This is a genomic window from Flavobacterium yafengii (assembly GCF_030010375.1).
GTDB lineage: Bacteria > Bacteroidota > Bacteroidia > Flavobacteriales > Flavobacteriaceae > Flavobacterium > Flavobacterium yafengii.
On sequence record NZ_JASCRY010000005.1, the window covers coordinates 173,014 to 230,684 of the forward strand.

A 57,671-nucleotide genomic window follows, 5' to 3' on the forward strand; every position below is an offset into this window, starting at 1 on the left:
ATATCATCATTAGCCCAGTCAATCATCATATTTCTTGAAAATTCACCAGAGATAATATCATCCATGTGTTTTTGAAATAACGGACGCATGATATCTTTTAATTCATCTGCCAATTCATACGCTTCAATTTTTGCAGGATTTGACAAACGATCCATCATGTTTGTAATTCCGCCATGTTTCAAAGCTTCAGTTACAGTTTCCCAACCGTATTGAATTAATTTTGAAGCATAAGCAGGTTCAATTCCTTTTTCAACCATTTTATCAAAACATAAAATAGAACCTGTTTGTAACATTCCACAAAGAATGGTTTGTTCTCCCATTAAATCCGATTTTACTTCGGCTACAAATGAAGAGTTCAATACTCCAGCTTTGTGACCACCAGTAGCAACTGCATACGCTTTTGCTTGTTCAAAACCTTCTCCGTTTGGATTATTTTCTGGGTGAACCGCAATTAAAGTTGGTACACCAAAACCTCTTTTATATTCTTCACGTACTTCAGATCCAGGACATTTTGGCGCACACATTATTACAGTAATGTCTTTACGAATTTGCATTCCTTCCTCTACAATATTAAAACCGTGAGAATACGCTAAAGTTGATCCGTTTTTCATCAAAGGCATAATCGCTGTAACTACAGCAGTATGTTGCTTGTCTGGTGTAAGGTTACAAACCAAATCAGCCGTTGGGATTAATTCTTCATACGTTCCCACTTTGAATCCATTATCAGAAGCATTTTTAAACGAAGCTCTTTTTTCTGAAATTGCATCTGCGCGCAATGCATAAGAAATATCTAAACCAGAATCTCTCATGTTCAAACCTTGGTTTAAACCTTGTGCTCCACAACCTACAATGACTACTTTTTTTCCTGCTAAAGCTTTTATTCCGTCTACAAATTCAGATTGATCCATGAATTCGCATACGCCTAATTGTTCTAATTGTAATCTAAGTGGTAATGAATTGAAATAATTTGCCATTTTTTATTATTTAATGATTGTAAAATTTAATAGTTGATAGGTTTAAAACTTAAACAGATTCCTGTTTAAGTTCTTCTAATAATGTTGAAATCTCCATTTTTGCTTTGGAAACTGATATTCTTCCGGAACGTACAAATTGCATGATTCCAAAAGGTTTTAATTTTTCGTACAACGATTCTATTTCAGCACGTTGTCCTGATTTTGAAATCACAAAAAAGTCTCTCGCAACTGTAACTATTTCGGAGTGGCTTTCTTTAATTATATTCTGAATTTGTTTTTCATCAAAAAGTAAGCTCGACTCAATTTTGAATAATGCATTTTCCAAGAAAATAGTTTCTTCATCAATATGATAAAATGCTTTGATGACTTCAATTTGTTTTTCGATTTGTCCTACTATATTTTGTACCCATTTTTCGGTTGTATTAACCACAATTATAAATCTGGAAACATTTTCAATTTCAGATTCGGATACATTTAAACTCAAAATATTGATATGGCGTTTCAAGAATATTCCAGATATTCTGTTTAATAAGCCAACGTTGTTTTCTGAATAAACAGAAATGGTGAATGTTTTATTTTCCATAATATTAACTTAATCGGATATCAGAAACCGATGCTCCTGTAGGAATCATTGGGAATACGTTATTTTCTTTTTCTACCATAACTTCAAGGAAATAGGATTCTTTTGAAGCCATCATTTCGGCAACGGCAGCATCTAAATCTTCTCTTTTGGTTACTTTCTTTGCTTTGATATAATAGCCTTCAGCAATGGCTATAAAATTAGGATTGATCATTTCCGTAGAAGCGTATCTTTTGTCAAAAAATAATTGTTGCCATTGACGAACCATTCCTAAAAATTCATTGTTCAAGACCACAATTTTCACAGGAACTTTGGTTTGGAAAATAGTTCCTAATTCCTGAATGGTCATTTGAAAACCTCCATCACCAATAATGGCTACTACTTCACGATCTGGCATTCCCATTTTGGCTCCAATTGCTGCAGGCAATGCAAATCCCATAGTTCCTAAACCACCTGAAGTCACATTACTTTTGGTCGAATTGAATTTGGCATAACGACAAGCAAACATTTGGTGTTGTCCCACATCCGAAACCATAATGGCGTCTCCTTTGGAATGCTTGTTGATCATTTCAATCGTTTCTCCCATAGAAATTCCTTCTCTCTTTGGTTTTAACTCGTCATTGATTACCGCTTCTAATTCTATTTCATATTTCTCTTTGAATTCATTGTGCCAAGCTTCATGAGAGTTGTTTTCGATTAAAGGAAGTAAAGCTGTTAAAGACTCTTTTAAGTCGGCCAAAACTGCTACAGTAGTTTTTACATTCTTATCTACTTCAGCTGGATCAATTTCAAAATGAATTACTTTGGCTTGTTTCGCATAAGTAGCTAAATTTCCTGTAACACGATCGTCAAAACGCATTCCAAGCGCAATTAAAACATCACATTCATTCGTCAAAACATTAGGGCCGTAATTTCCGTGCATTCCCACCATTCCTACATTCAATGGATGATCTGTAGGCATTGCCGAAAGTCCTAAAATGGTCCAAGCTGCCGGAATTCCTGATTTTTCAACCAAAGCTTTTAACTCGGCTTCCGCTTCACTAAGAATTATTCCCTGACCAAATATGATAAATGGTTTTTTAGCAGTATTAATTAACTCAGCTGCTTCCTTAACTTTTTCAGGATTTAAAACTGGTTTCGGATTGTAACTTCTAATACTGGTACATTTTTTATAACTGAATTCAATTTCGTCAAACTGAGCATTTTTTGTAATATCAATTAATACTGGACCCGGACGACCAGATTTAGCAATATAAAATGCTTTTGCAATGATTTCAGGAATTTCTGAAGCTTCGGTAATTTGGTAATTCCATTTTGTTACCGGAGTCGAAATTCCAATAATATCAGTTTCTTGAAAAGCATCGGATCCCAGTAAATGTTTCCCTACTTGACCTGTGATACAAACCATAGGAGTCGAATCGATTTGCGCATCTGCAATTCCTGTAACTAAATTTGTTGCTCCCGGACCTGAAGTTGCAATGGCAACTCCCACTTTTCCTGTTGCTCTTGCAAAACCTTGTGCAGCATGAGTAGCACCTTGTTCGTGACGCACTAAAACATGCTGTAATTGATCTTGAAATTTATATAATTCGTCATAAACAGGCATTATGGCACCTCCTGGATAACCATAAACCAAGTCTACTCCTTCTTCTAATAAGCATCTAATAACGGCTTCGGCGCCGGAAATTTTATTTGTTCCCATGGGTACGTTTATTATTTTTTAGAATTAGAAACATCTATTTAAAATATCTTGTTTTGTTTCTATCTCTTCTTTTTTGAAAATTATTTATCAGTTACACATCCTTCAGAGGCACTTGAGACCGAACGCATATATTTAAGTAACACTCCTTGTTTAATTGGTGATTCTGGTTTTTTCCAATTGGCTTTACGTTTTGCGAATTCTTCGTCAGATATTTTCATATTGATAGTGTTTTTCACAGCATCAATTGAAATCACATCACCGTTTTCTATTAAAGCAATTCCTCCTCCTTCATAGGCTTCTGGAGTAACGTGCCCGACTACGAAACCGTGAGAACCTCCAGAAAAACGTCCGTCTGTAATTAAAGCGACAGTACTTCCTAAGCCAGCTCCCATAATTGCAGATGTTGGTTTAAGCATTTCAGGCATTCCCGGACCTCCTTTTGGACCACAATACCGAATAATAACCACATTTCCTGGTTTTACTTCGCCTCCTCTAATTCCTTTAATTACATCATGTTCATTTTCAAAAACTACTGCTGTACCTTCAAAAAACTCACCTTCTTTACCACTAATTTTAGCCACACAACCTTCTGAAGCTATGTTTCCGTATAAAATTTGAATATTTCCAGTAGCTTTTAATGCCTTTTGGATTTCATGAATCACTTCTTGTCCATCATTCAAATCAGGAACTGAAGCTAAGTTTTCAGCAATTGTTTTTCCCGTTACCGTTAAACAATCTCCATGTAAAAAACCTTCTTTCAATAAATATTTCATTACTCCTGGAACTCCACCTACATTATGCAGGTCTTCCATTAAGTATTTACCGCTTGGTTTCAAGTCAGCAAGCAATGGTGTTTTATCACTAATATCTTGGAAATCTTTTAATGTAAGATCAACACCTACTGAATGTGCCATTGCAATTAAGTGCATAACCGCATTCGTTGAACCGCCTAAAACAGCCACGATTGTAATCGCATTTTCGAATGCTTTACGAGTCATAATGTCTCTAGGCTTAATATCTTTTTCCAATAATATTCTGATGGCTTTACCAGCATCAGCACATTCTTGTTTTTTTTCTGGACTCAAAGCAGGATTAGAAGAACTGTACGGTAAACTCATCCCTAAAGCTTCAATCGCAGATGACATCGTGTTAGCCGTATACATACCACCGCAAGCACCTGCACCCGGACAAGCATTTTGTATCACACCTTTAAAATCTTCAGGTGTAATAGTGTTGTTGAATTTTTTTCCTAATGCTTCAAAAGCAGAAACAATATTCAAATCTTCCCCTTTCCATTTTCCTGGGTGAATAGATCCTCCATAAACCATAATAGAAGGGCGATTTACTCTACCCATAGCCATTAGCGCTCCTGGCATATTTTTATCACAACCTGGAACAGCAATCATTCCATCATACCATTGTGCTCCCATAACCGTTTCAATAGAATCTGCAATTACATCACGGGAAACTAAAGAAAAACGCATTCCATCATTACCATTTGAAATTCCATCACTGACACCAATAGTATTAAAAATTAAACCAACTAAATCTACTGCCCAGACGCCAGTCTTAATATCTTTAGCCAAATCGTTTAAGTGCATATTACAAGGGTTTCCATCGTAACCCATACTCACAATTCCTATTTGCGCTTTTTTAAGATCTTCTTCAGTTAATCCAATTCCGTACAACATGGCCTGAGAAGCTGGTTGTGTTTCATCTTGCGTAATTATTTTGCTGTATTTATTTAATTCCATTATATGATTGTTTCTCTATTTTTTAAATTTATTCCAAAAAAAAACCTCCCAAAATAATTGGGAGGTTTTAAATATTTTTTTAATTATATCTATACCATTCCCTCTGCACATGTGATAATCACATTGACATTAATAATTGAAGAAATAATAGATACGATTTGCATTTTTTTATTTTTATTTGCTTCAAAAGTATAAAAACAAATAGTACTAAAAAAATATAACCTCAATATTATATGCATTTTCAATTATTAAATGCATTTTGATTATTGCTTTTTAAACAATAGTCGATTGTCCTATGTAGACATTGTCACTTTTAAAATATAAGTCGTCTTTACTTAAAATGTAATTTGAGATAAAGTCTCCCACTTCATTTGTTCCAAATTTTGAATACGGATTTAAATCTGCAGTGACGACATTTAATTCAATTGCTTTATGAACTGCTTCGTATACTTTTTGCGATTCGATATGAAGACCAAAATGTTCCAAAAGCATCGCCGCAGATACTATTGAAGCAATAGGATTAGCAATATTTTTTCTTTTAGCTTCTGGATAAGAACCATGAATAGGCTCAAAAAGTGCATTTGAATTTCCTAAAGATGCTGATGGCAATAATCCGATTGAACCCGTAATTACACTAGCTTCATCCGATAAAATATCACCAAATAAGTTTTCGGTTAAAATGACATCAAATTGTTTTGGATTAATGATTATTTGCATCGCAGCATTATCAACAAAAAGAAAATCTAAGGTTACATCAGGATATCCTTCTGCAATTTCAGTTACTACTTTTCTCCACAATCTTGATGTTTCAAGGATACTGGCTTTATCAACCAGAGTCACTTTTTTCTTTCTTTTTTGAGCTGTTCTAAAAGCCAAATGACTGATTCGAATAATCTCTTCTTCTGAATATTCACATAAATCAGATGCTAAAGTACCTTGTTCGTTGATCTTTTTTTCACTGAAATAAGATCCTCCCGAAATTTCTCTGAAAATTATAAAATCAGCTCCTTCAATTATTTTTCTTTTTAAAGGAGATAAGTCCAATAAGTCATTGTATGGTTTTATAGGTCTTATATTCGCATACAATCCTAGTGCTTGTCTCAATTTTAATAATCCTTGTATAGGGCGTGATTTTGAATCTGAATGGGTATCATATTTTGAATCATCAACAGCTCCAAATAATATAGCATCAGTATTCAAACAAAGGTTCAATGTTTGCTCCGGTAAAGGATTTCCTGTTTTCTCAATAGCAATAGCACCAATAAGCGCGTCTTCAAAAACAAACTCATGATCAAAAACAACACCAATTGCATACAATGCTTTTTTTGCTTGTAAGATTACCTCCGGACCTATTCCGTCTCCTGAAAGTACTGCTATTTTTAAGTTCATAATAGTAGAATTTAGATTTTATTAGAAATCAAAATATTTTAGTTAAGGATTAATTCCTTATTCATTTTACAGGCTTCAATTATTTGATGAATATCATCATCCAACACTTCTTTTTTAATGTCAGCAAACTTTAAAAATTCAACATAGACAACATCTAATTGCACTTTTGTAAGTTCATACCCAACTTTTTTGGCTCTGTAGGCCAATGCTGCTCTACCGCTTCTGGCCGTAAGAACTATAGATGATTCATTTACACCTACTTCTAAAGGATCCATGATTTCATAAGTCGCTCTATTTTTTATCACACCATCTTGATGAATTCCGGAGCTGTGTGCAAAAGCATTAGCACCAACAATCGCTTTATTGGGTTGCACCATCATTCCCATACTTTCAGAAACCAATCGGCTCATTTCATTCAGCTGACGTGTATTGATATTGGTATCTAAATTCAAATAAGGATGTTGTTTGAAAATCATCACCACTTCTTCAAGAGCAGTATTTCCAGCTCTTTCGCCTATTCCGTTTATGGTACATTCTATTTGTCTCGCTCCATTTACAGCTCCTGCAATTGAATTAGCTGTAGCCATTCCTAAATCATTGTGACAATGACAAGACAAGATTACGTTTTCAATCCCTTTGACGTTTTCTTTTAAATACTTGATTTTTGCACCATATTCTTCTGGTAAGCAATAACCTGTTGTATCTGGAATATTAAGTACGGTAGCACCTGATTTTATTACTTCTTCACAGACTCGAGCCAAAAATTCATTATCAGTTCTACCTGCGTCTTCAGCATAAAATTCTACATCTTCAACATACGATTTAGCATGTGAAACGGCAAATTTTGCTCGGGCAATAATATCTTCTCTGGTTGTGTTTAGCTTGTGTATTATGTGCGAATCAGAAGTTCCAATTCCAGTATGTATACGAGGTCTTTTTGCATGTTTTAAAGCTTCTGCAGCAACATCAATATCATTTTTAACCGCTCTTGTTAATCCGCAGACAACTGCATTTTTTACCACCTTACTTATTTCTGAAACAGATAAAAAATCACCTGGACTAGAAACAGGAAAACCAGCTTCTATAATGTCAACACCCATTTCGTCCAGTCGATTTGCTATAACGAGTTTTTGATTGGTATCTAATTTACATCCTGGGACCTGTTCGCCATCTCTTAAAGTGGTATCAAAAATTTGAACTTTCTCTCTATTCATTTTCATTTATTTAATGTAATTTCACAACTTGATAACAAAAATATCTTTCATTACTTTAATATAAAACTCAATTTAATGAAATATACTGCTTATAAAGCAATCAATAACTTTGTAATCAATTGAAAAACAACATATTAAGCTACTATATTTTACAATGGCTAACCATCAAAAAGATTTCTTATTTGTATTAATAAAATCACTTTCAAAATCTGAAAAAAGACAATTCAAGATTTTCGCAAGCCGATTGGAAACCAGTTCCAATACAAAATTCATCGAATTATTCAATATTTTAGACAAATCAGAAGTCTATGATGAGAAACTCATTCTAAAAAGCGGTATCATTAAAAAAGTGCAATTATCGAATCTTAAATCATATTTGTATAAGCAAATTTTAGTGAGCATCCGATTGAATATTCCCAGCCAAAACATTCGGTATCAGCTAAGAGAACAAATTGATTTTGCTGCCATATTGTACAATAAAGGGCTATACAAGCAGAGTTTAAAAATTTTGGATAAAACAAAAATTTTAGCTTTAGAGAATGATGAAAAACTGATGGCTTATGAAATTGTAGAATTCGAAAAACTTATTGAATCACAATACATAACACGAAGTATTCAAGGACGCGCTGATGAATTGGTTATTCAGGCCAAAGAATTAAATTACCGCAATACTATTTCCAGTAAATTGTCTAATTTATCGTTGCAATTGTACGGTATTATGCTTAAAACCGGTTATGTAAAAAGTGACGAAGAATATAAATATATAGACGACTATTTCAACAAACACATTTCTAAATTTGATGATAAAAAATTCGGTTTTAGAGAAAAATATTGGTTTTATAATGCGTATCTCTGGAGAAGTTTCTTAGTACAGGATTTTCTTTCTTGTTATAAATACGCTTTAAAATGGGTGACACTTTTTTATGATAACCCAAGTATGATTCATTTGAATCCTGTATTTTTCTTAAAAGGAAACCATTATTTATTGGAATCTTTATACATGTTGAAGTATAAATCAAAATTCAAAAAATATTTAGAGTTGCTGGAAGATACCATAAAAGATTCTCATTTCCCAGTGAATGATAATATCGCGTCATTATCATTCTTATATGTCTATAATAATAAATTGAATTACCATATTCTGGAAGGAACGTTTGCCGAAAGCGAATATTTAATTCCCGAAGTATTAAATAAATTAAAAATTCACACGGACCATCTTGATGAACATCACGAAATGTTGTTCTATTATAAATTTGCGTCAATTTATTTTGGGAACGAAAAATATGCGGAATGTATCTTTTATTTAGAGAAAATCATAAACAACAAAAATCTTTCGATGCGAGAAGATTTAATGTGTTTTGCCAGAATACTCTGTTTGATTGCTCATTATGAATTAGGAAAAGATTATTATTTAGAAAATCAGTTAAAAAACACCTATAAATTCCTAATCAAAATGAATGATTTACATGAAGTGCAAAAAGAAATCATTAAGTTTTTGAAAAATTTAAACTCCATTTATCCAACAGATATCAAAAAAGAATTTGTAAAAATGAGAGCGCGATTTATTGAATTGGAGAAAAACACCTACGAAAAAAGAGCTTTCCTTTATCTTGATATTATTTCTTGGCTCGAAAGCAAAATTGAAAACCGAAAAATAAGTGATATTATTAAAGAAAAAGCCAAATTGATTAATCGATAAAAGTTTATATGACAAAAGGAGGTTTTTAGCCTCCTTTTTGTTAACTTATAATATCGAAGAATCGCCACCAATAATTACGCTAATTTATCCGTTTTGTAAACAATTGGCGCTTCTTGAAACAATAGTTTAGCATTTTCGAAAAAAGAAATAAGATACGACTGCTCATTATGAAGCTTTAATCCCGCTTCATTTTCCCAAACTTCATGAAAAATAAAAATCGTTGATTCTTCAAGACTTTGATGCAAATCGTACTGCAAACAAGCCGCTTCTTTAGTTGAATTTTGAACCAAATCCAGTAAAAGAGATTTCAATGTCTCCACACTTTCCGGTTTACTTTTTAGAATAACTGTTAGATATATTGGCATAATTAATTTAAGAATAGTTGTGTTAAATGGTTTTGATACAATTTAATATCATTTACAACATCAGCATTTTTTTCAATATCATGAAAATGAATACTTTGTAACGGTTTCATGCCTGTAAAAGCGTTCATTCGGTGAAAACCAAATAACGGTCCTTCATCCACACTGTGCTGATTGAAAAATTCTCCCGGTAAGGTAAAAGCTTCTTTTGGTGCATTCCAAGAGGTGGTTACCATATATTTTTTGCCGTGAAGCATTCCTCCTGTTCCATAATTAACCGTTGGATTTTCAGATGAACGCCCGTCACTTTTGTAAATTCCTTTGGCGTGACCTTCGGTGAAAACCACATCAATGTATTTTTTAAAACCGTGTGGCAACTGAAACCACCATATTGGTGTGTGATAGATGATTACATCAGCCCAAACAAACTTTTCAACTTCAGAAACAGGACTGTAATCGTCATTGATATTTGTTGTTTTTATTTCAAAAGCTGTATTATTTTTGAAAAAATTCAAGGTTTCATTCGAAATAGTTTCATTAAACCGTCCTCCAGAATGGCCAAACTTTTGTCCGCCATTGATTATAAATATTTTTGTCATGATTTGTGTTTTTAATTTGATGATGCAAAGTTAGAACGAGAAAACCTATTATTAAAATAACTTAATTCATACCTTTGTATCATAATTATAATAGTTATGATAAACTTAGAATGGTATCGCACGTTTAAAGCGGTTTACAAAACTGGAACATTAACTAGTGCGGCTGAAGTATTATTTATTTCCCAACCTGGTGTGAGTCTGCATTTGAGTTCCTTGGAAAATTATGTGGGCTATAAATTATTTGACCGAACAGGTCGGAAAATGGTTCCCACCGAAAAAGGAAAAGTGCTCTACAATTTCATCATTGAAGCATTGACTAAACTGGAAGAAGCCGAGAAAAACTTTCAGCAAAGCACCGAGAAAAACACACCAACCATAAGTGTGGGGATGTGTTTTGAAACTTTCCAAATTACACTGCAACAATATATTTCGACCTTGCCATTTAATGTTATCATTCAATTTGGTGAATATCCCGAAATGGTCGAGAGTTTAGAAAAAGGAATTCTTGATTTAATCATCACACCACAAATGGTAATTAAAAATGCCATTGAATATCAGGCATTTTCTTCAGAAACAATTGTGCTTGTTGGCGGAAACGAAATTGACGATTTGGAATTCAATTTGATAGAAAAAAAGGAAAGTGTTCAAGAAATCGAACTTTGGTTAAAACAACAAAAATGGTATGGAACTACCGGAGACATGGAACATTTACGTCGTTTTTGGCAATTAAATTTCAATAAACACCCTGATTTCAGACCTAATTATATTGTTCCAAATCTAAATTCAATAATTCGTTGTTTGAGCAGTGGCAAGGGATTGGCTGTAGTTCCTGATTTTCTTTGTCGAAAAGAAATTGATAATGGCTCGATTAAAATGATTTGGGAAGGAAAAACTCCACTAAAAAAGACGCTCTATTTCGCCACCAGAAAAAAAACAATGTATCAGGAAGAAATTGCGTTGATTAAGACAATATTTCTGGAATTAAACTAAAATACTCCGTTTAAAAAATATTCATTACTTTTAAAGAATACTTAAAAAATTAAAATTATGAATGGATTTTTTAAAACAATACTAGCAGGTTACGGCGCCAAAAAATTAGGTGGCGGCTGTTTTGGAACAATTATACTATTTATAATAATCTATTGGATATTAGGTTATTTTTAGAATTAAAACACTAAAAATAACCTAATTATAATTTCAATATTAGTATGCCAAGATTTCTTTCAGATCATTTTCGAATCTGCCTTTCGGCAAATATTGATCTTCCAAAGCTTTTGTAAACGGAATTGGCGAGTCTAAACTTGCTACGCGTTTTACCGGCGCATCAAGGTATTTGAAACAATTTTCCATTATCATTGCCGAAATATCGCTGGCAATTCCACCAAACATACTGTCTTCTTGATAAATAATCACTCTTCCCGTTTTCTTTACAGAAGCAAAAATAGCTTCGGTATCCAAAGGCTGTAAGGTTCTTAAATCCAATAAATCCGCCGAAATTTCAGGATTTTTTGCTAAAGTATCCAAAGCCCAATGCACCGCTGCTCCAAACGAAATGATAGTAACATCATTCCCTTCTTTCAACAAAGCCGCTTTTCCTAATGGAATGGTATAATAATCTTTTGGGACCTCTTGGTAAACGCTTCTGTACAATTGCTTGTGCTCAAAAAACAATACCGGATTCGGGTCGTTTATGGAAGTATTCAACAATCCTTTGACATCATACGGAAATGCCGGATAAACTACTTTTAAACCTGGCGTTTTGGTAAACCAAGCTTCATTGGTTTGCGAATGAAAAGGTCCTGCTTGTGTTCCTCCACCGCAAGGCATTCGGACCACAACATCGGCTTTTTCTAACCAACGATAATGTGATTTGGCTAATAAATTTACAATTGGGTTGAAACCTGTCGAAACAAAATCGGCAAACTGCATTTCCACAATCGCTTTATATCCATTAATCGACAATCCCATTCCTGCTGAAACCACTGCACTTTCACAAATTGGCGTATTGATAACACGCTCTTTGCCAAACTGCGCTACAAAACCATCGGTAATTTTAAAAGCACCACCATATTCAGCAATATCCTGACCCATGATTACTGAGTTTTCATGACGTTCCATTGATTGTCTCAAACTGCTAGAAATGGCATCTATAAAACGAATATTTTCTTTTTCCTCTGAAGGATTAACTTGCTCAAATACATATGGCTTATAAACATCATTTAGTTCTTCACTTAATGAAGCTTCAATCTCCGGTTCCGCATTGGCAATTGCCAGACTTTCATCAATTTCCTTCTTTATTTCGGTATGCAAAGCCGCATCAAAATCTACTGTAAGAATTCCGTTTTCGGTCAAATAGTTGAAGTAATTTTTAACGGGATCTTTAATCGCCCACATATCCATTAACTCTTGCGGAACGTATTTGGTGCCACTCGCCTCTTCATGCCCGCGCATTCTGAAGGTTTTGAATTCCAATAATACTGGACGTGGATTTACTTTCATCGAAGCCTTTAATTCGGATAACAAATTAAAAACTTCAAGGATATTATTTCCATCAACAATATGACTTTCCATTCCGTAGCCTTTCCCTTTATCGGCCAGATTTTCGCAACGGTATTGTTCATTCGTAGGGGTCGAAAGGCCATAACCGTTATTCTCTATCACAAATAGAACCGGTAATTCCCAAACCGAAGCAATATTCAACGCTTCATGAAAATCTCCTTCACTTGTTGCTCCTTCGCCGGTAAAAACTGCCGTAACTTTTCCGTTTTTCTTGAGTTTATTGGCCAAAGCAATTCCGTCAGCCACACCTAATTGCGGACCTAAATGCGAAATCATTCCAATAATCTTGTATTGTTGTGTTCCAAAGTGAAAACTGCGATCACGACCTTTAGTAAAACCATTGGCTTTGCCCTGCCATTGTGAAAAAAGACGGTACAAAGGAATATCTCTTCCGGTGAAAACGCCAAGATTTCTATGCATTGGCAAAATGTATTCATCTGAATCTAAAACTGCTGTGACTCCAACAGAAATAGCCTCTTGACCAATTCCAGAAAACCATTTAGATACCTTTCCCTGACGAATAAGAATCAACATTTTCTCCTCAATTAGTCTTGGTTTCAGTATTCTTTTATATAAATCTAATAATTGGTTGTCTGTAAGATTTTTTCTGTCGAAGATCATTTTTTCGGTTTTATTGTATGGTTCAAAGATAAAAAAATATAACAGTTTAGTGTTATTTTGTTATATTTTTTTATATTGTTTATAAGTTTTAAAATTCAGATATAAAATTATTCTTTACATTTGTATCTGCAAGGTTTTTAGCCTTACAAGTTATTAAAAAATATTTAAAAGTATGCAAAACATTCCTAGTGTTGACTTGCGTGATTTCCTTTCGGACGACCCGAAACGTAAACAAAAATTTGTAAATGAAATCGGAAGTGCATTTGAAGATATTGGCTTCGTAGCACTCAAAGGGCATTTTTTAAACGACCAGTTGGTTGATGAATTGTATGGTGAAATCAGAAATTTTTTCGCTTTACCTTTAGAAACAAAACACAGTTATGAAATCCCTGGAATTGGCGGACAAAGAGGGTATGTTTCTTTTGGAACAGAGCATGCCAAAGGCAGAAAAGAAGGTGATTTGAAGGAGTTTTGGCACTTTGGACAATATGTGTCTGAAGATTCAAAATACGCTTCGGAATACCCAGAAAATGTTGAAGTTAAAGAACTTCCCCGTTTTAATATTGTAGGTAAAGAAGCCTACCAAATGCTGGAAAAAACAGGAGTTTATGTTTTGAGAGCTTTGGCTTTACACCTTGGTTTGGATGAATTTTATTTTGACCAATATGCCAAAGACGGGAATTCAATCTTAAGACCTATTCATTACCCACCAATCACGTCTGAACCAGCAAATGCAATTCGTGCTGCTGCTCATGGTGATATCAACTTAATTACTTTGTTGATGGGTGCGCAAGGAAAAGGGTTACAAGTACAAAATCACAACGGAGAATGGATTGATGCTATTGCTGAATCGGATGAATTAGTTATCAATGTGGGTGATATGTTATCGCGTCATACTAATAACAAATTGAAATCAACCATTCATCAAGTGGTAAACCCACCAAGAGAATTATGGGGAACTTCACGTTATTCTATTCCGTTTTTTATGCATCCGGTGAGTGATATGAAATTGGATTGTTTGGAAAACTGTATTGATGCAGAACATCCAAAAAAATTCGAAGATATTACCGCAGGAGCCTATTTATATGAGCGTTTAGTAGATTTAGGGCTTATTAAAAAATAAACTTAATTTACGTCAAATACTAAAAGACATTAAGTTTATGCTTAATGTCTTTTGTTTTTTACCAATTTAAATCAGCATTATCTGCGTTCAAAATATATAAAGTTATGGACTTACAAGACCAATTAAAAAATCTTTTTCCAGATCACGAACCATCTCCTGAAGATCCAATTGAAGAAGTGGCTCACGAATTATACGTTCAAAAAGAACCTATGATTTGCAAATTCGAAAAACGTAAAGGAAAAGCGACTACCATAATTGAAGGGTATGAAGGTACTGACGAGGATTTTAAAATCCTGGCCAAAGAAATCAAAACCAAATTGAGTGTTGGAGGAACTTTCAAAGATGATTCCATTATCATTCAGGGTGATTATCGTGATAAAATAATGACTGTTTTAAAAGAAAAAGGATTTAAAGTAAAACGTGTTGGAGGTTAAAAAGTATTTAGTGTTCAGTTATTAGTATTCAGTTGAGCAACTTGAAACCTTAAACATTAAACAAAAAAATAATGATACAATCATCAGAATTAATATTAAATCCAGACGGTAGCGTTTACCATTTGAATTTAAAACCAGAACATATTGCACACGATATCATCTTTGTAGGAGATCAAAATCGCGTGGAGAAAATCACTCAATTTTTTGACAGTATTGAATTTTCGACTCAAAAAAGAGAATTCAAAACCCAAACCGGGATTTTTAAAGGCAAGCGAATTACAGTAATGTCTACAGGAATTGGTCCTGACAACATTGATATTGTCATCAACGAACTGGATGCTTTGGTCAATATTGATTTGAAAACCCGTCAGCCAAAAGAAAATTTGACTTCATTGAACATCATCCGTATTGGAACTTCGGGTTCTTTACAAGCCGATATTCCTGTGGATAGTTTTGTGATGTCAAAATTTGGATTAGGACTGGATAACATGCTTCGCTCCTATTTAATTGACGAAGTTTCGAATCTTGAAATGGAAGATGCTTTTGTAAAACACACCAATTGGGATTTACGAAAAGGGAAACCGTATGTAATTGCTTGTTCCGAAAAACTGGAGAAAATTATAGAAAGCAATAAAATGCATAAAGGAATTACCGCAACTGCCGGTGGTTTTTATGGTCCTCAAGGTCGCGTTTTGCGTTTGAATATTCAAGATGAAGCGCTAAATTCTAAAATGGATAATTTTAAATTTGGTGACAACCAAATTACCAACTTAGAAATGGAAACGGCAGCAATTTATGGACTTTCAGCTCTTTTAGGACATAATGCTTTGTCATTAAACGCTATTATTGCCAATCGTGCTTCGGGAACATTTAGCGAAGATCCGTACAAAGCCGTTGATGAATTGATTGCGTATACTTTAGAAAAAATAGCTTTAGGATAGCGAAATTAATTTTCAAAATCTTACCCATTTGTAGTTTTAAAAAAGTGCTCTTTAATTTTTTTAAAACTACATTTGTTCTTAGAACAAAACGATAATGAAAATAATACTTACAGGTGCAACAGGAGTTCTGGGATCTCATATTATGTATGAAATTCTGGAGCTTTTCATCAACACTAAAATTGATGGTAAACTTTTTATAATTGCCCGAAATAAAGGAAAAAAATCTGCTTTAGATCGCATAAACGAACTTTTATCGAGCAGTTATACGCCAAAAATTATAAAAGACAAAGGCATAGAAAAATTGCACGAATACATTGAAATCATCGATACTGATTTGGCTGAGATTCAAGATACTTTTTCAAGCCAAATAAAAGATGCTTATTTCATCCATTCTGCTGGATTCGTGAATTTATCTACTGATGAAGAGCAACGGGAAAAGATTTTTGATGAAAATACTAAAATCACTAAATCGCTTTTCAATCTATTTCATCCTTTCATAAAAAAGTTTATTTACATCGGAACTGCTTTTTCATCTGGAAACCGAAAAGGATTGATTGACAATGATTTTCATAGTTTAGGATTCAAACCGGAGCATCGCAATGCGTATGAAAATGCCAAATTTCACTCAGAAAATTTTATAGCGGAAGAATGTAAAAAAATAGATTTGCCTTTTCAAATTCTGCGTCCAAGTGTTATTGGAGGTAAAATGTTAGGAACCGAAAATCCATATTTTATTTCAAAATATATGGTTTTTTATCTTTTGGCAAAATTCTTTCACTTTACTTCTCAGCGAAAAGGGGAACAAGAAAATGTGCGTTTTATCGTTAACGAAGACACCGTTTTGAATATTATCCCTGTTGATTATGTGGCAAAAGTGATTGTCAATACGTTTCAAAGAGAAGATATTGAACAGCTTAACATTGTACATAATAAGAGTTTCAATATGGTAAATGGATTGCGGTTGATTATGAAAGAAGTTGGCTATACCAATTTTACTTTGATACAAAATTCGTTAGACTTTAAATATAAAAATACGATCGAAAAATTGTATTACGAAAGTATTGGAAAACATTTAAACCCATATTTCACGACAGCTGCCAACGAATATGATACCACTTTGCTGAACTCCATTATGGAAATACCAAAACTGGATCAAGAGGCGTTCACCAATATGATTCGTTATGCGAGATTGAATAATTTCAAAGATATTAATGTGTAATTTCAGGAGCTAATTCCTGCTGTACACTGCAATCTATTGCGCCGAACCACGGCAAAATAGGATTTACGTTGCCATCAGGGCTAAATCGGGAACCATCAAATTTTTAGTAAAACATGAATCTTATTTTAGAAACCGACCGATTAATTTTAAGAGAAATGCTAGTTTCAGATGCCGACACTTTATTTGAAATGGACAGCAATCCTAAGGTACATCAATATCTTTGGAACAAACCATTGACAGATATTAGCGAAGTACATTCCTATATAGAACTTGTTAGAGCACAATACATTCAAAATAATATTGGGCGATTTGTGGTTGTTTTGAAAGAAACTAATGAATTAATTGGTTGGGCTGGATTAAAATACAACACTGAAATGGTGAATAACAAAGTTCATTTCTATGATATTGGCTATCGGTTAAATGAAAAATTCTGGGGCAAAGGATACGCCAGTGAAGCCAGTTTTGCATGGCTTGATTATGGTTTTAATGTAATGAAAATCAAAATCATGGAAGCCGCAGCGCATACAGATAATATCGCCTCAAACAGAATATTACAAAAAATTGGACTGAAAATGACTGAACAATATCTGGAAGACGGTGTTTCTTGGAATTGGTACGAATTAAAAAATCCTAACCTATAATGAAAACAATAAAAATAGCTGGAGTTCCGGAACATTTCAATCTTCCCTGGCATTTGTCAATAGAAAACGGAGATTTCGAAAAAGAAAACATCGATTTGCAATGGACTGACGTTCCAGAAGGAACCGGAAAAATGTGTCAAATGCTTCGTGATGGCGAAACTGATATTGCCGTAATCCTAACGGAAGGAATCGTAAAAGATATTGTTGCCGGAAACCCGAGTAAAATAGTTCAGGTTTATGTAGAAAGCCCTTTGATTTGGGGAATTCACGTAGCAGCAAAATCAAATTACAAGACATTGGCTGACTTAGAAAACACCAAAGTGGCTATTTCCAGATTAGGTTCCGGTTCGCAATTAATGGCGTATGTAAATGCTGATAATCAAGGTTGGAAAACAGATAATCTTCAGTTTGAAATTATAAATACCATTGATGGAGCTGTCGAAGCTTTGACAAATGGAACCGCCGATTATTTTATGTGGGAGCGTTTCATGACCAAACCACTTGTAGACAAAGGTATTTTCCGCAGAATTGCTGATTGCCCTACGCCTTGGCCTTGTTTTGTAATTGCGGTTCGTGAGGAAGTTTTGGAAAAAAATCCAGCCGTTATTTCAAAAATTCTTGCAATCATTAATCAAACTACGCTTGAATTCAAAGATATTCCAAGTATTGACAAAACGTTGGCTTCAAATTACCACCAAAAAATAGAAGATATTCAAGAATGGTTGTCATTAACGCAATGGTCACAAAAACCATTAGCAGCAGAAATGTTAAACAAAGTTCAAAATCAACTTTTTCAACTTAAAATTATCGATAAAAAAGGTACTTTTGAGGATATTGTAAAAACAGTCTAGATTGCTGTTTTTATTTTTGCTATGATAAAAATAAAAGAAATTAATTTTCAGGGTATTAAACAGCGATTTCAGGTCAAAAAACCTTGGGATGACGTTATTATTTTTATCCTAAACATATTAATTGCTATTCCACTCTTTATTATTGTTCATCAAAACTTAATCAATCCCAATTGGTTTCTGAACATCGACAGAGTCGTTTTGTTTCTATTGATGATTGTTGTTATTCAAATTATCCTTCGATTCTTGAGAACAATAATTCTCTTTTGTATCATTCTATATTTATTGGTTTTGGTTTACGGTTCGACAATTGGAAACTATGGATTTAACAGCGTTTTTGAAGATTATAATTCAATTATGTACACCATGTCCGACAATCCATATCCACAAGATATCATCATTGCAAAATTGCTTCCGTTTCCCAATAAATCAAAAATTATTAATGCCATCGAGTATCAAAATCCGAAAGTCCGGAATTTTGCGGTTATGGCAACCTCAAAACATTTTAAAGACATAAAAGGGTATTCTGATTACAGAACCATCATACAATGCTTTGCCGTTTTCAAAGAAATAAATAGCCGATGGAACTACGTAAGCGACCCAAAAGCAAGAGATTATATCGCTACGGCTACGGAATCACTGCTTTACTTTTCAGGAGATTGTGATGATCATTCCATATTAATGGCTGCCAGTATCAAGTCTATCGGTGGAACTCCCCGATTAATTCATACTACAGGACATATTTATCCAGAAATACTGATAGGTTCACTTACTGATTTAGAAAAAGTCAATTTTCTAATTAAAAATGTCCTATTTGTCAATGAAAGTAACGAAAATAAACTTCATTATCACGTTGATGAGCGCGGTCAAATCTGGATGAATTTAGATTATACAGCCAAATATCCCGGCGGACCTTTTATGTCCGAAGAAATTTTAGGTGCCCTGACATTAGATTAATTCAATTTCATTTTTTGTTCAAATAATCAAATATTTCCCCCTTCCGAATTTATAAGTATACCATTATTCCTTCCCTTTAATCATTAAATTTTCCTATCTTAACCAAACTTAAAATTTTTATTTTATTAAAAGTTTACTATGGAAAATTCAAAGCTCAAAGCCTTTATCCCTCTTTTTTATCTGGTGTGGTCAGACGACCTCTTAACACAAAAAGAATTCATTACGTTACAAGATTTTATTCGTTCCCAGAGTTGGATTTCCGAAAAGGAACAGGAATTTCTTCTTTCAAAAGTAGCCATTTCATCTCCGCCGTCAAGAGAACTGCTTGCTGATTGGAAAGCTGAAATAGAGAAAACGATCCAAGGAAAACCTTCAATCAAATCCATTTTTGATATTTCTATTGTGCTTTCGGAAAATGATACAATTATTAAAGATCTCGCAGCTGCTTTTATAAAACTGGAAAATGATCTGGGAATTTTAGGCGAAGAAGCAATTGGAAATTTTAAAACAAAGTCAAAAACCTTTACTTCAAATTACCAATCTACCCACACATTCGATATAGAAAAACTAACCCAGATTCTGGATGGAGAACAGTCCACAATTATTAAAAAGGTAAAGTCAATCATCAGCCGACCAGAGTTTGCCTACGAAGCTTCTACTGATACTGCTGTCTACCGTGAAAAAGTATACGATTGGTGTAAAATCCTTGCGGAGGAAAACTTAGGAAACATGGCTTATCCGAAGCAATACGGCGGCGGTGAAAACATTGGCGATTACTTTGCCATCATGGAAACATTGAGTTATCACGATTTAAGTCTGGTAATCAAGTTTGGGGTACAATTCGGGCTTTGGGGAATGAGCATACAATCGCTCGGAACAGAAAAACATTATAGCAAATACTTAAAAAATATTGGTTCACTCCAGTTACCCGGCTGTTTTGCAATGACCGAAACCAATCACGGTTCGAATGTAAAAGGAATAGAAACAACGGCAACATATAATCACGACAGCCAAACATTTATTATTCATACACCTCATGAAAATGCACAGAAAGAATACATAGGTAACGCGGCAGTGCACGGTCAGATGGCTACGGTTTTTGCCAAATTAATCATTGATAAAATTGATTACGGAGTGAATGCCTTTATTGTTCCAATACGTGATACGAATAGTAAAATCCTGAAAGGTATTACTATTGGTGATTGCGGCCTTAAAATGGGACTTAATGGCGTAGACAACGGAACAATTCGTTTTGAAAATGTTTCCATCCCAAAAGAAAATATGCTGGATCGCTTTGCCTCGGTAAATGATGATGGAAAATTTGAAAGCCCAATCCCAAGTGACAATCGACGTTTTTTTACAATGCTTGGAACTTTGGTAGGTGGACGAATTGGAATTCCTAGATCTGCATTGGCTGCAGCCAAATCAGGATTAACAATAGCAATTAAATATAGTGACAAACGCAGGCAATTTGGACCAGAAGGAGGCTCAGAAGTCCCAATCTTGAATTATCGTATGCATCAACGCAGACTAATTCCATTGCTGGCAAAAACCTATGCGATACATTTTGCATTACACTATTTGACTTCCCGTTTTATGAATAAAAAGGAATCTGAAATGCAGGAAATTGAAGCGCTCGCTGCCGGAATGAAAGCCTACTCAACTTGGAGTACAACAGCTGTTTTGCAGGAATGTCGCGAAGCTTGTGGTGGCAAAGGATATCTGTCTGAAAATCGTATTGATGCCTTAAAAAATGACACCGAAATCTATACTACTTTTGAAGGGGACAATACTGTATTGATGCAATTGGTAGCTAAGAATCGTTTGTCAGAATTCCGAAAATCATTTGGAAAAATGGATGCTATGGGCATAATTAATTACGTTTATGAGAATGCCAAAACTGCAATTTCTGAAAAAAATCCAATTGTAACCCGAAAAACGGATGATATCCATATACTCGATGAAGAGTTTCATTTGACTGCTTTTCAACACAGGGAAAAAACGACATTAGCTTCTGCAGCAAAGCGATTAAAAAAACTAATTGACGGCGGACTTGAACCCTATGATGCCTTTAATGTGGTACAGCACCAGATGATTGATGCTGCTCAGGCGTATCTCGAACGAATTGTTTTGGAACAATTTCAAAAAGCAATTCAGAGTATCGAGGACAAAAAAAGCAAGGGAATTATGTTGAAATTGAGCCAATTATATGCCCTTTCACAGATTGAAAAAAATAAAGGCTGGTATCTTGAAGATGGTTATATGGAAGGCGTAAAAACAAAAGCCATACGCAAGATGGTGAATCAACTTTGCTGGGAAATTAGGCCGGATGCAGTTTCTTTAGTAAACGCATTTGACATTCCTGAAAGTTGTCTTGCCGCTCCAATTGCATTGTAATATGATCCAAGATCTAATCTGTTTCCAATTTTCATGGTTCAAACGGAACTATTTATGAACCATTTTTTACCGGATTTGAAGAAACAGTAATTAAAAAGTGTATCTCTTGATCTGATTTTAGCATTTATAACAAACTAAAAATAGATATCTTTCAAACTAAAAAATTACATAAATGGCATCAATAGACTTTGAACAATTGAAACAACGTTCCTTAAAATAAGAAAACGCTACCACGAATTAGAACTTATGCACCACGGGAGTGAATGGACTGTAGAAGAAGATGCCTTGGCTTTCCTTACCGATGCTGGTTTAGTAGGCAGACTTACAATGTCGCAGCAAGGAAGATGGCCAAAAGAAAATACCCAAGAACAACTCAAACACAAATTAGGGGAATCTATCTGGTGGCTAACCGTATTGGCTGAAAGAATGAATATTGATATTGATGAAGCCACAGAAAAATTCTTAACTAAAACCGAAAAATTAATAGAAGATTAAACTATGGATAAGAGTCTAAAATGGAAAGATGTTAAAATCTATTTTTGGTCCTAACAAAAAAGTTTATGAATTTTTGAATACAATATTTGAACCATAAAAAACTCCATTATTTCTAATGGAGTTTTTTGTTATTGATACTATAACTTTTACAAACTATTTTCTTAAAATTTAGTTTTTTTTCCTTTTAAAATTTTACCTTCCTTCGTAAATTCTAGATCAATATTGTTCGTTAAATCCACATCGAGGTTTTTGTGTCCATAATCAATGTGCGTGATTTTTTCATCCGGATAATTTTTTGCCACGTAATCTTTGACTGATTTGGGGATGAATGCAGTTGGAATAGGTTTTTTGCCACCATCTACCTCACGGTAGGCACCGTCTTTCCAAAATTCTACTTCGGTACCATCTTTAAGCTTGACTTCATATCCTTTTTCACCGTGTTCTGCATCTTTCTTAGCGATATTAACTGATGTATGATTAAAATATTTTTGCAGAAAATCCTGTGCTGCTTTTGGTAATTCAGTGGTTTCTATTTTCTTTTGAGCATTAGTAGATAGAACAAAGCCCAGTAATAATGAGACAAAAATGATTTTCCTTTTCATGGTTTACATATTTAGGTTATCGTATTGCTAAATTACGATAAGTAAAAATACATTCAAATCAATTTAAGAAACCTTTAATCATTAGGATAATTTTTGTGGTCCTTACGAACCTGTTTAGAAACCATTTTTTTGCAGGATTTAAATAAAATAGCGCTGAGAAATCCTTTCTATTTCAATTTGAAAAAAGTAGTTTTGTACTGCTAATCTTTTGTATTAAAGTTACTCAACTGCCACAAGCTGAAAAATGCTGAAAATATAAATTTCTCACGTTAAATTATATAGAAGTAATGAAAGTCATAATCACTACTTTACTAATAAAACCATCATCAGTAATATCGGCTAAGTTTTTCTTATAGAGAGGAGTCAAGATCAAGTTAAATAAAAAGGAAGTGAAAAAAGTGGAAAATAAAGAAGCAAGCTGGACCATGTGCTTAGAATGCCAAGGTAGAGGCAAGAAAAGTCGAGGACTAACCAAAAAAGCACGACTCCACTACCAGATAGCATTAGAGCAATTTAAGAAAACGAAAAGTAAAGGGACAGCTCCAGTTCCTCCTAAAGGCCACCTTCACTCCTGCTTGAAATGTTCCGGATCTGGGCTGCTTCGCTCTTCCAGTCCTCCTGTAGCTGATGCAACAAACTACCCACATGTTGCAATTATTGGAGGCGGTATTGGAGGCGTAGCTCTTGCTGTGGCATGTTTACACCGCGGAATTCCCTTTACACTTTTTGAACGCGACAATAACTTCGAAGCTCGATCTCAAGGGTACGGGCTTACTTTGCAGCAAGCAAGTAAAGCAATTGAGGGGTTGGGTATTTTTTCGTTAGAGGAAGGTGTGATTTCCACAAAACATGTGGTTCATACTACCGATGGAAACGTTATTGGCGAATGGGGAATTAGAAAGTGGGTACAGTCTGATGCGAAAATTTTTCAGAAACGTACCAATATCCATATCGCACGACAATCCTTACGCTTAGCATTACTTCAACAACTTGGTGGAAATGATACGGTACAATGGGGACACCAATTAGTAGACTTTAAAGAATCTAAGGATAATATTGATCTAAACTTTCAAGTAAATGACGCAATAAAGAGCTACAAAGCAGATCTTGTAGTTGGAGCTGATGGAATTCGTAGTTCGGTGCGGAGGTTACTGATTGGCGAAGATATTACTCCTTTACGCTATCTGGATTGCATTGTTATATTAGGAATTTGTCCTTTAAGTGCTCTTGAAGATCTTACAAGCCCTTTACTAGACTCTGCAACTGTATTTCAAACCGCCAATGGAAACGAACGAATTTACATTATGCCTTACACTTCAGATTCGATAATGTGGCAACTTAGTTTTCCAATGACCGAAAAAGAAGCAAAAGAATTAAGCTCTCAAGGACCTCAAGCGCTAAAAGAAGAAGCGTGTCGTAGAACACAGTGGCACAGTCCCATTCCTCAAATTTTAGCAGCAACTCAAGAACCCCAAATTTCTGGCTATCCTGTTTATGACCGAGAATTACTCAATTCAGAATTATTAGCGAAATTAGGAAAAGTAACTCTAATTGGCGATGCAGCTCACCCCATGAGTCCATTTAAAGGACAAGGAGCCAATCAAGCCTTGCTAGATGCACTTTCGCTGGCTAGGGGAATCTCAAAAGAATGCAGACCTTTATCAGAATGGCGAAAAACCGGAATAAGAGAAAGTGTATTAACTGAGTTTGAATCAGAAATGTTAAAACGCAGTGCTACAAAAGTTAATGACTCTGCAGCTGCCGCACAGTTTCTTCATTCTGAAATTGTGCTTTATGAGGGGGATGAGCCGAGAGGACGAATTCTAAAGAAAAAAGACGCATAGCATAATCCTGTGAATTTACCATTTTATCGCTCAGAGGTTTTAAAAAAATCAAGACATAAAAAAACTCCATTATTTCTAATGGAGTTTTTTGTGGGCGATGAGGGGTTCGAACCCCCGACCCCCTCGGTGTAAACGAGGTGCTCTGAACCAGCTGAGCTAATCGCCCTAGTACAATTTAGATCTTTTCATTTCCGTATTGCGAGTGCAAATATACAGCTAGAAATCGTATCTGCAAGCAAAACAGTAAAAAAAATCAATAAAATATTGACTCTATTTGCTTTTACGCTCTATAATAGCGCTTTATGTTAATAATGAAACGCTACTATTTTTTTGTATTGATTCGTTATAGTCTTACATTTGCGACATAAACAATAGATAATGGCCAGGTTCAAAGAAAACGATTTACCAAAATCAAAAATTACCGCAAGTTCTCTCCAAAAAGCAACTGTAATATTTCAATATGCAGGAAGTCACCGTTGGAAATTTTATGTAGGTTTAATTTTTTTATTATTTACAGGAGCAACAGCCTTAGCTTTTCCAAAATTAATGGGAATGCTTATTGATTGTGTAAAAAACAAAGATAACGCACAGGCTAACATGATTGCTGGAAGTTTAATTGTAATCTTATTTCTTCAATCGATTTTTTCGTTTTTTAGATTGTATTTATTTGTCAATTTCACTGAAAATACCTTAGCCAATCTTAGAGTATCGCTTTATAGTAATTTGGTAAAATTACCAATGTCTTTCTTTTCGCAAAAGCGTGTTGGGGAATTAAACAGCCGAATCAGTTCTGACATAACCCAAATACAAGACACCTTAACATCAACAATTGCCGAATTTTTAAGACAATTTATTTTAATTATTGGTGGCGTTCTTTTATTGGCCAATGAAAGTATCAAGTTAACTTTATTGATGTTATCCGTAGTTCCGCTTGTGGCAGTTGCTGCTGTTATTTTTGGAAGATTCATCAGGAAATATTCAAAAAATGTTCAAGATAAAGTTGCCGAAAGTCAGGTAATTGTTGAAGAAACCATGCAAGGAATCAGTATTGTCAAGGCTTTTGCCAATGAATGGTACGAAATTGCCCGTTACAACGGAAAAATAAAAGAAGTCGTTAAGATTGCTATCAAAGGTGGGAAATACAGAGGATACTTTGCTTCATTCATTATTTTCTGTCTTTTTGGAGCCATTGTTGCCGTAGTTTGGTATGGTGTTCGATTGAGCATCAGCGGAGAGATGAGCGTGGGACAATTGATTTCTTTTGTATTGTATTCCACATTTGTAGGTGCTTCTTTTGGAGGAATCGCTGAACTTTATGCTCAAATCCAAAAAGCGATTGGCGCAACAGAACGTGTTTTTGAATTATTAGATGAAACTCCTGAAAAAATTAATTCAATTCAAAATGCTGCTGAAACCCAGAAAATAAAAGGTAATGTTACATTCAAAAATGTAGCATTCAGTTATCATTCGAGAAAAGAAATTAAAGTATTGAAAGACGTCAGTTTTACGGCTAATTTTGGTCAAAAAATAGCTATTGTGGGCCCAAGTGGAACCGGAAAATCGACTATTGCTTCGCTTTTATTACGTTTTTATACTATTGATGAAGGAGAAATATTGGTTGACGGAAAAAATATTTATGATTTTGATTTAGAAAGTCTTCGCGGAAACATGAGTATTGTACCGCAAGATGTGATATTATTTGGAGGAACCATTAGAGAGAATATTGCTTATGGAAAACCAAATGCCACCGAAGAAGAAATTGTTACCGCTTCAAAACAAGCCAATGCTTATAATTTTATCGAAAGTTTTCCTGAAAAATTTGAAACTATTGTGGGAGAAAGAGGCATTAAACTTTCCGGAGGACAAAAACAACGTATTGCAATTGCAAGAGCTTTATTGAAAAACCCAAGTATTTTGATTCTGGATGAAGCCACATCATCATTAGACAGCGAGAGTGAAAAACTAGTTCAAGAAGCTTTAGAAATTCTGATGGAAGGAAGAACCAGTATCATTATTGCGCACCGTCTTTCAACCATTCGAAGCGCTGATCAAATTTTGGTTTTGGATAAAGGAAAAATCACCGAACAAGGAACACATCAAGAATTAATAGCTTTAGAAAATGGTATCTATAAAAATTTAAGTAATCTGCAGTTTAGCAATTCTTAAATTTCATTGTTCATTTTGACATAAAAAAAACTCCATTCAATAAAGCTGAATGGAGTTTTTTTTATGGATTTTAATACATCTGAATATTAAAAACTTGATTTCTATTTCCCTTTTCTTCTGTTGCGTTCTGTTTTGATTAATGTCAATTCACGACTCGTTTGTCCCGCTACCGAAGTATTTTCTTCAGCACGACGAATCAAGTACGGCATCACATCTTTTACAGGGCCAAAAGGCAAGTATTTAGCGACATTGTATCCATGAGCAGCCAGATTGTAACTGATATTATCACTCATTCCGTACAATTGACCAAACCAAATTCTATCATCGTTAGTTTTAATTCCTTTTTCCTGCATCAATTCCATCAACGTATATGTACTCAACTCATTGTGGGTTCCTGCAAAAATTGACATTATATCTAAGTGCTCAATCATATAGCGAACTGCAGCATCATAATTTTCGTCCGTTGCTTCTTTTGAAGCGCATATTGGCGATGGATATCCTTTTTCTTCCGCACGTGCAATTTCTTTTTCCATATATGCACCACGAACCAATTTCATTCCAATGAAGAATCCGTCTTTTTTGGCTTCTTCGTGTAATTTTTTCAGATAATCCAAACGATCCCAACGGTACATTTGCAACGTATTGAAAACAATTGCTTTTTCTTTATTGTATTTACGCATCATTTCGGTAACTAAATCATCCGCTGCATCTTGCATCCAACTTTCTTCACCATCAATCAAAAGGGCAACATTTTTAGAATGAGCATCTTTACAAACCAAATCAAAACGCTCCACTACTCTATTCCATTCCGCTTGTTCTTCAGAAGTTAACGTTTGTTTTTCTCCTAATTTCTCATACAATTCAAAACGACCAAAACCGGTTGGTTTAAAAACGGCAAAAGGAATCGCTAGACGTTCTTTGGCAAATTCAATTGTTTTTAAGGTCATTTCAAGCGCAGCATCAAACTGTTCTTCTTCTTCTTTTCCTTCTACAGAATAATCCAAAACAGATGAAACTCCTTTGGTATACATTTTATCAACCACAGAAAGACAGTCCACTTCATTTACTCCACCACAAAAATGGTCAAAAACCGTAGCACGAATCAAACCTTCAACAGGAAGATTGGCTTTAAGGGCAAAATTAGTAACCGCAGTTCCTATTCGAACTAGAGGTTGATTATCAATCATTTTGAAAAGAAAATAAGCTCTATCAAGTTCGGTATCACTTTTTAATGAAAAGGCAACTTGCGTATTATTGAATATTTTTTCCATTATTTGTTAAATTTTTGTACAAATATAGACAGAGTTTTGAATATTATTTAGCAAAAATTGCCTTATTTTGCGGTTCCAATTAATCAATACAGATGCAATCAATTCAAGCCAACAGTTATCCGATTCATTTCAACGAAAAAGGATATGAAGCATTAAACCTTCATTTGACAGAAAATAAGTATTCAAAAATTTTTATTATTGTAGACAGCAACACTAATGAATTTTGTATACCAAAATTTCTCCCTTTTTTAGAAACCGATCTTACTATTGAAATCATTGAATTTGATGCCGGTGAAGAAAATAAAAACATCGAGACTTGCGTCCAAATTTGGAATGTATTGACTGAACTTGGTGCTGACAGAAAAAGCCTTATAATTAATTTGGGCGGTGGTGTTGTTACTGATTTAGGTGGTTTTGTTGCTTCAACATTCAAGCGCGGAGTTGATTTTATTCACATTCCTACTACATTACTATCAATGGTTGATGCTTCTGTAGGTGGGAAAAACGGAGTTGATTTAGGCAATTTAAAAAACCAAATTGGTGTTATTAATGTTCCAATAATGGTACTTATCGATACACAATATCTTGAAACGGTACCACAAAATGAAATGCGCTCCGGTCTTGCTGAAATGCTGAAACACGGTTTAATATATGATAAGGAATATTGGGAGCAATTTTTAGACTTGAAATCCATAGATTTTGCTGATTTTGACACGCTAATCTATCGTTCTGTCGAAATAAAAAATGAAATTGTAATACAAGATCCTACTGAGAAAAATATCCGAAAATCATTGAATTTTGGCCACACATTGGGTCATGCCATTGAAAGTTATTTTCTGGAAAATGAAAATAAAACTACTTTATTACATGGAGAAGCCATTGCCGTTGGAATGATATTAGAAAGTTACATTTCATTACATAAAAACCTAATCAGTCCAGAAGAATATTCTCAAATAAAATCAAGCATAAAGTCTATATATGACGCCATTGTTTTTGAGGAAAATGATATCGAACCTATCTTAGATTTACTGATACACGACAAAAAAAATGAGTATGGTAACATACAGTTTGCTTTAATAGAAGGTATCGGAAAAATAAAAATCAATCAATCTGTTGAAAATGAATTAATTCTTGAAGCGTTTCAAGATTATAAATCTTAATTATTTTTTATAAAAAGCATTGCATTGCGTATATAATATTTTTTACATTTGCATCGATGAAAAAAAGCCAAAACAAGCGAAATTATAGTTCTAATAAAACCCGAAACAATATGTCTTTTCTAAGAATATTGAAACGGTTTTATTCTATAAAAGGAAACTTTAGTTTTGACATTTTCCAGTACATGAAAGCAGAAAACGAGAAGCTTCAGATCGTTTATGCAAATATCAGAGTTTGAATTTTAGATTAAGTTATTGTTCTCAATTCTAATCTATAATTCTAAAATATAATGAATACAAAATATTCTGATTTAATCAATCAAACCTATTACTTTCCTCAAGAAGAATTTACTTTAAACAAAGATAATCTTCAGTTTCACAATATTGATTTGATGAAACTAGTAGAAAAATATGGTACGCCTTTAAAATTTACTTATTTACCTCAAATTTCCAACAACATCAACAAAGCCAAAAGCTGGTTTCGTAAATCAATGGAAAAAAATAAGTATGAGGCAAAATATTATTATTGCTATTGTACCAAAAGCTCTCATTTTGAATACATTATGAATGAGGCTTTTAAGAATAATATCCATATTGAAACATCATCTGCTTTTGACATCAATATTGTCGAGAACTTATTGGCAAACGGTAAAATCAATAAAAGCACGTATGTAATTTGTAATGGTTTCAAAAGAGACCAATATATTGATAACATAGCGCGACTTATTAATACGGGTCATAAAAATACCATTCCAATTATTGACAATTATGAAGAACTTGATTTACTCCAGGGTCAGATAAAGAATAAATTCAAAATAGGAATTAGAATCGCTGCGGAAGAAGAGCCTAAATTTGAGTTTTATACTTCAAGATTGGGAATTGGATACAAAAATATTGTTCCATTTTACAAAAAAGAAATCAAAGAAAATAAGAAATTGGAACTGAAAATGTTGCACTTTTTTATCAATACAGGTATCAATGACAATGCCTATTACTGGAATGAATTAGTAAAATGTATCAAAGTTTACGTGGCATTAAAAAAAGAATGTCCTACTCTTGACGGATTAAATATTGGTGGCGGTTTTCCAATAAAAAACTCATTGGCATTTGAATATGATTATCAATATATGATTGATGAAATCATCAATCAGATTAAAATAGCTTGTGATGAAGCTGAAGTTGATGTTCCAAATATTTTTACCGAATTTGGTTCCTATACTGTAGGTGAAAGTGGTGGAGCTATCTACCAGATATTGTATCAAAAACAACAAAATGACAGAGAAAAGTGGAACATGATTGACTCTTCATTCATCACTACTTTACCAGATACTTGGGCAATTAACAAACGTTTTATCATGCTGGCAGTCAATCGCTGGAATGACACTTACGAAAGGGTTTTATTGGGCGGAATGACTTGTGACAGCGATGATTATTACAACTCCGAACAAAACATGAATGCCATCTATTTACCAAAGTATAATAAAGAAAAACCATTATATATAGGATTCTTTAATACCGGAGCCTATCAGGAAACTATAGGTGGTTACGGTGGCTTGCATCACTGTTTGATTCCACAGCCGAAACACATATTGATTGACAGAGACGAAAACGGATTTTTGGCAACTGAGGTATTCTCGGAGCAACAAACCTCAGAAGATGTCTTGAAAATACTAGGTTACGACAAGAAAAAATAAATTCACAATAATTCAATTAGTCAATTTAAAAATTCGTTAAATTTGAGATACCATTTCTAATGTAATGATTTTTAAGTATTTAAATTTTAAAAAATGAGCAAAGGACCAATCAGTCAGTTTATTGAAAAGCATTATTTGCATTTTAATTCTGCATCTTTAGTTGACGCAGCTAAGGCTTACGAACAACAATTAGCCAATGGTGCAAAAATGATGGTGAGCATGGCTGGAGCTATGAGTACAGCAGAGATTGGAAAGATTTTTTCCGAAATAATTCGTCAGGACAAAGTTCATATTATTTCTTGCACTGGTGCAAATCTTGAAGAAGACATCATGAATTTAGTAGCTCATTCTCATTATGAAAGAGTGCCAAATTACCGTGATTTGACTCCTCAAGACGAATGGGATTTACTAGAAAGAGGTTTAAATCGTGTTACAGATACTTGTATTCCGGAGCACGAAGCATTCCGTCGTTTGCAAAAGCATATTTACAAAATTTGGAAAGATGCTGATGACAAAGGCGAAAGATATTTTCCGCATGAATTTATGTACAAAATGTTACTTTCAGGTGTTCTTGAAGAATATTATGAAATTGACTTAAAAGACAGTTGGATGTATGCAGCTGCTGAGAAAAATTTACCTATTATTGTACCAGGATGGGAAGATAGTACCATGGGAAATATATTTGCATCGTATGTAATTAAAGGAGATTTGAAAGCTTCTACAATGAAATCTGGTATTGAATATATGGTTTTCTTATCAGATTGGTATCCAAAAAATAGTACAAACGGTGTAGGTTTCTTTCAAATTGGTGGTGGTATTGCTGGAGATTTTCCAATATGTGTGGTACCAATGTTGTACCAAGATATGGAAATGCATGACATTCCATTTTGGAGTTATTTCTGTCAGATTTCAGATTCAACAACCAGTTATGGTTCATATTCTGGAGCGGTGCCAAATGAAAAAATTACTTGGGGTAAATTAGACATTAAAACACCTAAGTTTATTATTGAGTCCGATGCTACCATTGTAGCACCTTTAATTTTCGCTTATTTATTAGATTTATAGAATATTTTTTATGAAAAGAGTAATTGTTGATTACGCAAAACTTACCAATGAAATTTTAAACCTATTGGTGGATAAATTTCCAGATGGTTATGATGATTCAAACATTATTAGTTTTAGAAACGCTAAAAATGAATTGGTTGAAGCAGTTGAAGTACGAACTGAAGACACTATTTATTTAGTAAAAGTGAGCACTAAACTTGCTGATAGAATTGAAAATTATGATGAAGATGATGAAATAATCATTGATGATGTTGTTGAACCAATCAAAGGTCTTGATTTAGACGATGACATTGATGATGACGACGATGATGACGACGATGATGACACTATCGATAAACCGGATTCTGATTCAGGAGACGATGACGACGATGAGGATTCAGACGAAAAAGACTTTTCAGATGAAGATGATGACGACGAAGATGAGGATTAAATAATCCAATTTTTAAATATATTTATAAAAAGGAACTCAACACGAGTTCCTTTTTTTATTACTTTAGACCTCTAAATACACCACAATGACCCATGAAATTTTACACGCCAAACTGAAAGAGAACTTTGGTTTTGAAAAATTCAGACCCAATCAAGAAGACATTATAAATTGTATTCTTTCCGGTCAGGATACATTAGCAATAATGCCGACTGGTGGTGGAAAATCAATTTGCTTTCAATTGCCTGCATTGATTTTTCCAGGAATTACGATTGTAATTTCCCCACTTATCGCTTTGATGAAAGATCAGGTAGACAGTTTAAAAGCCAATGGAATCGAAGCTTGTTTTATAAATAGTAGTCAAACCGAAAACGAACGACAATTCTATATAGAACGTTTAAAATCTAACGCAATTAAGTTAGTGTACATCGCTCCGGAAAGTTTATCTTTTCTGGACAACCTTTTCAATAGTTTGACCATAAGTCTAATTGCTATTGACGAGGCGCATTGCATTTCGGCTTGGGGACATGATTTCAGACCAGCGTATACTAATTTAGGATATCTGAAAAACCGCTTCCCTTCTACTCCAATCTTAGCTTTAACTGCCACAGCCGATAAAGCTACACGTAAAGACATCAGCCAGCAATTAAATCTAATAAATCCTAAAATTTTAGTCGCTTCTTTTGATCGAAAAAACTTGAGTTTAGAAGTGCGTCCCGCTTTAGACAGAGTCAAACAAATTATAGATTTCATCCAAGAAAAGCCAAATGAATCTGGAATTATTTACTGCTTAAGCAGAAAAACAACAGAGGAACTCGCTGAAAAACTACAAAAAAATGGTATTAGTGCAAAAGCCTATCACGCTGGTTTAGACGCTAAAATTCGCTCTAAAACACAAGACGAATTTATCAACGATGATTGTAAAGTGGTTTGTGCAACCATTGCTTTTGGAATGGGAATTGACAAATCAAATGTGCGCTGGGTAATTCATTATAATTTACCGAAAAACATTGAAGGCTATTATCAGGAAATTGGTCGTGCCGGAAGAGATGGTTTACCATCAGAAACGGTATTGTTCGAAAGTTACGGCGATATGATTCAATTGCAAAAATTTGCTTCTCAAGGTTTGAATACCGAAGTGCAACTGGCCAAACTCGAAAGAATGAAGCAATATGCAGATGCTTTAAGTTGTCGCAGAAAGATATTGCTTTCCTATTTTGGTGAACTGGTTACAGAGAATTGTGGAAATTGTGATATTTGCAAAAATCCACCTCTGTTTTTCGATGGAACTGTAATTGCACAAAAAGCACTATCCGCAATTATTCGGTTACAGGAAACGGAACCATTACCCGTAATCATTGACTTTTTGCGCGGTTCTAAAAATGCTTATATTTATGAGAAAGAATACCAAAACCTAAAAACATACGGTATTGGTGCTGATCTTTCTTGGTTTGATTGGAATCAATATTTAATACAATTGATAAATTTAGGCTATTGTGAAATCGCTTTTCATCAACAAAACAAAATAAGATTAACAGCCTTTGCGAAAAAAGTCTTGTTTGAAGGCGAAAAAGTACAATTGACCACCGTTCAAAAAATCAATATCGATAAATCTGAAATCAAGGAAGTAAAAAGCAAAGTGATTGCCAATTCACTTTTTGAAACACTTAGAAAATTACGCTACGAAATTTCTAAAGAAGAATCGGTTCCTGCTTATGTAATCTTTAGTGATGCGGCTTTGCGCCAAATGGAAACTGAAAGACCTATGAGTGATACCGAATTATTAGCAATTGATGGAGTTGGTAGAGCAAAGCTGGAAAAATATGGAGATGCTTTCATAAAAGTTATTCAAGATTTCCAGAAAGCAAAAGGCGCTAAAAAGAAAAAAGAAGCCACAACTTATAAAGAAACATTAGAATTATATAAAAATGGATTATCGGTCGAGGAAATTGCTCAAAAAAGAAAATTAGGATTAAGCACCATCATGTCTCATTTAGCTAAACTATATGTTGACGGAGCTGATATTGATTTGAATCCGTTTATTTCTAAAGAAGAAGTTTTACAAATTACTGAAGCGCAAATAAAACTGGAATTTCCAAATACCTTAAAACCTTATTTTGATTATTTTGAAGAAAAAATAGATTATGGAAAAATTCGGTTAGCATTAGCCATTCTGGAAAAAGAAAAAGCAGCACTTTAAATTTTAATATGATACAATCCTTTCCTCCTTTCGTAAATTCTCAAACCGAAATTTTGATTTTGGGAACAATGCCTGGTATCGCTTCTTTGAAAAAACAGGAATATTATGCGCACCAAAGAAATCATTTTTGGAAAATAATGTACACGTTGTTGGATACTTTACCAATATCTGAAATTTTCGAAGAAAAAATACAATTACTCCAAGCGAATAACATTGGACTTTGGGATGTTTTAGAAAATTGCGAAAGAAAAGGAAGTTTGGATATTCATATCAAACATCAAAAAGAAAATGATTTTGAAACGTTATTCAAAGAATTTCCCGGAATCACTAAAATTATTTTTAACGGAAAAGAAAGTCATAAATACTTTCTGAAAAAATTTGGACAAATAGAAGGCATCACGTATTATGTGATGCCTTCCACTAGTCCTGCTAATACAATGTCATTTGAAAATAAGCTAAAAATCTGGTCCAGCGGTTTCAAATAAGCTATAAATACCTTTCTTGAAAAACCTTTTGATGGTGTTTTTGATGTCCAATGATAATAAAACCAATGGCGCGAACTGAAACAGCAGCGTTTGAAGCAATTCCCATTCTTTTCAATTGTTCTTCTGAAGAACTTTTAAAAAGCAACAAAGTAGATTGTCTTACAGCGGAAAATTCAGTCAATAAATCTTGAATGCTTCTGTCGTTAGCACTCGCATTATCCACATAATCATTCTCTTCAAAACCCGGTAAAGGGGTTTTGTCATTTCTGGAAATACGTAACGCACGATAAGCAAATATGCGTTCTGTGTCAATAATATGCTGAATAATATCTTTAATTGTCCATTTTCCTTCGGCATATCTGTAATCAAATTTATCCATAGGAATATTTTGTACAAAACGGATAAAATCATGAAGAGAAATTTCTAACTCTTCAATCATTTCAACATTTCCGGCAGCTTGAATATAAGTTGCATTGAAACTTGAATATTCGTTTGTAGGCAATTGATCTGTTTTCATTTTTAATAATTAAGCTGAATTTCTACTGGCGTTTGTGTTTCCAAAAAGAGAACGGGTAACAATTTTCTCGTACACTTTTATTAAAGCCTCATCCGGCTTATCTTCTTTGTTTAATTCGTTTATACGAAGCAATGCATATTGTTGTATTGTCAACAATGGCAACACAATACGCTCTCTTATTTGTATGGATGCTTTACCGTCAGGATAATTTTCCATAAGCTCTTTATGACCCGCGATTTTCAAAAGCAATCTTTTTGTTTCTAAAAATTCATCATAAATAATTTGCCAAAAATCACCAAATTGTGGATCTTTTTTCATGTAAGCTGTTAATGGAAAAAATGATTTTGCCAAGGACATCATACTGTTTTCTAACAAGGTTTTAAAGAACAACGAATTATCATATAAATCCTGAACTTTATTCCACTGATTTGTATCTTCAAAATATTTCAAAGCTGTACCTACACCAAAAAATCCGGGCACATTTTGCTTCAATTGACTCCAAGAACCCACAAAAGGAATCGCGCGTAAATCAGCAAAATCTAAATGCTCTGATTTACTTCTTTTAGATGGACGGCTTCCTATATTTGTTTTAGCATAATATTTCAACGTACTCATCTGCTCCAAATACGGAATGAATTTAGGGTGATTTTTAAAGCTCAAATACTTTTCATATCCCAAACCAGCTAATTGATCTAAAATATCTTTTTCATTAGTAGTCAATTCATTTTGTCCTTTACTAAAAACTTGATTCGTTACACCGGCACTTAATAAATTTTCTAAATTATAACGGCATGAATCTAACGTTCCAAAATTCGAGCTAATAGTCTGCCCTTGCACTGTAACCTGAATCTCATTATTTTCGATATTTGGACCTAATGACGCATAAAATTTATGAGTTTTTCCACCTCCACGGGCTGGCGGGCCTCCACGACCATCAAAGAAAATCGCTTTTATACCATACTTTCTGGAAATTGCAGTAAGTTCTTCTTTTGCCTTGTAGATACTCCAATTCGCCATTAAATACCCACCATCTTTAGTCCCGTCAGAAAAACCAAGCATAATTGTTTGCTTGTTGTTTCTATTGGTCAAATGTTTCGCATAAGCAGGATTTGTATATAATTTCTCCATGATTTCATGTGCATTTTGCAAATCATCAACAGATTCAAAAAGCGGAATAATATCAACGGATGGATTTTCCCAATTACTCAAACGGAATAATGCAAAAGTCTCCATCACGTTAAGTGCACTTTCATTATTACTTATGATATAACGGTTTGCACCAAATTCCCCATTATTTTCCTGAATTGTTTTTATAGCTTGAATCGACTCGATAGTAGATCTCGTCATTTCATTTTCAAATACAACCGGGTCAAGATTACCTCTAACCTTAGACAATACCGAAAATTTCTCTTCTTCAGAAAGCTCGTAATAATTCTTAGGAAAAACTAAAGTATTCGAATTCGAATACAACCCTACTACATCTTTAAACACCGTATCATGTATTTTACTATTTTGACGAATATCTAAAGAAGCAAAATGAAAACCAAATAGATTCACTTTTATCAGAAGCGCATCTAATTCATCCAGATACAAAGACTGGTGTTGATCAATAACAATTTGTTTTATTTTATTCAGTTGTGATTTAAATTCATTCAAAGTGATGAAAATTTCACCTTTAGAATAAAAAACTGACCTATAAAGCTTTTGTTCTAATTCAGTTACCAAAGTATCTACACCTGAGAAAGTTAATTTTCTTTTTAAATTTCTCATTTCTATATAATAACATTTCAAAATAGAAGTTCGCAAACGTTCAGCCACTTTCAAAGTAATTTCTGTTGTTACAAATGGATTCCCATCACGGTCACCGCCTGGCCAAAATCCAAGTTTTATCAATGGGTTTTTTATAGAGTTTCCATTAAAAATATTCTTTTGAAGGTAATGCACCATCTCTCCAGAAGTTTGATAAAACACATTTTCAAGATACCAGATTAAGCTTACCGCTTCATCAAAAGGATTTGGTTTTTCGTTTTGAATAAAAGGTGTCTTACCTAATTGAGCCAATAATTGCTTAATATCCAGTAAGTTGTTTTTTCGAATAGCTTCTGTCAAATCATTGATAATCCCAAGAACAGCACCAGGATAAAATTGCGTTGGATGCGCAGTCAAAACGGTTCTCACATTGAAATCTTCCAGAAAATCAATCAATTCTTCTTTCTTGTCTTTTGCATCTGACTTTTCCTTAATATCTCTCAACGAACCTCTTCCTTCCATATTATTGACAACCGGAAAAGCAGCATCTTCAATCGCATCAAACAAAACTATCTGACGCTCGATATATTGAATAAAACGAAACATTAAATCAATTTTCTCTGTCTCTGAAGCACTTTGCAAATATCTTTTAGCGAAAAAATCGACTATTTCCTTAGGCGTTTCCTGTTTTTTGAAACCAATTTCGCAAACATCAGTAAATAAAGGAAGCAAAACCCCAGTATTATCAATAGAATCGAAGGGTAATGTAATAAAAACACTATTATAAATGTGGTATTTAGAAAGAACGTCCTGATTGAAACGTTCAATTTTTGGTAGCGTGTACATAATCAGTTGTAGTTGGTTTAGTTAGTTAATTTGTCATAAAAAAACCCCAAGAATTAACTTGAGGTTATATTTATAATATAGCGCATTCAAGATTAATTACATATTTTTGAAAATAGTATGCATCAAGCGCTTCTTATCATTTATGCTTTCCTCAAGTGAGATCATAGTTTCAGTTCTGTAAACGCCATCAATATCATCAATCATAAAGATAACGTCTTTAGCATGCTTGGTATCTTTAGCTCTAATTTTACAAAAAATATTAAATTTTCCTGTAGTAACAGAAGCTACCGTCACAAATGGAATTTCATTAATCCGCTCTAAAACAAATTTTGTTTGAGAGGTATTGTTTAGAAAAACACCAACATAAGCGATAAAAGAATATCCTAATTTATCATAATCAAGAACTAATGAAGATCCCATGATAATACCGGCATCCTCCATTTTCTTTACTCTGACGTGAACAGTTCCTGCAGAAATCAATAATTTTTTTGCAATATCCGTAAATGGAACTCTTGTATTGTCTATCAACATATCTAAAATCTGGTGATCTACTTCATCTAAACGAAATTTACTCATAATTCTTAAATTAATATTATTAATTGCTATAACAAAGTATAAAAATATACATAAAAACAACAAAAAGACATAAATATTATATTTTTATCATTCCGTTAACAACTTTTATGTTATTATCTAAATAAAAATCAGCTTTTTGGTTTAATTTAGGAATATTATCAAAATCATCTTTATATAAAGCTTCTTTAGCATCGTATTCAAAATGACCAAAATAATTTTCTAAATCTCCTATTTGTGAAACATAGGCATTAAAACAAATCTGATTTTCAATTAACTCTTCTTTGTATTGTGCTGCAAAATTGGTGATTATTTCGATACCATCATAATTTATTTTGATGTTTTTATACATAAAATCATAAAAAACGACTTTATTCTGAGGAATATTCAAATATTTATCAATTCCGTTATCAACTATAACGTTTTCGCAAAGTGTTGTAAAACTAGAAATTAGCGCCATAAAAACATATTTACGCGTTTCTTCTCTTTCATAATCATTTGCAAAATGCCCCGCTTCAAACAATAAAGTTGGCACTCCAAAGTATTGAAACATATCACCAATACAGTTTATATTAAACGAATCATCAAAACGCCCAATTTGATTTGGTAAATACTCCTGAAGCACCTCATTTATACTCGCAATCAAATTGATAGCTTTCAATCTGGATTCGTTTATTTCTCGTTCTTCATTATAAGAAGGCGCTAAAAATGACAATGTCGCCGGTTTTCCGGTATCACTAACACCAAAAATAGTTCGCTGATCATGCAGATTAAAACAATAATCCGGCTTAAAAGACTCAAAAGTCATTCTTAGCAACTTACTTTCTGGCTGTTTCAGCTCTTGCGAATCGCGATTTAAATCAACTTTATTAGCATTCTCTCTTGTATATAATGTTGCACCATCCGGATTCAACATTGGAATACTGCAAAAAGTAAATGCATTCAGTAATTTTTGTGCCAATTCCGAACCACTCTGCAATACATTTAAAAAGTCAAACAATGCTTTTGTAGTTGTACTTTCATTTCCATGCATTTGCGACCAAAGGAAAATTCGAGTTTTACCTTCTCCGATTTCATACGAATAAATAGATTTTCCAAGAACAGATTTCCCAATAATTTTAAGTTGATTATTGGTATTTAATTTTTGTAATAACGGCTCAATCGAATCTAAAGTAATGTAACGACCGTGAATAGTTTCTTCTTTATATTGATTGAATAATTGTTCTAAATTCATGCTGTTTTATTTGATTTACAAAAGTAAACATCTTTGTATTTACATTTGTAAACTGTTTTAAGTTAAAATATTTCAATGATGTAAACACTATTTGGTGTTTAATTGCGGTGAACCGACTTTTATAATTGACAATTGTTATCTATTTATATAATATAATTTATATTATTATTTATCAATTAATTACGATTGATTATATCATTATAAACTTTAAAGTATTTAATTTAATAAATTCAATTTACAGTTGTAATTTTGGTATTTCAGTCTATTTTAATTACATTTGTAAATAGTTAATTTTTAATATTAATTCACAATGGTAAACATAGAAGATTTTATAAAAAGATTAGAAATTATACTGGATTACTACAGTTTGAATGCTTCTTCTTTTGCGGATAAAATTGGTGTACAGCGCTCTAGTTTGTCTCACCTACTTTCAGGAAGAAACAAACCTAGCTTGGATTTTATTCTTAAAATATTAGAGGTTTTTCCTGATGTAGATTTGTATTGGATTTTAAACGGAAAAGGAACTTTTCCAAAAAATTCGGAACAGTTTGATAAAAAAGAAAACAGCGTTGAGCAAGTTGCAAAACAAAATATTCCTACTCCATTAAATACTGAAATAAATCCTGAGAATTTATTTTCGGAAATAAAAATCCCAAATCCGATTCCAGCATTGGAAACAAAAAAAATAGAAAATCAAAATAGCGCTAAAGAATCATATTCTGGTGCTATTGATAAAATCGTAATTTTTTATAAAAATGGAACTTTTAAAAGTTATGTTCCCGATTAAAAAAAAACAACCCCAATTCAGATTTCCAAATTGGGGTTATTCAAAAAAAAAACTAAATTGTAATTTTATTTTCTAAGAACAAAAACTGAAGTTACACCCGCTTCGGCTCTTACATTTATTGGAGCAAAATCGCCGGAAGCCGTTGGATAACTATACGTCAGAACTTGTCCTCCTGCATTCAATCTTTCAGCAACGTAAATATATTTTGTTGCACTATCATACGCAACATCAACAGGATTTCCCAAAAGTGAATTTGGACCGTACACTCTTATTTGATTCGTTAAAGCAATTGTTCCTGCAGCTGCAGTTGAAGCAAAAATACTAGCGAAATTTTTTATTACAATTAATCCACCATCAGTTGCTGAAGTAGCACTGGCTACATCCGTTAAAATCATAACATCATCAGAAGCTGAATAGGTAATACCGTGTGTACGAACTAAACCTGCAATAGTTACACGTTTTGTAGCTGCAATATTCCCTGAAGCATTCGTCATAAAGTCCTTAAATAAAACAATATCTCCTGTCAAATCAGCTACTGCATACAAATCAGCTCCTACCATGTGTATTCCCCAAAGTTTAAAATCTGTTGTGAATGTTTTCAATAAAGAGAAACCTGTTGTCGTTTTTTTGTAAATTAAAAGTTTGTTAATCAAACCATTAGAAGCCAGTTGATCTTGAGTTACAACCACTATATCACCTGAAACGGCAGTTTCTCTGGCATTAGTAAATTCGCCAGTAAGACTACTTAATGACAACATCAAATTATCTGTTCCGGCTGTAAGTGCTGTTTTTAATCCGGTATACGTTTCCAATCGATTATTAGTTCTGGAAGCCACAATAACAGCATCAGTTTCGTTATTATATGAAATTCCCTCTGTATCGATTGATCCTACGGTAAATGATTTTACCATTGGAGTTGTAGCTAGTAGGTCTAAATAGGTAATTTTCCCAGAAGTATTACTTGAAGTAACCAATGAAGCTTCTGCAGGAGTACTACTATCAGAATCATTGTTATCGCACGAAGCGAAAAGTAACATCAAAAAAGCTGAGCTAATAAATAAATTTTTCATGTGTATAATTTTTAGAGATTTAATTATACTTACGAAAAATTTAACTTTTTGGTTTTTAACTTTTTAATATTATTTTAACTTTTGTTAAAATGAGTATCCTTTTTCTGGAATTTTCCCTTTTACTCCTGTAAAATGTTTCTTCAAAATAGCCATATCGCTTTCGATATTACCAGAAGGTAAAACTGGACTTCCTAAATTCACTTCTTTTTTACCAAAATCAAAAGCTACTGGAATTATAGGGACACTAGCTTTCAAAGCGATATAATAAAATCCGGTTTTCAATTCTGTTATTTTTTTACGGGTTCCTTCTGGAGCAACCGCCAGACGAAAAACTTCTTTTCTTTGAAAAATTGCCGCAATAGAATCGACTTTGTTCAAACCTCCAGAACGATCTAATGGTTCTCCGCCCATATATCTAAAATAAAATCCGAAAGGAAAACGAAACAATTCCTTTTTACCAACCCAGTTCATTTCTAAACCGGTTATTCCTCTGGTAAAAATTCCCAAATAAAAATCATGTGCACTCGTATGTGGCATCACCATCATCACACATTTTTTGATATTTGCATCAATTCCTCCAACTATTTTCCAACCCATGAGCCTGAAAAATATCCATTTGTAAAATTGTTTCTTCATTCTTTCTTATTTCGTACAAAATAAATAATTTAAATCTTATTTTTGGGTAAAACCGTCACCAATGATTAAAAAAATATTCAGTTATCTCATTCCAATAAAAATTTATGAAACAAAATCTTCATTGAGTAAATCGATTGAAGTGACTTGGACTAATGGCGAATTAGTTTTAGATTCTGAAAACGCAAATTATTCGTACGGCAGTTTACAGCGCATTTTAAGATTAGGATTAAAAAACATTGGCTATGAAAACATAGTTTCAATGAATCATGTTTTAGTTTTGGGAGTTGCCGGCGGAAGTGTTATCAAAACGTTGGTGGATGAAATAAAATACAAAGGAAAAATTACGGGAGTTGAAATCGATCCCGAAATAATTAAAATAGCCAACATCTATTTTAAATTGGATGAAGTAAAAAATCTTGAAATTGTAATTGATGATGCTTTCGAATTTGTTTTAAAAACCAAAGCCAAATACGATCTAATTATTATTGATATTTTTCAAGATACAACAATGCCCAATTTTTTATTTGAAACTTTTTTCATCAATAGGGTTTGCTCTCTTTTAAAAAGTCGTGGTTTTATTCTTTTCAATACTATGCTATTAAATGACAGTCAAAATGTAAGAAATAAAAAATACGTCTCTGAATTTTTCAAAAATGAATTTCAAATAAAAACCATTCCTAGAGTTGAAGTTCATAATGAGTTGATATTAATTGAAAAACTCTCCTAATCAAAAGCATTTTATTTTAACATTCTCCTCGCTTTTTCTAGATCTTCCGGAGTATCAATTCCGATTCCAACATGAGTAGTTTCGACCATTTTTATTTTTTTTCCAAATTCTAAATAACGAAGTTGCTCCAGCTTTTCGGATGCTTCCAAAGATTGCATCGGCAAACTGTAAAAGTCTAATAAAGCCTCTTTTCTAAAGGCATAAATCCCGATGTGCTGCATGTAACGAACGCCCACATTTTTCTCTCTTGGATATGGAATTACCGAACGGGAAAAGTACAAAGCAAATCCGTTTTGATCCACCACCACTTTTACATTATTCGGATTATTAATATCATCTTCATTAGTGATTTCGCGCATCAAAGAGGCCAAATCCACTTTTTTATGCAAATCATTTCTGAAAACTTCAATAACTTTTGCCAAAGGTTCGGCATCAATAAAAGGTTCATCTCCTTGCACATTAATCACAATATCAACATCCAGATTTTCGACTGCTTCCGCAATTCGATCACTTCCTGATTCGTGTTCTTTGATGCTTCGAATGGCTTTTCCTCCGTGAGAAATAATTTCATCAAAAATTAAATCCGAATCCGTTACCACAAAAACATCATCAAATAAATGCGTGTTTATGGCTGCTTCATAGGTTCTTAAAATAACCGTTTTACCTCCCAAATCCTGCATCAGTTTAGCGGAAAATCGTGTGGAAGCGTAACGGGCGGGAATGACTGCAATTATTTTCATTTTTATATTTTTCATTTTGCCACGAAGACACTAAGTCGCAAAGTTTTATTTTTATTTTTTATTTGAGGCAAACGGAACAATCAAGTTAGCTGGGCGCTAAGTTAGCATGTTTTTAGGATTTACAAAACTGTTCTTAATTCTAAACTTAAATTTGCTTCGTGATATTCCAAAAACTAATTTTTCGCCTGATTTCAAAACCTAATTTCTCGTATAATTGTATTGCTCCACTATTATCTTCAATCACATGTAAATAAGGAGTTTTATTTTGCTTGAAAATTTCATTAACGGTATGAACTACTAATTGTTTCGCATATCTTTTTCCGGTATGATTGGGATGCGTGACAACTGCGCTTACTTCGATAAAGTCATTCATTTGCATGCGCTCACCAGTTACGGCAACAAGTTCTTCATTTTTGAAAATACCGTAATAATTGCCTAATAAAGCGGTTTTCTTTTTAAAATATCCCGGTTGCACCAAGTTCACCAACTCATATAAATCATCAATATGTTTGTCAGTCAATTTTACGATTGCATCATTAATGGCAATATCGATTGGATTGTAAACAATCATTTGAAGACAAACCAATTCTTTGTTTAACTGCAATAGATTTGAAAGTTCCGGTTTTTCTCCAACAATAAAAAAACTATCAACCATCTCAGAATATTCATCGATAGACTTTGCAATCGCATTTCCTTTTTCAAAACCACCAAACGGACAATAATCAGGATGATAGAATTTTACACTGTCGTAATCTACCGCAAAATTTTGATGCGTTTCTAATAACGAAAACCAAACTGGATTATTTAATTTTTTATCGTCTTGTGTTTTCACAATAATTAGTTTTTGAAGGGTTTGTCTAGATGATTCTTAAAAAAAAAATAGTTTTTGGTCACGAGCGAGACGCTCTCGTCTAGCTGGGAGCGTAACGGGCGGGAATGACGGCTATTATTTTTATTGGAATAAAAAATATAAAAATGTTAGAGTAACTATGAGTGTTGACAAAATGCTTAAAAAAGAAAATATAGTTATTCTACTTATTCTTTCCTTATTAAACTTATAATTTTCAAAAAGTTGTTCTTTTATTGTAGCATCAAACCTACTTATTTCCATCATTTCATATTCAATAAAAATTAAAAAACACAAATTTAATATTGGTATTATAATCAATTTAACGGAGATTTGATTATCAATTTTAGATAAACCAAAGAAGCCAGCAATCAAAATATTGTTAAAAACAAAGAGCTTATCATGTATCCTATCAAAATGCTTCAAAACATTTCTTAAACCATCTTCTCTAATTTTATCAATTTTATTACAAGCTTCCTCAAATTCTTTATCCACATATTCACTATTCAAAATCTTTTCCATAAAAATCTAATTCGTTAGTGTAATTCTAATTTCTTCAACATCTATTTCATCAAGTTGAAACCATTCCCCTCTAATTCTTTTATCACTAAAAGTATTATGAAATGCTTTTTCTATACTTAATGCAATTCTTCTACTCACAAATTTTTTGCTGGCGATAAGTTCAATAGAGGGTTTTTCACTTTGTAATGTCTTTTCTCTCCAACTTGGTTTATTTGAAATACCAATTTTATGATATTGGTTTATAGTATCAATCATTAAATAAACATAACATTCCTGAATTTCAATTATTGAGCTCTGTGAAATAACAATATTATGCTCTAACAATGGTTTATAATCAGGTATCTCTTTTCTAACCAATTCACGATATTCTTTTGCAAGCTTTTGTATAACAAAATTGAGATATATCGGGGATTTATAACCACTATATTCAGATCCATTACCCCCTATAATTTCATAATTTGTTTTTGTTGAAGTTATTTTCCATCTTGAAAGTTTTTCTTTTTCGAAATGAAGAATTTCATCATCGGTAATTTGTACTTTGTTTTCAAATCTATATTGAGATTTTTTATAGGATGGATTATTGATTTTAAATTTGATTATTCTATTATCCTCAAACAAAAATGAAACCACATCATCTTCTGTTAATTTTAAATCACCAGGTATGTAACTAAAAACAATATAATCTTTCTTATCAATATTATTAAAAGAAAACTCAAACAATATTTTATCATCAAAAGAACTAGTTTCAACTTTTCTCCATTTAATAATTTTGTTTCCAGTAAAATCATCTATGCTAATATTTGGATTATTTCTAAATTTTTCATTCAAAATTATCTCATTCTCTTCTTTATCACGAATTATATAAATAAGATCATTAGACAAAATTCTATCTAAATATCCCGTACCCTTATTAACTTCTTTTACAATTTCTAAATATCCTTCTTTTTCTGTATAATGCTCGATTGTTTGATTTTCCATTATGAAAGAAAGTATCTTTTCTCCTTGTTTAACAAATTCACCAGCCTGTTTATGCCATTCTTTTATTAATATTTTCTGCCATCCATCGTGTTTGCCATAAATTTTAAAAGAATCAAAATTGTATTTATATGTAGATTTTAATGGTGAGTTTTCAAAAGGATATATACCTAATGGATGAATAACACATAATAAATCTCCCTCTAGAATTGGCTCATCTTCATTTTTTTTAAACTCAACAATTCCGCTTTTTGTAGACCTTACTTCGGAACTACTCCATAGCTCTCTATCAGCAAAGGATGGTGTTTTTGAATAGGTTTGAATTATAAACAATACTTTGTCTTCTTCAATCCAATCTCCATCTTTTACAAAGCACTTGGAAAACCTTACTTTGTTACCTCTATATTCTTCAGGTATCAAATTATTTTGAAATCGAATTTCTTTTGAACTATTTTCTATATTTTCTTTCATATTATTTTTACTATGTACCCTGGTATGTCAATCTTCTTTCTCAAATATAAGATTTATTTCACAAAACCATCCTACATAATCTTCACCGAAGTCATACTCAACGAACCCGCCAATAACTTATCATTAAACAAACTCAGTTCTTCGGATTTTCCTTTTAATCCCAAAGTATAAATCAAAGGCAAATAATGTTCCGGTGTAGGAATCGCTAATTGAAACGCTTTACTCTGTTTCTCAAAATCAATCAATGGTTGGAAATTTCCATCCAGTAAATAATTGTTTACCGATTCCCTTGCTTCAATTGCCCAATCGTAACCGTAATTGTCTTTATCGAAATTGTGATAATCGACCAATCCCAAATTATGAACAATATTGCCGCTGCCTACAATCAAAATTCCTTTGGTACGCAATGCACTTAATTTTTGAGCTAGTTCAAAATGGTATTGCCCCGATTTTGTATAATCAATACTCAACTGAATCACGGGAACATTCGCTTCTGGATATAAATGTTTAATTACACTCCACGCTCCGTGATCTAAACCCCAATGTTCGTCCAGCTCTACTTCTACCGGCGACAATAATTGTTTGGTTTCTATCGCTAATTCCGGACTTCCTTTTGCTGGATATTGCACGTCAAACAACGCTTGCGGAAAACCTCCAAAGTCGTGAATCGTTCGTGGCATTTCCATTGCAGTAACCTTTGTCCCTTTGGTAAACCAATGCGCCGAAATACACAAAATGGCATTTGGTTGCGGTAACGTTTTAGCCAAGTTTCGAAAACCAGTCACAAACTGATTTTCTTCAATTGCGTTCATCGGGCTGCCGTGTCCCAAAAACAGCACCGGCATTTTTTCGGTATTCGAAAAAGAACCTGAAATTTTATGTAAGTCGTTTAGTGTATTCATAAAAATATAATTTTATCTAGTTGAAAGAGATTTTAGAAATCGCTATTTTTAAAAAAAATTCCAAATCGCTATTTAAAAGAGACGCAATAAATCACTATTTAAAAAAGATTCTCCAAATCTCTATTTAAAAGAGACGCGATAAATCGCGTCTGTACGGAATGCATTATTAAATGCTATTTCATTTTTTAAAAAATTTATCATCTTCCCATTTCGATGGATTTTCTTCTATGTAATTTTGTATTCTTTCAAATGAATCCGAATTTCTAATAATATGATCATGAAAACGAGAGTGCCATTCAAAACTTTCATTAATTTTTCGCATTTCAAAGGTACACCTACCTTTATACCATCTAATTATTCTAGATATATTTTCAGATAACATTGGATTATTTTCCCCTGCAAATCCTCCTATTTCCTGGTGCGGCTGTAAAGACTCGATTAATTGTGTCTCTACAAATTCACCGGATTTATTAATAATCAATATCCCATGCATGTGATTTGGCATAATCTGAAAATTCCCCAATTCTACATATGGAAAATGTTTTATTATTTCTACCCAATATTCTTCTGCTAATGCTCCAACAGCATTCAAATTCATTTTTTCATTCCCAATTTCTCCAAAAAAATGTTTCATTTCTTTAGTACAAATCGTTATGAAATAGGCTCCATTAGCACCATAATCCCAATTTTGTAATCGAGCCGATGGGATTCTATATTTGTTTTGAAATTTTTCTGGCATAACTTAATCATTATATGGATCTTCTATGTACAGACGCGATTCATCGCGTCTCACATAATATATGCGATTCATCGCGTCTCACATGATATTCTCAACTATATGTTAGACGCGATAAATCGCGTCTCTAGGGGAATCAACACAACAACCGGAATCCAAACGATACAAATTATTCTACAAAATTCTCATCTTTAAAACCTATCAAATATAATTTATTTTTTGCTCGGGTCATTGCAGTGTACAACCAGCGAATGTAATCTCTATTGATGCCATCCGGCAAATACGGTTGTTCTATAAAAACGGTATTCCATTGTCCACCTTGTGATTTATGACAGGTTATGGCATACGAGAATTTCACTTGCAAACCGTTGAAATATTCGTTGGCTTTCACTTTCTGGAATTGTTTGTACTTCGTTTCTCCTTCGTAATCTTTCAACACTTCCTGATACAATCTATTGGATTCTTCATAGGTTAAAGATGGCGATTCGCTTTTTATGGTGTCCATTAATAATACCGTTTCAAACGGAATCTGATTGGGGTAATCAATCATTCGAATTTTTACTTTGGCAAACTTAAAACCGTACAATTCTTTGATATTGAAAATTTCTAATATTTCGATAATATCACCATTGGCAATAAAACCCGCTTCATCAGAATCTTTCAACCAAAAATAATTGTTTTTTACCACCATCAAGAAATCTCCTGTGGAAAGTTCGCTTTCTTTATCGAGGATTTTAGTTCTGATTTGCTCATTATATTGATTCGCCCTTTTATTCGAACGAACAATAAACGCGGTGTCTTCTATACTATAATTACTGTAGGCAGAATTGATGGCATCTTGAATATCATAACCATCGGTCAACCGAACAATATCTTTGAATTTCTTGACATCAAATTTGAATTCATCTATAAAGGAATCTTTCAATAATTCCCGAAGTTCAGTTGCGTTATGCAAAATCCCAGAATTTTCTTCCTGACGCATGACTTCGTCTAATTCAATATGTTCTACTTCTTTGTCATAATTCATTCCCAAAGTACGAATGTCCAAAGCCGGACTGATATCCAAATTTACCGGAGGCAACTGAGCCGTATCTCCCAATAAAATCATTTTGCAATTGGTTCCCGAATAAACATACGAAATCAAGTCATCAAGCAAAGAACCATTTTCATATAACTTGGAATCGGAATTAGTATCCGAAATCATCGAAGCTTCATCGACTATGAAAATCGTATTCTTATGTTTGTTTTGTTGCAAGGTAAATGAAACACCACCACCAGAAGATTTCTTAGGAAAATAGATTTTTTTATGAATCGTAAAAGCTGGTTTGTTCGAATAATTGGCAATTACTTTTGCCGCACGACCCGTTGGTGCCAACAAGACATATTTTTTATTGATGTCCAATAAACTATTTACAATCGTAGAAATAACGGTCGTTTTTCCCGTTCCCGCATATCCTTTTAATACGAAGATGGTTTTATTATCGGTATCGGTTAAAAAAATTGCTATTTTTTGAAAAAAAATGTCCTGTTTATACGTGGGTTGAAAAGGGAACTTTTTTTGTAAAAGACTATAAAACAGGGAGGAATTCATGTGGAGTTGCTTGCTATGAAATGAACATCAAATATAAGTATTAAGTATTAATTACTATTAATAGTTATTATTATAATTTGTAAGTTTGCGTTGTTGAAAAAATCAATAGTATTATGAACATAGCCGAAAAAAAATATAAAAAACTTTCCATTCAAGTTTCCTTGACGGGGCTTTCTTTTTGTTGTTTTGACACGCTAAATAATACCGTAACTTCATTTAACGAAGTACATTTTGATACCTTTCATAAAGCCACAAAAATTGAAGATTTGTTTGCCGATGCTTTTAGAGAGCATCCAGAATTAAAAGATTCGTATGATGAAATTTTGGTGATTCATAATAATAACCTTTCGACTTTTGTACCTGAACCGTTATTTGACGAAAACTTTTTAGGAAGTTATTTGCAATACAACACTAAAGTTTTTGAAACCGATTTTTTCGCTTTTGATGAAATTTCAAACTATCAAATGAATGCGGTTTACATTCCGTATGTGAATATCAATAATTTTTTCATTGACCAATTTGGTGCTTTCGATTACAAACATGCCAACAGTATTTTGGTTTCCAAATTATTAATTGCTTCCAAAAATAAGGATGAGAAAAAAATGTTTGTACATATTAATACAGGTCATTTTGAAATCATTGTGGTTCAGAACCAAAAATTATTGCTTTTCAATTCTTTCGATTACAACACGCCGGAAGATTTCTTGTATTACATTTTATTTACTGCCGAACAATTGAATTTAAATCCCGAGAACTTCCCATTGGAACTAATCGGAAATATTGATACCGAAAGTGATTATTATAAAATCGCTTACAAATACATTCGCAACGTTTCTCTTATTGATGTAGAGGATTTGCGATGGAACAATTATTTTTCTGAGGCCGAAAACAGAAATCATTTTATACTTTTCAACTCATGAGAATCATTTCAGGAAAATACAAAGGAAGACGCATTTTTCCACCAAAAGGATTGCCCGTTCGTCCCACAACCGATATGTCTAAAGAAGCATTATTCAATGTTTTGAACAATCATTTCAGTTTTGAAGGACTTAAAATATTAGATTTATTCGCAGGAACCGGAAACATCAGTTACGAATTTGCCTCAAGAGGAAGTACGCCAATCACTTCTGTTGATGGTGATTTTGGTTGTGTAAAATTTATCAAGCAAGTCGCAGCCGAATATGATTTTAATATTGCAGCTACAAAAAGTGATGTTTTCACGTATTTAGAAAGATGTAAAACGTCTTATGATATTATTTTTGCGGATCCACCTTATGCTTTGGACCAAAAAACTTTTGAGAAAATTATCTTATTAGTTTTCGAAAAAGAATTACTTAATGAAGATGGAATGATGGTAATCGAGCATTCGAAATATACCAAACTGGATCACATGATTCACTTTTCGTTCCAAAAAAGTTACGGAGGTTCTATTTTTAGTTTCTTCGAAATAGGCTCTGGTGAAAAAGAAGAAGATTCTGAAAACGAATCAGACCAAAACGATGGTGAAGAAGAATAATTTCGATAATATATTAAACATTTAAAGTAATTATTCACCAATTACCCAACCCAAAGTAAAGTTTAAAACTACAGCTAATTCACTGTCGTTTTTGTCAAAATTATAACCAACACCCATATTCAAATCAAGATTAAAATTGCCTTTGTACGTTCGTTGAAAACCCCAAACCGGCGCTACAGTTATCGATGCATTTTTGGGTAAAAAGTTATCATTCGTATAAATTGATTTGAAATTATATAAAGCGGCCATAGCAACAAATCCTCCTGAATTATGAGACGTAACTCTTCCCTTTTCTGTCCTTTTCTCTAAATTATAATAATGACGAAACTGTTCATTAATGTAAGGATAGAAGGTCCAGGTTTTTCCAAAACTATTCGATGTATATCCATAACCTAAACTCAATTCTGAGTAAAGTGTATTTTTATCACTTAGACCATGTTCGTAAACAAATCCGGGAAGTAATACATTAATTTTAAATTGACTTTTTTCTACAGCTGGTTTTTCTTGTGCGTAAGTGTGTGAAATTGTTATTAAAATAAAAAGAGCTACAAGAGCTACTTTGCCATTTTTAAATACTGATAATTGCATGTATAATTATTATTAAGTTGTCGATATATCATCTGATTAAATCGGGAGCAAACATAATAATTAAATTCTAATTTGTCAGAATTTTATTTTAAAATTAAGCTTGATCTCTCCTTAATTTGTCTAAAATCATCTTATACATAGGAGTTGCAACACCATATTTCTGACCTGCTTTTACCACATATTCTGTTAAGGAAACTACTTCGGTATTTCTTCCTGCCAATAAATCTCTATGCATAGATGAGGTAGCATCTTTTGGAGTTTTTTCGAGTTTGATAATTGTTTGAGCAACAATATCATTGGGCAACGCTAACCCTTTTGCAAAAGCGACAGCAGTTATCTCGTTTAACAGTGAAATATAAACCGCTTTATTTTCAGGATGATTCAAAATCCCTCCTATGTTTTGATTTAAATAGGAAGTTGCTGAAGCCAATGCGGAAATAAAAACAAACTTTTCCCACACCGTTTCTTCAATATTTTCTACAAGATAACTTTCGATATTGGCATTTTCGAAAATGGATTGTAGTTCATTCAATTTGGAAGCCGGAGCATTTTTAGAACCAAAAAATAGTTTTTCATAAAGTCCTATTTTCTTGATAATTCCCGGAGATTCAATCATCGAAACAATATACACACAACCTTGCAAAACGATATTTTCAGGAAATAGTATTTGTATGCGTTCCGTGGCATCGACACCATTATATAAAGGTAAGATTATCGTGTTTGGCGTAATGCAATTTATTATGGATTCAAAACTGGTTTCGATGTCATAGGTTTTAGTCGCACAAATTAGGTAATCCAGTTTCCCAATTTCATCTGGATTATTCGAAACCAAACTAGGGAAAACAATTATTTCATTAGTATCAGCAATAATTTTCAATCCATTTTTGGCTATTGCTTTTTGGGTTTCGCCTCGGGCAATAAATATGATTTCGATAATATCTGATTCAAAATAAGCTTTGGCTAATAATCCTCCAAAATAACCACCTACTCCACCGAGTCCTAAAATCCCAATTCTTGTTTTCATACCTGCTATTTAAAAATTAAACCATTAAGAAATTTAGAAAATTAAGCATTGCTACTTAATGAAACTTAATTTCTTAATGGTTCTTTTTAGATTTCACAATCCTTACTTTTATTAAATATTTTAATAAAAAAATGCAGACCTATAAGCCGGATTCTGTCTCCGATAAATCGGAGCCTTATCATTTATCTAGATCCCGAATTACTTCGGGACTCAAGCTATCTACCCTTCAGCAACGAACGAGACGCCCTTAAATGCTGATATACTTGATATTTCACCGCATAGAGTTTACCTGGTTTCACTACAGCATTACCTGTACATACTTTCTGTTGCACTTGTCCTAATCCAATTACTTGAACCGACGGGGGTTACCCGCTATGCTTCCCTTTGGTGTCCGGACTTTCCTCCCTTTTGATTGCTCAAAACGGCGATAAGGCGGTCTGCGGTGCGAAATTACAACAATTTTTCATCTATCTCAATTTTAGATTATTTACTTTAACATCCATTTCACAATTACTTAATAATAAAATAGTTACCTTTATAAATAACAATTAATCTTCCATTAATCATGAAACCAACGTACCATTATACCACCGTTATAGAGGCCCTAGAAGATCTAAAAGAAAAAGGTTTTACCTATGATTTTAATATTCATCAAGATGATATTAAAGCTAATCCACATAAATATGAAGTAAAACATGTGTATCGCTACGAAGGTGATACTGATCCCGGTGAAGAATCAGTGGTTTATGGAATCAGTTCTGATTCAGGTGAAAAAGGAGTTTTTGTAGCTGGTTTTTCCGCAAATTCAGATAATGATGCCGCACTTGTTTTGGAAAAATTATGCATTGAAACCGGTGGACAATGCAAACTCTAGCTTCCGTATTGCTACTTACTTTTGAGAAATAGAACTTCAAAAAATTTAATTATTTAAGTTCGATGCTACTTTCCGAAATCATAATACTGCGAATCAAAAAAGTAGGACCCATCTCTTTTCGGGATTTTATGGAGATGGCTTTATACTATCCAGAATTGGGATATTATAATTCTGCCCAAAACAAGATTGGAGCAGATGGTGATTTTTATACCAGTGCAAATCTTACTGCTGATTTTGGCGCTATGATAGGTCGCCAAATAGAAGAAATGTGGCAAAACTTAGAAAAAAAACCTTTTAAAATAATTGAATATGGAGCCGGAACCGGTTTATTATGTCATGATATTTTAGATTATCTGGAGACTAACATCCCTTTATATGATAACCTAACCTACTGCATTATCGAGAAAAGCACCATAATGCGGGAAATTCAAAAGAAACATTTAAGCAAAAAAGTAAACTGGTACAACTCCATTAAAGATATTCCTGAAATTAACGGCTGTATTTTATCAAATGAATTGATTGATAATTTCTCCGTTCATCAGGTAATTATGGAAGAACAACTTCAGGAAGTATTTGTTGATTATAAAGAAGGTTTCATTGAAATTTTAAAACCTGCAACAAAAGAACTTATACAATATTTCAAAACATTAAATGTCCATTTACCTAAAGGATTTCGAACAGAAGTTAATTTGGAAGCCGTATCTTGGATAAAAGAAGTTTCTCAATCCTTACAAAAAGGCTATGTAATCACGATTGATTATGGCTCATTATCGGCTGAATTGTATAACAATCGGAGAAGTTTCGGGACACTCTTGTGTTATTATAAACATCACAAAAGTGACAATCCGTATCAGTTTATTGGCCAACAAGACATTACGACGCATACAAACTTTTCAGCTTTATCACATTGGGGTTTACAATACGGAATAGAACCTTGTGGAATAGTGAATCAAGCAGAGTTTTTGTTAGCACTTGGTATTAAGGAATATCAAAATTCAACTTTGAATAATAATCCAACTAATTTAGCATTGGCCATGCAAGAGTCACTTATAAATTATAGATTATTAATGGACATGGGAATGAAATTCAAAGTATTAATACAACAAAAAGGAGTACCAGAATATCCATTATCCGGTTTGAAATTTTTAAATTCCTCAAGAGCATTATATTCCTGAAATTACAATTTATTAGGAGCAATTTCCAGCTATCCGTTGCAATCTTATTCGCCGAACCCCGGCTCATAAGGATTTTCTCTTCTATCTGGGCTAGGGAATTTGGGAAATAAAAACCATTTGAAAAATTATAAAATCTTTCAATACTTAAATTTTTCCATCATTAAATTAAAACCTATATTTGCTTTCGAATAAAAATTCTATGGAACAATTTGTAGTATCGGCACGTAAATATCGTCCTCAAACATTTAAAGATGTTGTAGGACAAAAAGCCATTACCAATACTTTATTGAATGCCATAGAAAGCAATCACTTAGCTTCGGCATTATTATTCACAGGACCTCGTGGCGTTGGAAAAACTACTTGCGCCCGTATTCTCGCTCGAAAAATCAATCAGCCAGGATATGACGATCCAAACGAAGATTTTGCTTTTAATGTTTTCGAATTAGATGCTGCATCCAACAATTCCGTTGATGATATCCGTAATCTAATCGACCAAGTTCGTATTCCGCCACAAACGGGACAATACAAAGTGTATATTATCGATGAGGTTCACATGTTGTCTTCGGCAGCTTTTAATGCTTTCTTGAAAACATTGGAAGAACCGCCAAAACATGCCATTTTTATTTTGGCTACGACCGAAAAACATAAAATTATTCCAACGATACTTTCTCGTTGTCAAATATTTGATTTCAAAAGAATTACCGTAAAAGATGCTAAGGAACATCTTGCCGAAGTAGCCACCAGTCAAGGTGTAAATTTTGAAGATGACGCTTTGCATATTATTGCTCAAAAAGCTGATGGTGCGATGCGTGATGCTTTATCCATTTTTGACCGAGTAGTTTCTTTTTGTGGAAAAGATTTAACACGTCAAGCCGTTACGGAAAACTTGAATGTGTTGGATTACGAAACGTACATCAATGTAACCGATTTAATTTTGGAAAACAAAATTCCAGATTTATTAATCGCTTTCAATGAAATTCTTGCCAAAGGATTTGATGCACATCATTTTGTATCCGGATTGGCCTCTCATTTTAGAGATTTATTGGTTTCAAAAACACCTGCTACTTTATCTTTATTAGAAGTAGGAGAACAAGCACAACAAATGTATGGCATGCAAGCGCAAAAATGCAGTCAAGACTTTCTTTTGAAAGGAATTGAAATTGCAAATGATTGTGATTTGAAATACAAGCTGAGTCAAAATCAACGACTTCTTGTTGAACTTTGCCTAATGCAACTTGCCTCTATCACTTTTGATGGAGAAAAAAAAAAGTTGAGCAATTTATAATTCCTCCTACTTACTTTAGAAAGAACGATTACTCAATTGTAGAAAGTCCAAAAGCTAAAATAGAAAGTATTGCAAACACTCCAATTGTAGCGACAGTTCAAGAAAAAGAACCGGAAGCTATAGTTAGTGCTCCTTCAGTTCCCACCCCAACAGTAAAAATTGACATTCCACAATCTAATGAACCAAAGGTTTCTGCGTTTTCATTAGCTAGTATTCGTGCCAAAAAAGCATTGGAAGAAAGCACCAGAGGGATTGTAAAAGAAGTAGCGCATTTACCCACAGAATCTTTTACCGAAACAGAAATGTTATTGCATTGGAACAAATATGCACAACGTTTAGGGGATAAAGGCTATAAAATTATGGAGTCGTTATTACTTATTAACGATCCTAAACTAAACGGAACTTCTATCACAATTGAATTACCAAATGAAGGTTCTAAATTAGATTTTGAAAAAGAATTGAATGGACTTTTGGGACATTTAAAAGGACATTTGCACAATCACGACATCACAATTGAGGTTATTGTGAATGAAAGTATTGAGAGTAAAAGAAGCTTTAACGACCAAGATCGATACAATAGACTACATGAAATAAATCCAAATATTGAACTTTTACGAACAACATTTGGATTAGATTTAGATGCTTAAAATAATAAAATTAGGAAAAAATTATATCTTTCCATAATACATGGCTTTAACAATACCGTCAGAAAGTCCAATTTTAGGAACATAAATATTTCTTGCTCCACTCCATTTCATAGCATTCAGATAAATTCTGGTTGCCGGAATAATTACATCGGCGCGATCCGGATTTAATCCTAATTCTGAGATTCTTTGTTCGTACGAAAGTGAATTCAAAAAAGCGTAT

55 protein-coding genes, 1 tRNA gene and 1 other RNA gene (2 of these 57 only partly in view) are annotated in these 57,671 nt (G+C 33.3%); 27 read left to right on the forward strand and 30 right to left on the reverse strand.

What is annotated here, in order from left to right; translation table 11 throughout:
• From ilvC to QLS97_RS15430, 6 genes are all read right to left on the reverse strand, one after another.
• On the reverse strand, positions 1-974 hold the 5' portion of the coding sequence (ilvC, locus tag QLS97_RS15405) for a ketol-acid reductoisomerase (protein ID WP_282717887.1). Its footprint begins 496 nt before the window's first position; the window shows 974 of its 1,470 coding nt (coding positions 1-974); its start codon is at positions 972-974; its stop codon lies beyond the left edge, outside the window.
• A 49-nt stretch (positions 975-1,023) separates the two neighbouring features.
• Positions 1,024-1,557 (reverse strand): acetolactate synthase small subunit, encoded by a 534-nt coding sequence (gene ilvN / locus QLS97_RS15410; RefSeq protein WP_131916615.1) that lies wholly within the window; start codon positions 1,555-1,557, stop codon positions 1,024-1,026.
• A gap of 4 nt (positions 1,558-1,561) precedes the next feature.
• The gene (gene ilvB, locus QLS97_RS15415; RefSeq protein ID WP_282717889.1) at positions 1,562-3,256 is read right to left on the reverse strand and encodes a biosynthetic-type acetolactate synthase large subunit; all 1,695 of its coding nucleotides are present in this window, start codon (positions 3,254-3,256) and stop codon (positions 1,562-1,564) included.
• An 80-nt stretch (positions 3,257-3,336) separates the two neighbouring features.
• Positions 3,337-5,010, reverse strand: coding sequence for a dihydroxy-acid dehydratase (gene ilvD, locus QLS97_RS15420; protein WP_282717891.1), 1,674 nt, complete (start codon positions 5,008-5,010; stop codon positions 3,337-3,339).
• 273 nt (positions 5,011-5,283) lie between these two features.
• On the reverse strand, positions 5,284-6,399 hold the full coding sequence (gene leuB / locus QLS97_RS15425; protein WP_282717893.1) for a 3-isopropylmalate dehydrogenase: 1,116 nt from the start codon (positions 6,397-6,399) through the stop codon (positions 5,284-5,286).
• A gap of 38 nt (positions 6,400-6,437) precedes the next feature.
• Positions 6,438-7,613, reverse strand: a complete 1,176-nt coding sequence (locus QLS97_RS15430) for a 2-isopropylmalate synthase (protein WP_099716341.1) — start codon at positions 7,611-7,613, stop codon at positions 6,438-6,440.
• Between the two features lie 154 nt (positions 7,614-7,767).
• Here QLS97_RS15430 and QLS97_RS15435 point away from each other — a divergent pair, with 154 nt between their 5' ends.
• Positions 7,768-9,312, forward strand: coding sequence for a hypothetical protein (locus QLS97_RS15435; protein ID WP_282717895.1), 1,545 nt, complete (start codon positions 7,768-7,770; stop codon positions 9,310-9,312).
• A gap of 74 nt (positions 9,313-9,386) precedes the next feature.
• Here the strand turns inward: QLS97_RS15435 and QLS97_RS15440 are convergent, their stop codons facing one another.
• Both QLS97_RS15440 and QLS97_RS15445 read right to left on the reverse strand, forming a co-directional pair.
• Complete coding sequence (locus QLS97_RS15440; protein ID WP_282717897.1) at positions 9,387-9,677, reverse strand: putative quinol monooxygenase; 291 nt, start codon at positions 9,675-9,677, stop codon at positions 9,387-9,389.
• A gap of 2 nt (positions 9,678-9,679) precedes the next feature.
• The gene (locus QLS97_RS15445) at positions 9,680-10,273 is read right to left on the reverse strand and encodes an NAD(P)H-dependent oxidoreductase (RefSeq protein WP_282717899.1); all 594 of its coding nucleotides are present in this window, start codon (positions 10,271-10,273) and stop codon (positions 9,680-9,682) included.
• A 96-nt stretch (positions 10,274-10,369) separates the two neighbouring features.
• Here QLS97_RS15445 and QLS97_RS15450 point away from each other — a divergent pair, with 96 nt between their 5' ends.
• The gene (locus QLS97_RS15450; protein ID WP_282717901.1) at positions 10,370-11,263 is read left to right on the forward strand and encodes a LysR family transcriptional regulator; all 894 of its coding nucleotides are present in this window, start codon (positions 10,370-10,372) and stop codon (positions 11,261-11,263) included.
• Positions 11,264-11,476: 213 nt separating this feature from the next.
• On the opposite strand, the gene QLS97_RS15455 is transcribed toward QLS97_RS15450, so the two are convergent.
• Positions 11,477-13,453, reverse strand: a complete 1,977-nt coding sequence (locus QLS97_RS15455; RefSeq protein WP_282717903.1) for an alpha-ketoacid dehydrogenase subunit alpha/beta — start codon at positions 13,451-13,453, stop codon at positions 11,477-11,479.
• A 172-nt stretch (positions 13,454-13,625) separates the two neighbouring features.
• On the opposite strand from QLS97_RS15455, the gene QLS97_RS15460 reads away from it, so the two are divergent.
• The 9 genes from QLS97_RS15460 to QLS97_RS15500 all read left to right on the forward strand — a co-directional run bounded on the left by QLS97_RS15460 (position 13,626) and on the right by QLS97_RS15500 (position 22,508).
• Complete coding sequence (locus tag QLS97_RS15460) at positions 13,626-14,576, forward strand: isopenicillin N synthase family dioxygenase (protein WP_282717905.1); 951 nt, start codon at positions 13,626-13,628, stop codon at positions 14,574-14,576.
• Positions 14,577-14,680: 104 nt separating this feature from the next.
• A complete protein-coding gene (locus QLS97_RS15465) occupies positions 14,681-15,010 on the forward strand; it encodes a translation initiation factor (RefSeq protein ID WP_282717906.1) in 330 nt (109 codons plus the stop codon).
• Positions 15,011-15,081: 71 nt separating this feature from the next.
• Entirely contained in the window at positions 15,082-15,951 is an 870-nt protein-coding gene (locus QLS97_RS15470; RefSeq protein ID WP_282717908.1) for a nucleoside phosphorylase, read from the forward strand.
• 94 nt (positions 15,952-16,045) lie between these two features.
• A complete protein-coding gene (locus tag QLS97_RS15475; RefSeq protein ID WP_282717909.1) occupies positions 16,046-17,170 on the forward strand; it encodes an SDR family oxidoreductase in 1,125 nt (374 codons plus the stop codon).
• A gap of 113 nt (positions 17,171-17,283) precedes the next feature.
• Positions 17,284-17,811 (forward strand): GNAT family N-acetyltransferase, encoded by a 528-nt coding sequence (locus QLS97_RS15480; protein ID WP_282717910.1) that lies wholly within the window; start codon positions 17,284-17,286, stop codon positions 17,809-17,811.
• Positions 17,811-18,662 carry a substrate-binding domain-containing protein gene (locus QLS97_RS15485; RefSeq protein ID WP_282717911.1) on the forward strand — a complete coding sequence of 284 codons (852 nt, stop codon included), beginning with the start codon at positions 17,811-17,813 and terminating at the stop codon, positions 18,660-18,662. Before QLS97_RS15480 ends, QLS97_RS15485 begins: the two co-directional genes overlap by 1 nt.
• A 21-nt stretch (positions 18,663-18,683) precedes the next feature.
• Positions 18,684-19,616, forward strand: coding sequence for a transglutaminase (locus tag QLS97_RS15490; RefSeq protein ID WP_282717912.1), 933 nt, complete (start codon positions 18,684-18,686; stop codon positions 19,614-19,616).
• A gap of 138 nt (positions 19,617-19,754) precedes the next feature.
• Positions 19,755-22,013, forward strand: coding sequence for an acyl-CoA dehydrogenase family protein (locus tag QLS97_RS15495; protein WP_282717913.1), 2,259 nt, complete (start codon positions 19,755-19,757; stop codon positions 22,011-22,013).
• A 246-nt stretch (positions 22,014-22,259) separates the two neighbouring features.
• A complete protein-coding gene (locus tag QLS97_RS15500) occupies positions 22,260-22,508 on the forward strand; it encodes a nucleoside triphosphate pyrophosphohydrolase family protein (protein WP_282717915.1) in 249 nt (82 codons plus the stop codon).
• A gap of 161 nt (positions 22,509-22,669) precedes the next feature.
• Here the strand turns inward: QLS97_RS15500 and QLS97_RS15505 are convergent, their stop codons facing one another.
• Positions 22,670-23,110, reverse strand: a complete 441-nt coding sequence (locus QLS97_RS15505) for a PepSY-like domain-containing protein (RefSeq protein ID WP_282717916.1) — start codon at positions 23,108-23,110, stop codon at positions 22,670-22,672.
• A gap of 425 nt (positions 23,111-23,535) precedes the next feature.
• On the opposite strand from QLS97_RS15505, the gene QLS97_RS15510 reads away from it, so the two are divergent.
• A complete protein-coding gene (locus tag QLS97_RS15510; RefSeq protein WP_282717917.1) occupies positions 23,536-24,954 on the forward strand; it encodes an FAD-dependent oxidoreductase in 1,419 nt (472 codons plus the stop codon).
• Positions 24,955-25,045: 91 nt separating this feature from the next.
• On the opposite strand, the gene QLS97_RS15515 is transcribed toward QLS97_RS15510, so the two are convergent.
• Positions 25,046-25,120, reverse strand: a tRNA-Val gene (locus QLS97_RS15515).
• Positions 25,121-25,332: 212 nt separating this feature from the next.
• On the opposite strand from QLS97_RS15515, the gene QLS97_RS15520 reads away from it, so the two are divergent.
• On the forward strand, positions 25,333-27,120 hold the full coding sequence (locus QLS97_RS15520) for an ABC transporter ATP-binding protein (protein WP_282717918.1): 1,788 nt from the start codon (positions 25,333-25,335) through the stop codon (positions 27,118-27,120).
• A gap of 101 nt (positions 27,121-27,221) precedes the next feature.
• Here the strand turns inward: QLS97_RS15520 and QLS97_RS15525 are convergent, their stop codons facing one another.
• Positions 27,222-28,391, reverse strand: coding sequence for a proline dehydrogenase family protein (locus tag QLS97_RS15525; RefSeq protein ID WP_282717919.1), 1,170 nt, complete (start codon positions 28,389-28,391; stop codon positions 27,222-27,224).
• A 92-nt stretch (positions 28,392-28,483) separates the two neighbouring features.
• Between QLS97_RS15525 and aroB the strand changes: the two genes are divergently transcribed.
• From aroB to QLS97_RS15555, 6 genes are all read left to right on the forward strand, one after another.
• Positions 28,484-29,551 (forward strand): 3-dehydroquinate synthase, encoded by a 1,068-nt coding sequence (gene aroB / locus QLS97_RS15530; protein WP_282717921.1) that lies wholly within the window; start codon positions 28,484-28,486, stop codon positions 29,549-29,551.
• A gap of 287 nt (positions 29,552-29,838) precedes the next feature.
• Positions 29,839-31,242 (forward strand): type III PLP-dependent enzyme domain-containing protein, encoded by a 1,404-nt coding sequence (locus QLS97_RS15535; protein ID WP_131916572.1) that lies wholly within the window; start codon positions 29,839-29,841, stop codon positions 31,240-31,242.
• 93 nt (positions 31,243-31,335) lie between these two features.
• Complete coding sequence (locus QLS97_RS15540) at positions 31,336-32,307, forward strand: deoxyhypusine synthase family protein (RefSeq protein ID WP_073208830.1); 972 nt, start codon at positions 31,336-31,338, stop codon at positions 32,305-32,307.
• A gap of 10 nt (positions 32,308-32,317) precedes the next feature.
• On the forward strand, positions 32,318-32,737 hold the full coding sequence (locus QLS97_RS15545) for a DNA primase (protein ID WP_282717925.1): 420 nt from the start codon (positions 32,318-32,320) through the stop codon (positions 32,735-32,737).
• A gap of 85 nt (positions 32,738-32,822) precedes the next feature.
• Positions 32,823-34,934, forward strand: coding sequence for a DNA helicase RecQ (gene recQ / locus QLS97_RS15550; RefSeq protein WP_282717927.1), 2,112 nt, complete (start codon positions 32,823-32,825; stop codon positions 34,932-34,934).
• 8 nt (positions 34,935-34,942) lie between these two features.
• On the forward strand, positions 34,943-35,419 hold the full coding sequence (locus tag QLS97_RS15555) for a DNA-deoxyinosine glycosylase (RefSeq protein ID WP_282717929.1): 477 nt from the start codon (positions 34,943-34,945) through the stop codon (positions 35,417-35,419).
• 1 nt (position 35,420) lies between these two features.
• On the opposite strand, the gene QLS97_RS15560 is transcribed toward QLS97_RS15555, so the two are convergent.
• The 4 genes from QLS97_RS15560 to QLS97_RS15575 all read right to left on the reverse strand — a co-directional run bounded on the left by QLS97_RS15560 (position 35,421) and on the right by QLS97_RS15575 (position 40,338).
• Positions 35,421-35,936, reverse strand: a complete 516-nt coding sequence (locus tag QLS97_RS15560; protein WP_282717931.1) for a DinB family protein — start codon at positions 35,934-35,936, stop codon at positions 35,421-35,423.
• A 9-nt stretch (positions 35,937-35,945) separates the two neighbouring features.
• Positions 35,946-38,531 carry a phosphoenolpyruvate carboxylase gene (locus QLS97_RS15565; RefSeq protein ID WP_282717934.1) on the reverse strand — a complete coding sequence of 862 codons (2,586 nt, stop codon included), beginning with the start codon at positions 38,529-38,531 and terminating at the stop codon, positions 35,946-35,948.
• A 96-nt stretch (positions 38,532-38,627) separates the two neighbouring features.
• Positions 38,628-39,107 (reverse strand): Lrp/AsnC family transcriptional regulator, encoded by a 480-nt coding sequence (locus QLS97_RS15570; protein WP_072943262.1) that lies wholly within the window; start codon positions 39,105-39,107, stop codon positions 38,628-38,630.
• Positions 39,108-39,183: 76 nt separating this feature from the next.
• Positions 39,184-40,338: a M14 family metallopeptidase gene (locus QLS97_RS15575; protein ID WP_282717938.1), complete on the reverse strand. Its 1,155-nt coding sequence runs from the start codon at positions 40,336-40,338 to the stop codon at positions 39,184-39,186.
• A gap of 310 nt (positions 40,339-40,648) precedes the next feature.
• Here QLS97_RS15575 and QLS97_RS15580 point away from each other — a divergent pair, with 310 nt between their 5' ends.
• Positions 40,649-41,125 (forward strand): helix-turn-helix domain-containing protein, encoded by a 477-nt coding sequence (locus tag QLS97_RS15580; protein ID WP_282717939.1) that lies wholly within the window; start codon positions 40,649-40,651, stop codon positions 41,123-41,125.
• 65 nt (positions 41,126-41,190) lie between these two features.
• On the opposite strand, the gene QLS97_RS15585 is transcribed toward QLS97_RS15580, so the two are convergent.
• Together QLS97_RS15585 and QLS97_RS15590 are read right to left on the reverse strand one after the other, a co-directional pair.
• Entirely contained in the window at positions 41,191-42,195 is a 1,005-nt protein-coding gene (locus QLS97_RS15585; protein ID WP_282717940.1) for a hypothetical protein, read from the reverse strand.
• Positions 42,196-42,279: 84 nt separating this feature from the next.
• Complete coding sequence (locus QLS97_RS15590; RefSeq protein ID WP_282717941.1) at positions 42,280-42,831, reverse strand: 1-acyl-sn-glycerol-3-phosphate acyltransferase; 552 nt, start codon at positions 42,829-42,831, stop codon at positions 42,280-42,282.
• A 61-nt stretch (positions 42,832-42,892) separates the two neighbouring features.
• Between QLS97_RS15590 and QLS97_RS15595 the strand changes: the two genes are divergently transcribed.
• Entirely contained in the window at positions 42,893-43,558 is a 666-nt protein-coding gene (locus QLS97_RS15595) for a spermidine synthase (RefSeq protein WP_282717943.1), read from the forward strand.
• Positions 43,559-43,569: 11 nt separating this feature from the next.
• Here QLS97_RS15595 and kdsB read toward each other — a convergent pair whose 3' ends face one another.
• From kdsB to QLS97_RS15630, 7 genes are all read right to left on the reverse strand, one after another.
• Entirely contained in the window at positions 43,570-44,298 is a 729-nt protein-coding gene (gene kdsB / locus QLS97_RS15600) for a 3-deoxy-manno-octulosonate cytidylyltransferase (protein WP_282717945.1), read from the reverse strand.
• Positions 44,299-44,443: 145 nt separating this feature from the next.
• Positions 44,444-45,130, reverse strand: a complete 687-nt coding sequence (locus QLS97_RS15605) for a GNAT family N-acetyltransferase (RefSeq protein WP_282717948.1) — start codon at positions 45,128-45,130, stop codon at positions 44,444-44,446.
• Between the two features lie 120 nt (positions 45,131-45,250).
• On the reverse strand, positions 45,251-45,667 hold the full coding sequence (locus tag QLS97_RS15610) for a hypothetical protein (protein ID WP_282717951.1): 417 nt from the start codon (positions 45,665-45,667) through the stop codon (positions 45,251-45,253).
• A gap of 6 nt (positions 45,668-45,673) precedes the next feature.
• The gene (locus QLS97_RS15615) at positions 45,674-47,113 is read right to left on the reverse strand and encodes a GIY-YIG nuclease family protein (RefSeq protein ID WP_282717953.1); all 1,440 of its coding nucleotides are present in this window, start codon (positions 47,111-47,113) and stop codon (positions 45,674-45,676) included.
• A gap of 71 nt (positions 47,114-47,184) precedes the next feature.
• On the reverse strand, positions 47,185-48,015 hold the full coding sequence (ygiD, locus tag QLS97_RS15620; RefSeq protein WP_282717955.1) for a 4,5-DOPA-extradiol-dioxygenase: 831 nt from the start codon (positions 48,013-48,015) through the stop codon (positions 47,185-47,187).
• 178 nt (positions 48,016-48,193) lie between these two features.
• A complete protein-coding gene (locus QLS97_RS15625) occupies positions 48,194-48,754 on the reverse strand; it encodes a transposase (protein ID WP_282717957.1) in 561 nt (186 codons plus the stop codon).
• A gap of 166 nt (positions 48,755-48,920) precedes the next feature.
• Complete coding sequence (locus QLS97_RS15630) at positions 48,921-50,342, reverse strand: ATP-dependent DNA helicase (RefSeq protein WP_282717959.1); 1,422 nt, start codon at positions 50,340-50,342, stop codon at positions 48,921-48,923.
• Between the two features lie 113 nt (positions 50,343-50,455).
• On the opposite strand from QLS97_RS15630, the gene QLS97_RS15635 reads away from it, so the two are divergent.
• On the forward strand, positions 50,456-51,262 hold the full coding sequence (locus QLS97_RS15635; protein ID WP_282717961.1) for a DUF3822 family protein: 807 nt from the start codon (positions 50,456-50,458) through the stop codon (positions 51,260-51,262).
• On the forward strand, positions 51,259-51,858 hold the full coding sequence (locus QLS97_RS15640) for an RsmD family RNA methyltransferase (protein ID WP_282717963.1): 600 nt from the start codon (positions 51,259-51,261) through the stop codon (positions 51,856-51,858). The genes QLS97_RS15635 and QLS97_RS15640 overlap by 4 nt, the downstream gene beginning before the upstream one ends.
• Before the next feature lie 30 nt (positions 51,859-51,888).
• Here QLS97_RS15640 and QLS97_RS15645 read toward each other — a convergent pair whose 3' ends face one another.
• The 3 genes from QLS97_RS15645 to rnpB form a co-directional block, all read right to left on the reverse strand.
• The gene (locus QLS97_RS15645) at positions 51,889-52,446 is read right to left on the reverse strand and encodes a hypothetical protein (RefSeq protein WP_282717964.1); all 558 of its coding nucleotides are present in this window, start codon (positions 52,444-52,446) and stop codon (positions 51,889-51,891) included.
• 94 nt (positions 52,447-52,540) lie between these two features.
• The gene (locus tag QLS97_RS15650) at positions 52,541-53,470 is read right to left on the reverse strand and encodes a ketopantoate reductase family protein (RefSeq protein WP_282717965.1); all 930 of its coding nucleotides are present in this window, start codon (positions 53,468-53,470) and stop codon (positions 52,541-52,543) included.
• Between the two features lie 126 nt (positions 53,471-53,596).
• Positions 53,597-53,914: RNase P RNA component class A (gene rnpB, locus QLS97_RS15655), an RNA gene on the reverse strand.
• Between the two features lie 121 nt (positions 53,915-54,035).
• Here rnpB and QLS97_RS15660 point away from each other — a divergent pair.
• From QLS97_RS15660 to dnaX, 3 genes are all read left to right on the forward strand, one after another.
• On the forward strand, positions 54,036-54,344 hold the full coding sequence (locus tag QLS97_RS15660) for a hypothetical protein (protein WP_282717966.1): 309 nt from the start codon (positions 54,036-54,038) through the stop codon (positions 54,342-54,344).
• Between the two features lie 62 nt (positions 54,345-54,406).
• Positions 54,407-55,519 carry a class I SAM-dependent methyltransferase gene (locus QLS97_RS15665; RefSeq protein WP_282717968.1) on the forward strand — a complete coding sequence of 371 codons (1,113 nt, stop codon included), beginning with the start codon at positions 54,407-54,409 and terminating at the stop codon, positions 55,517-55,519.
• 199 nt (positions 55,520-55,718) lie between these two features.
• Positions 55,719-56,804 (forward strand): DNA polymerase III subunit gamma/tau, encoded by a 1,086-nt coding sequence (gene dnaX, locus QLS97_RS15670; RefSeq protein WP_282717969.1) that lies wholly within the window; start codon positions 55,719-55,721, stop codon positions 56,802-56,804.
• A 97-nt stretch (positions 56,805-56,901) separates the two neighbouring features.
• Here dnaX and QLS97_RS15675 read toward each other — a convergent pair whose 3' ends face one another.
• Positions 56,902-57,027, reverse strand: a complete 126-nt coding sequence (locus QLS97_RS15675) for a hypothetical protein (RefSeq protein WP_282717970.1) — start codon at positions 57,025-57,027, stop codon at positions 56,902-56,904.
• Positions 57,028-57,034: 7 nt separating this feature from the next.
• On the opposite strand from QLS97_RS15675, the gene QLS97_RS15680 reads away from it, so the two are divergent.
• The gene (locus tag QLS97_RS15680) at positions 57,035-57,451 is read left to right on the forward strand and encodes a DNA polymerase III subunit gamma/tau (protein ID WP_282717971.1); all 417 of its coding nucleotides are present in this window, start codon (positions 57,035-57,037) and stop codon (positions 57,449-57,451) included.
• Positions 57,452-57,472: 21 nt separating this feature from the next.
• Here QLS97_RS15680 and QLS97_RS15685 read toward each other — a convergent pair whose 3' ends face one another.
• Positions 57,473-57,671: the end of a Ppx/GppA phosphatase family protein gene (locus tag QLS97_RS15685; RefSeq protein WP_282717972.1), read on the reverse strand. 692 nt of this gene lie beyond the right edge of the window; the window shows 199 of its 891 coding nt (coding positions 693-891); its start codon lies beyond the right edge, outside the window — the gene reads right to left on this strand; the stop codon is at positions 57,473-57,475.

Coding starts and splice junctions, on each gene's coding strand:
- QLS97_RS15480 (WP_282717910.1), top strand. CDS start 17,284: ATGAATCTTATTTTAGAAACCGACCGATTAATTTTAAGAGAAATGCTA.
- leuB (WP_282717893.1), bottom strand. CDS start 6,399: ATGAACTTAAAAATAGCAGTACTTTCAGGAGACGGAATAGGTCCGGAG.
- QLS97_RS15570 (WP_072943262.1), bottom strand. CDS start 39,107: ATGAGTAAATTTCGTTTAGATGAAGTAGATCACCAGATTTTAGATATG.
- QLS97_RS15650 (WP_282717965.1), bottom strand. CDS start 53,470: ATGAAAACAAGAATTGGGATTTTAGGACTCGGTGGAGTAGGTGGTTAT.
- ilvD (WP_282717891.1), bottom strand. CDS start 5,010: ATGGAATTAAATAAATACAGCAAAATAATTACGCAAGATGAAACACAA.
- QLS97_RS15430 (WP_099716341.1), bottom strand. CDS start 7,613: ATGAATAGAGAGAAAGTTCAAATTTTTGATACCACTTTAAGAGATGGC.
- QLS97_RS15595 (WP_282717943.1), top strand. CDS start 42,893: ATGATTAAAAAAATATTCAGTTATCTCATTCCAATAAAAATTTATGAA.
- QLS97_RS15555 (WP_282717929.1), top strand. CDS start 34,943: ATGATACAATCCTTTCCTCCTTTCGTAAATTCTCAAACCGAAATTTTG.
- QLS97_RS15630 (WP_282717959.1), bottom strand. CDS start 50,342: ATGAATTCCTCCCTGTTTTATAGTCTTTTACAAAAAAAGTTCCCTTTT.
- QLS97_RS15635 (WP_282717961.1), top strand. CDS start 50,456: ATGAACATAGCCGAAAAAAAATATAAAAAACTTTCCATTCAAGTTTCC.
- aroB (WP_282717921.1), top strand. CDS start 28,484: ATGCAATCAATTCAAGCCAACAGTTATCCGATTCATTTCAACGAAAAA.
- kdsB (WP_282717945.1), bottom strand. CDS start 44,298: ATGAAAATAATTGCAGTCATTCCCGCCCGTTACGCTTCCACACGATTT.
- ilvN (WP_131916615.1), bottom strand. CDS start 1,557: ATGGAAAATAAAACATTCACCATTTCTGTTTATTCAGAAAACAACGTT.
- QLS97_RS15435 (WP_282717895.1), top strand. CDS start 7,768: ATGGCTAACCATCAAAAAGATTTCTTATTTGTATTAATAAAATCACTT.
- dnaX (WP_282717969.1), top strand. CDS start 55,719: ATGGAACAATTTGTAGTATCGGCACGTAAATATCGTCCTCAAACATTT.
- QLS97_RS15505 (WP_282717916.1), bottom strand. CDS start 23,110: ATGAAAAGGAAAATCATTTTTGTCTCATTATTACTGGGCTTTGTTCTA.
- QLS97_RS15495 (WP_282717913.1), top strand. CDS start 19,755: ATGGAAAATTCAAAGCTCAAAGCCTTTATCCCTCTTTTTTATCTGGTG.
- QLS97_RS15525 (WP_282717919.1), bottom strand. CDS start 28,391: ATGGAAAAAATATTCAATAATACGCAAGTTGCCTTTTCATTAAAAAGT.
- QLS97_RS15590 (WP_282717941.1), bottom strand. CDS start 42,831: ATGAAGAAACAATTTTACAAATGGATATTTTTCAGGCTCATGGGTTGG.
- QLS97_RS15535 (WP_131916572.1), top strand. CDS start 29,839: ATGAATACAAAATATTCTGATTTAATCAATCAAACCTATTACTTTCCT.
- QLS97_RS15520 (WP_282717918.1), top strand. CDS start 25,333: ATGGCCAGGTTCAAAGAAAACGATTTACCAAAATCAAAAATTACCGCA.
- QLS97_RS15560 (WP_282717931.1), bottom strand. CDS start 35,936: ATGAAAACAGATCAATTGCCTACAAACGAATATTCAAGTTTCAATGCA.
- QLS97_RS15585 (WP_282717940.1), bottom strand. CDS start 42,195: ATGAAAAATTTATTTATTAGCTCAGCTTTTTTGATGTTACTTTTCGCT.
- QLS97_RS15610 (WP_282717951.1), bottom strand. CDS start 45,667: ATGGAAAAGATTTTGAATAGTGAATATGTGGATAAAGAATTTGAGGAA.
- QLS97_RS15575 (WP_282717938.1), bottom strand. CDS start 40,338: ATGAATTTAGAACAATTATTCAATCAATATAAAGAAGAAACTATTCAC.
- QLS97_RS15645 (WP_282717964.1), bottom strand. CDS start 52,446: ATGCAATTATCAGTATTTAAAAATGGCAAAGTAGCTCTTGTAGCTCTT.
- QLS97_RS15490 (WP_282717912.1), top strand. CDS start 18,684: ATGATAAAAATAAAAGAAATTAATTTTCAGGGTATTAAACAGCGATTT.
- ilvB (WP_282717889.1), bottom strand. CDS start 3,256: ATGGGAACAAATAAAATTTCCGGCGCCGAAGCCGTTATTAGATGCTTA.
- QLS97_RS15665 (WP_282717968.1), top strand. CDS start 54,407: ATGCTACTTTCCGAAATCATAATACTGCGAATCAAAAAAGTAGGACCC.
- QLS97_RS15640 (WP_282717963.1), top strand. CDS start 51,259: ATGAGAATCATTTCAGGAAAATACAAAGGAAGACGCATTTTTCCACCA.
- QLS97_RS15545 (WP_282717925.1), top strand. CDS start 32,318: ATGAAAAGAGTAATTGTTGATTACGCAAAACTTACCAATGAAATTTTA.
- QLS97_RS15475 (WP_282717909.1), top strand. CDS start 16,046: ATGAAAATAATACTTACAGGTGCAACAGGAGTTCTGGGATCTCATATT.
- QLS97_RS15440 (WP_282717897.1), bottom strand. CDS start 9,677: ATGCCAATATATCTAACAGTTATTCTAAAAAGTAAACCGGAAAGTGTG.
- QLS97_RS15540 (WP_073208830.1), top strand. CDS start 31,336: ATGAGCAAAGGACCAATCAGTCAGTTTATTGAAAAGCATTATTTGCAT.
- QLS97_RS15625 (WP_282717957.1), bottom strand. CDS start 48,754: ATGCCAGAAAAATTTCAAAACAAATATAGAATCCCATCGGCTCGATTA.
- recQ (WP_282717927.1), top strand. CDS start 32,823: ATGACCCATGAAATTTTACACGCCAAACTGAAAGAGAACTTTGGTTTT.
- QLS97_RS15485 (WP_282717911.1), top strand. CDS start 17,811: ATGAAAACAATAAAAATAGCTGGAGTTCCGGAACATTTCAATCTTCCC.
- QLS97_RS15455 (WP_282717903.1), bottom strand. CDS start 13,453: ATGATCTTCGACAGAAAAAATCTTACAGACAACCAATTATTAGATTTA.
- QLS97_RS15565 (WP_282717934.1), bottom strand. CDS start 38,531: ATGTACACGCTACCAAAAATTGAACGTTTCAATCAGGACGTTCTTTCT.
- QLS97_RS15580 (WP_282717939.1), top strand. CDS start 40,649: ATGGTAAACATAGAAGATTTTATAAAAAGATTAGAAATTATACTGGAT.
- QLS97_RS15660 (WP_282717966.1), top strand. CDS start 54,036: ATGAAACCAACGTACCATTATACCACCGTTATAGAGGCCCTAGAAGAT.
- QLS97_RS15445 (WP_282717899.1), bottom strand. CDS start 10,273: ATGACAAAAATATTTATAATCAATGGCGGACAAAAGTTTGGCCATTCT.
- QLS97_RS15465 (WP_282717906.1), top strand. CDS start 14,681: ATGGACTTACAAGACCAATTAAAAAATCTTTTTCCAGATCACGAACCA.
- QLS97_RS15615 (WP_282717953.1), bottom strand. CDS start 47,113: ATGAAAGAAAATATAGAAAATAGTTCAAAAGAAATTCGATTTCAAAAT.
- QLS97_RS15470 (WP_282717908.1), top strand. CDS start 15,082: ATGATACAATCATCAGAATTAATATTAAATCCAGACGGTAGCGTTTAC.
- QLS97_RS15500 (WP_282717915.1), top strand. CDS start 22,260: ATGCACCACGGGAGTGAATGGACTGTAGAAGAAGATGCCTTGGCTTTC.
- QLS97_RS15510 (WP_282717917.1), top strand. CDS start 23,536: ATGTGCTTAGAATGCCAAGGTAGAGGCAAGAAAAGTCGAGGACTAACC.
- ygiD (WP_282717955.1), bottom strand. CDS start 48,015: ATGAATACACTAAACGACTTACATAAAATTTCAGGTTCTTTTTCGAAT.
- QLS97_RS15450 (WP_282717901.1), top strand. CDS start 10,370: ATGATAAACTTAGAATGGTATCGCACGTTTAAAGCGGTTTACAAAACT.
- QLS97_RS15460 (WP_282717905.1), top strand. CDS start 13,626: ATGCAAAACATTCCTAGTGTTGACTTGCGTGATTTCCTTTCGGACGAC.